The sequence below is a fragment of the Streptosporangium fragile genome, assembly GCF_039534445.1.
GTDB classification, from domain to species: domain Bacteria; phylum Actinomycetota; class Actinomycetes; order Streptosporangiales; family Streptosporangiaceae; genus Streptosporangium; species Streptosporangium fragile.
On the sequence record NZ_BAAAVI010000006.1, the window covers coordinates 90,695 to 141,644 of the forward strand.

Consider the following 50,950-nt stretch of genomic DNA (forward strand, 5'->3'; position numbering starts at 1 on the left):
GGCACCGTCCGACGACGGGGCCGGACGCCGTCGTGCGTGTCCCGGCCGCGCCGCCCCGTGAACCGTCGCCGGGGCACGGGACCGAGGAGAGCCCGTCTCAACGAGAGGGCTCGCGGCGGAACATCACCAGCGCCACGTCGTCCTCCCGGGCGCCGAACCGGGCGATCAGCCGGTCGCAGAACGCCTCAAGGTCGCACCCGGTGTCGTCCGCCAGGCGACGCACGATCTCCAGGCTCTCGTCGAGCAGCTTGTCGCGGTCCTCGACGAGCCCGTCGGTGAACATCAGCACCGAGCCGCCCTCCGGCAGCGTCAGCGGGTCGACCCGGTAGGTTTCCTCGGCCACGCCGAGCAGCAGGTTGCCCATGCGGTGGTAGGCGGCCTGTCCGTCACCGATGAGCAGCGGCGGGATGTGCCCCGCGTTCGCGACCTCCATCTCCCCGGTCGCCGGATCGAGGAGGATCAGGCACACGGTGGCCGTCATGCCGGGGTGGTAGCGTCGCAGCACGTTGTTGAGCAGGGCCATGGACGCGCCCAGGTCCGTGGCGCTCAGGACGGACGCGCGCAGCGCGTGACGCAGCTCCGCCATGACGGTCGCGGCCAGCAGCGAGTGCCCCTGGACGTCGCCGATGGCGATGAGCACCCGGTGATCCAGCTTGATGACCTCGTAGAAGTCGCCGCCCACCTCGACGTTGTCGACCGCGGGCTGGTAGCGCCAGCTGATCGTGAGCTCCGGGATCTCGGGGATCCGGGCGGGCAGCAGGCTGCGCTGCAGGGTGAGCGCGATCGCGTGCTCCTCGATGTACGCCCGCAGGGCGTCCACGGTGAGGGCCAGGGCCTGGCCGAGCTGACGCAGGATGTTGAACTCGTCCTCGTCCAGCGGGGGGACCGCGTCGACCCCGAGGTAGACGGGTGGCCTGTCGGCCTTGGTGCGGCAGAGCACCGAGGAGACGTCACCGCTGATCTCGGCGTCCGGTACCAGCTTCAGCCACTCGTAGATCGGGGTCGTGAAGACCCTGGTACCGGTCCCGCCGTCCAGGGACATCGCGCTCAGCTTGTTCAGCGCCTCCGGCGGCGCGGCCTTGGCGACCGCGCTGCCCCCCGCGGGGGCGCTGAACCTGCGGATGCGGCCGTCCGGCGGCAGCACGAGAGTGCCGGCGTGCCGCCCGAGGATCCGTGAGGTGCCCTCGACGGCCGTGGCGAGCAGGTCGTCGAACGTCTCGGCGGCGTTCATGGCCAGCGTGACCTCGGTGAGGGAGATCAGCCGCCGGGCCATCCGCTCGGCCCGCTGCCGCGCCCGGTAGTAACGCAGGGTGGCCTCGACCGTCGCCGCGAACTCGTCCGGCTCGACCGGTTCGGCCAGGTAGGCGTCGGCTCCCCGCTCCAGGCCCTGCGCCCGGTCGGCGGGGGTGATGGCCGCCCCGGAGATCTGGATGACCGGGATCGACGACGTCGACTCGTCCGCTTTGATCTGCTCGCAGACCTCGTAGCCGGTGATGTCGGGCAGCCGCACGTCGAGGACGACGAGGTCCGGCCGGAGCTCCCTGACCTTGGTCAGCGCCTCCACACCGCCGGTGGCCTGCACCACCTGGTGCCCCGAGCGCCGCAGCCAGCTGGACAGGATGTAGAGCTTGGTCGGCGTGTCGTCCACGACCAGCACCGTCGCCCCGGCCGACTGGGTCTCATCCATCGCCGAGCTCCAGGGTGGCCCTGATCGTCTCCAGCAGGTTGTCGCGGCGCAGCCCCTGCTTGGGGACGACCACGCGGGCCCGCTCCGGCGGCTGGTGCGAGCTGCCGGTCACGACGATCACCGGGACCTCGCGCAGCCGCTCGTCGTCGGCCATCCGCGCCATCAGGGCGGTCCCGTCGAGCCGGGGCATGAGCAGGTCGACCAGCGCCAGGTCGGGCGGGTTCTCCGTCATCGTCTCCAGCGCCGCCAGGCCGTCGGACGCCTCGTCGACGTGCGCGGCGAACCCGGCGAGCATCCGCCGCACGGTGGCACGGAACTCCTCGTTGTCGTCCGCGACGAGCACCCGGCCGATCACCGGTACGCCGTCGCGGCGGTGCGGCAGCCGCAGGGTCGCCGTGGTGCCGTGCCCGACGGAGCTGGTCAGCTGCAGGGTGCCGCCCAGCGCCTCGGCCAGCCTGCGCGCGTACGGCAGGCCGAGCCCGGTGCCCTTGGTCCGCACCTGGATCGGCCCCGGCACCTGGAAGAACTCCTCGAAGACCCGCTCCAGGTGCTCCTCGGGGATGCCGATCCCGGTGTCCCGCACGGTGAAGACCACGTCCTGGGCGGCGGCGTCGAGGCTCACCTCCAGCCGCACCTCGCCCTCCTCCGTGAACTTCAGCGCGTTGGAGAGCAGGTTGCGCAGGATCCGGGTGAGCATCATCTCGTCGACGAACAGCTCCTGCGGCGCCCGCGACACCTCCACGGTGAGCGCCACCGCGTCGTTCCCGCTCATGGGGCGCAGCGCCATGCGCAACTGCTCGGCCAGCGCCACCGGGTCGACCGCGGACGGCTGCGGGTCGAGCCGTCCCGCCTCCGCCTTCGCCATGTCGAGCAGCTCGCTGACCAGGCTCAGCAGCGTCTCCGCCGAGGAGCCGATGAGTTCGATCTGGTGGCGCTGCTCGTCGGCCAGGGGCTCACCGCCGGGTCCCACCAGGAGGCGGACCAGGCCGATGATCGAGTTGAGGGGGGTGCGCAGCTCGTGGCTGACCGTGGCCCAGAACCGGTCCTTGCTGGCGCTCGCCGCCCGCAGCTGCGCCGACTTCTCGTCCAGCTCCGCGTAGAGCGCGACGACGCCGCGGTTGGTCTGCTCCAGCTCCTCCGAGAGCTGGTTGTAGAGCGCCATCACGCCCTGGTTGGTCTCCTGCAGCTCGGTGTTGAGCTGCAGGACCTCCTCCAGGGTCGCGGCGAGCTCGCGGTTCTGCTGGCGCAGCTCGTCGAGGGCCGTCGCCGGGGTCAGCGTGGCCAGTTTGGCGCGTATCTCCTCCGCCGAGTGCGTCGGTCGGCCCTGCGGGAGCCGTTTGACCATGCTTATTCTTCCCTCGGCGGGATCGAGCCTGATCAGATCGACGAGACGTCCCGCCAGCGCCACGCCGTCCGCCGGGGTGAGGTCGGTCTTCGCGGAGAAGTCGATGGTGATGAGCAGGCCCTCCCTTTCCAGGAGGAAGACGACGGAGGCGACGATCCTCTCGGCGAGTATCTCCCTGCCGACCTCGCTCAGCGCGGTGGCCACCCGGATCTGGTCCTGGGTCTCCAGCCCGACGCTCTCGGCCACCTCCCGGCCCAGCTTACGCATGGCGAAGACGTCCTGCTCGTCCTGGACATGGATTCTGATCAGCTCGTCCGCGCTCATGCGCCGGGCCTCAGCGCGACCACGCAGGCGTCGTCCCTGCGGGTTCCGGCGTCGCGCAGCAGCGTGGCGGCGATGACGGAGGGCAGCCGGGTGACGAGCCCGGGATAGGCGCTGATGTCCCAGCGGTCGGAGAGCCCGTCGGAGTGGAGCACGACGACACTGTGCGGGGGCACCGCGTATTCGTACTGCCGGAGGGTCCGGGCCTGGTGCCCGGCGATGCCCGGGACCGAGACCATGCCCTGCCGGCCCTCCTGGTGGGTGATCCACGCCGAGACGTTGCCGAGGCCGGCGAAGCTCGCCGTCTCCCCGGCGCGGTCGACGCGGGCCACGGCGACGGCGCCGCCCCGAGTCTGGCTCAGGCCCCGGTGGATGCGCTCCAGGATGGCGATCGGGGCGAGGTCGGCGTGCTTGAGGAAGATCCGTACGGCTTCCCGGGAGGCCTGGGCCGCCGCACCGCCGTGGCCGAGCCCGTCGCACAGCATCGCGGTCGTCGTCTCGCCCGTCTCGGCGACCACGAAGGCGTCGCCGCAGACGGACTCCTCGCCGATCGGCCGGGTCACCCCGCTGGCCAGCGACGGGGGCCGCGGGGCGCCCCGGGCGGTGAAGTACATGCCGAGCACAGTGCCCCGGCCGGGCACGGAATGAACCTCGTAACCGCTGGCCATCCGCGCGATGCCGCCCAGGCCGATGCCGAGCGTGCCGGTCGTGGAGTAGCCGTCGCGCAGGGCGCGGGCGACGTCGCGCATCCCCGGTCCCCGGTCGATCGCGAGGACCTCGACCGCCGTGTCCAGCTCGGGGTGCGGGCGGATCAGCATCATGCCCTCGACCGCGTGCTTGACGAGGTTCGAGGCGGCCTCGCTCACCGCGACGGCCACCCGGCCGACGTCCTCCTCGCTGAATCCCCGCCTTCCGGCGAGCGCCATGGCCGTCCGGCGCAGGGCGCCGATCGCGCTCGCGTCCTCCGCCCGCACCCAGACGTCGTTCTGCGAATAGATCAACGCGCCCATTTGGTCACCGTGATCCGCGTGCCCTCACCGGGGGCCGACTCCAGGTCGAACTCGTCGACCAGGCGGCGCGAGCCGCTGAGTCCCAGGCCGAGGCCGTTGCCGGTGGTCCACCCGTCGGTGAGAGCCTGTTCGATGTCGGGGATGCCGGGCCCGCTGTCGCTGAACGTCAACTTCAGGCCCCGCCGCACGCCGTTGTCCACAACCTCGATCCGGACCTGCCCTCCTCCCGCGTAGACCAGCGCGTTGCGGGCCAGCTCGCTGGCCGCCGTCACCACCTTGGTCTGGTCGACGAGGGAGAGCCCGACGTTCACGGCGGCGGTTCTGACGTGCTGGCGGACCAGTACGACGTCGCCGTTGCCGGTGATGGGCAGTTCGCCGGGAGTCGTCACTGCGAGGCCGCGGCGATCTGTGCGTTCTCGATCTGGTTCAGCATCGCGACGCCCTTCTCCAGGTTCAGGGCCGTACGCACGCCGCCGAGCGAGAGGCCGAGCTCGACGAGAGTGATCGCGACCGCCGGTCGCATGCCGACGACGATCGTCTCCGCGTCGAGCATGCGGGAGATCGCCGCGATGGTGGCCAGCATGCGGCCGATGAACGAGTCGACGATCTCCACCGCGGAGATGTCGATGATCACACCTCGGGCTCCGGTCTCGACCACCTTCGCCGACAGATCTTCCTGGAGCACGAGCACACTCTGGTCGTGGAGGTCGATCTGGATGGAGACGATGAGGACGTCACCGAGCTTGAGAATGGGCACCCGGTCCATCAGTCTTCTACCGTTCGTACGGCGATGCGCGCCTGCTTGCCCTTGACGAACTGCACGCCGCTCGCACGCAGCGTGTGGGCGAGGGCGTCGGCGAGCGTGGCCTTGGTCACGATGTCGCCGAACTCGATGCCCAGGGTGACGATGGTGTGGGCGATCTGCGGGCGGATACCGGAGATCACGCACTCGGCGCCCATCAGCCGGGCGGCGACCACGGTCTTGAGCAGGTGCTGGGCGACCTCGGTGTCCACGGCGGGCACGCCCGTGATGTCGATGACGGCGTGCTCGGAACCGGTGTCGACCAGCGTCTGCAGCAGCTTCTCCATGACCACCTGGGTCCGGGCCGAGTCGAGCGTGCCGACCAGCGGCACCGCCACGATGCCCTCCCAGAGCTTCACCACCGGGGTGGACAGCTCCAGCAGCTGCTCCGCCTGATCGGCGATGATCTTCTCTCTGGTCGCCGAGTAGGTCTCGATGGTGAAAAGGCCCAGGTCGTCGATGATGCGGGAGAACCAGATGAAGCCCCGGGCCGCCTCGACACCGCCGTCGTCCTCGATCGTCTCGTACAGGGCCTCCTTCAGCCCGAAGACCACGACCGCGGTCTCGGTCGGGGTGAAACCCTGGCGGGCGCGGGTCCGGGAGAGCTCGGCGAGCAGGCCGCGCAGGTCGCTGAGGTCGTCGGAGTCGCTGAACGACTGGCGCAGCGCCTGGTAGATCTCGCGGAGCTGGCCGGTCAGCCCGGCCCGGTCGACCTGGGCGCTCGCGGAGGCGCCGGCGATCTCAAGCCATCGCTTGAAAACGCGTTCCTCCTGCTCCTGGAGAAGTTCTTCGATGCGACGCCGGCCGGCGTCCGCGTGAACGGACAATGGTGACTCCCATGCGTACGACCTGTCGAAAGCTCGCACGAAAGGTTACACGGAACGTCCTGCTTACTGCCCTTATTGGAGGTTCGGCGGGCCGGTATCGGAGGTGCTGCGAGGTGGTCTCGGGGGCGGCCCGATCGGTGGGGGGCATGTGGCCCGCACGGGCTCGCCGGGACCGGCCGGGAGGGCGGGGCGCAGACCCCGCGACCACGATCCCCGCCGGTTGCTTCTCGACGCGGGACGGATATCACCCCCGGCGTCGCCCGGGTCGGCGTGGCAGTGACCGCCTGATCGACGACGTGAGAACGCCGGGGATCACGACTCCGAGCTTCTGGTCGTCAGGCTATTCCGATCGCGAGGCGCGTTTCAATGCCACCCCTTGTGCCGGGAGGCCTTCCTGGGGTGCACTGTGAGACCGGGGAAAGGCGCAAACACCTCAAAAACGACAGTGGTCGGCTCAGGTTTGGATTGCTACCATAAGGCAAATCTATCGAGATGTTATGAAGCAAGTTGCTCTGGCGACCACTGGTGCAGGCGAGAAAGAAGGGGCCTGAGCTGCGAAAAGGTGCTCAGGGCAGGACGCGGCCGTCGAACCGGCGGGTGAGGTACGGTCGCGCCCGGGCGGTGTTCTTCCCAATTAGCCTGTACAGCGGGCTCACTTGTGAAATAACGTAACTGAACTGAAATCGCCCGATCATGATCCCGGCGATACTGTCGCCGCACACAGATACGCGGATGAGAGCAGGAGACCCCCGATGCCGTCCGGATTCAGAGCGGGCCTGACCGGCATGCTGCCCGGCAGCGTCTGGGCCCGCCCATCCCATCCGGATGTGATCCCCTCCCGAGCGTCTTCCCCTGCGCACAAGGCGGTGATGCGATGACGGTCCGCCTTCTGACCAACATCGGCCGGCTCTGGACTGGAAACGACGTGTTCAGCAACGCGGCGATCCTCGTCCACAACGACCGGATCGCCTGGGTCGGCCGTGCCGCGGACCTACCCCAGAGCGTGCCCGGCGTCGTGGACGACATCGTCGACGTCGACCACGTCGAGAACCTGGGCGGGGCGCTGGTGACGCCCGGTCTCATCGACGCGCACACCCATCCGGTCTACGCGGGCAACCGCTACGCCGAGATGGCCATGCGCTCCGGCGGCTCCACCCCCTCCGCGATCACCGCGGCGGGCGGGGGCATCGGATCCACCGTCACGGTGACCCGCGGGACCGACCCGTGGACGCTCTGCAACGGCGTACGCGAGCGGCTGCGCGACTGGCTGCTCGGCGGCACCACCACGGTGGAGGCCAAGACCGGTTACCACCTGACCCGTGACGGCGAGCTGGCCGACGTGCGCCTCCTGCGTGAGCTGGAGAAAGAGCCGATGATGCCGCGGGTGCACGTGACCTTCCTGGCCGCGCACGTCGTCCCGCCGGAGTACTTCGGCCGCCAGCGCGACTACGTCGAGGCCGTGGGCGCGTGGTGCGCCGACGCCGCCGCGGCCGGTGCCGACAGCGTCGACGTCTACTGCGACGAGGGCCACTTCACCGCGGAGGAGGCCCGCTGGGTCCTCGCCTCCGGGCGCAACGTCGGCCTGCTGCCCCGCGTGCACGCGGGCGCGTACAGCCGTCGCGGGGCCGTCCAGCTCGCCGCCGAGCTCGGCTGCGCCTCGGCCGATCTGCTCCACCACACCACCGACGAGGACATCGCGATCCTGGCCCGTTACGGCGTGCCCGCCGTGGTCTGTCCCGGCACCGCGCTCCAGCGCGGCAGCCTGCCCCCGGTCCGCCGGATGCTCGCCCAGGGCGTCACCGTCGCACTCGGCAGCGACCACAACCCCGGCCACTGCGGGATCACCTCGATGTCCCTGGTCATCAGCCTCGCCGTGGCGGCCTTCGGCATGAGCGTCGGCGACGCCCTGCGCGCCGCCACCCTCGGTGGTGCCACCGTCCTCGGTGTCCCCGACCGGGGCGTCCTGGCTCCCGGCCGCCTGGCCGACATCGTCCAGTGGGACGCCGACCACGAGGGCGCCTTCGCCTGGGCCTTCGGTCTCAAGCCACGTCGCGTCTGGCGCGGAGGCACCCCCGTCCAGTGACTCTCCGCAGGACAGGTGTCCGACGCGCGTGACATCGGTTCCGCCGGGGAGGAGGCCGAACCCCTCAGGGGCCGGTGGGTCTCCTGACGCGGGCCCTTCGCCGGCGCGGTTGTCCACAGGCGCGTCTCGGGAGAGCGCGCTGTCCCCAGAACCGCGTTCGGGGCGGAGGTGCCAGAGGGCGCGGCCCTAACGTCCTGGGGGTGCGGACCACAGGCCAGACCATCGAGCGATTCCGAGCCGAATCCCGGCTCCGGCGCCTGACAGGGCACGACCGCTCCACTTCCGCGTCCTCCCCGCACCACCCGGCGCGCCCCTTTCCAGCCGGTCCGGCAGGAGCGGACGCCTTTCGTTCCCGTGCCGCCCGGTCAACCGATCCGGATTCCCCGCTTCGTGCCGTCCGGCCGGGTGGTCCGGATGCCGAGCCCCGCGCCCTCCGGCCGGATGACCCGGATGCCGCGCACCGCCGCGCCCGGTCGGGCGAACCGGGGGATCCACCTGCCGTCATACGGTCGAGCGGCCCCGGAGACACCCCCTGGCCGGGCGGGAGCGTGCGTTCCGCGCCGTTGCCCCCGTCGTTCGAGGCACTCCGGAAAGCCGTGACCGATCACAGCGGCGCGCTCGTTCCCGGCCGCCCGGGGTTGCGCCTCCTCGTGCTCGTCGCGGTGGCCGCCGCCGTCGCGGGAGGGGCGTACGCCTGGTGGTCCCGACCGGAGCCCGAGCCCCTGGCCCCGCCCGCGCCGATCTCCGGGCCACCGCTCTCGGTACCGGTTTCCGCTCCGACGTCACAGCCTTCGCCCGTCACCGAGCTGACCGTCCACGTCACCGGCAAGGTCCGCCGTCCCGGAGTGATCACGGTACCCGGCGGTTCCCGGGTCACCGATGCGCTGCGGGCGGCCGGGGGAGTGCGTAAGGGAGCCGCGACGGGTCCGCTCAATCTCGCGCGCAAGCTCGTTGACGGCGAGCAGATCGTCGTCGGTGCCCCCGGCGCCTCCGGCCTCCATGGCGCTCCCGGCCTCCCCGGTTTCTCCGGTTCCGGTTCCGCCGGGGTGCCCGCTCCCGCCGGCCCCGCCGTCCCCCTCGACCTCAACACCGCCACCCTGGAGCAGTTGGAACAGTTGCCCGGTGTCGGCGAGGTGCTCGCCCGCCGCATCGCCGAGTTCCGCGACGCCCACGGGGGTTTCCGCGCCGTCGAGCAGCTCCGCGAGGTCAGCGGCATAGGCGATCGCAAGTATGCGGAGATGCGCGACAAGGTCCGCGTATGATCCGCTCTTCAGTCCGGCCGCGTGCAACGGAGACTGTGGGGCCTGCCCGCCGAGGATCGTCGTGACGCGCTTCCGAGCGTCCGCCACGCCGCACGGACGCGACGCTTCCGGCAGGGACGACGCCGCTGGAGAGAACGACGCCGCTGGAGAGAATGGTGCCGCGGGGAGACGCGGCACTTCCGGGAAGAACGGCATTTCCGGGAAGACGAGGGCTCCCGAGCGAGGCGGCGTCACAGGGCGGGGCGGGGGCGCACCCATCCTGCACCTGGTGCCGCCGGCCATCGCCTCATGGATGACCGCGCTCGTGCTGCTCGGCTGTCCGGCCGGAGCCGGTGCCGTGGTCGCGGTGGTCATGGCCGGGGGAGCGCTCGCCGTGGCCGTCACGGTACCCACCGGCGGGATGCGGGGCCTCCGGAACGCGGTGATCGCGGTGCTGGCGTGCGCTGCGGCGGTGGCGGGGTCGGTGGCCTTCCGGGTGCACGCCGTCACCACCGGGCCGGTGGCGGAGCTCGTGGAGAGGCGGGCGTCGGTCGCGGCCGAGGCGGTGGTGACCGGTGATCCTCGGGAGACGGCGCGACGCGGCGGACCGTTCCGCCGGGAGAGCTTCGTGGTGCCCGCGCGGGTCGAGTCCGTCGAGACGGCCGCGGGCCGGGTGACGCTCCGCGCTCCGGTGATGCTGTTCGCCTCCGGAGACGAATGGCGCTCGTTGCTGCCCAGCCAGCGGGTCGCGGTCAGCGGGCGCCTCGGTCCCGCGGACCCCGGCGAGCTGCTCGCCGGGGTGATGCTCGTCCGGAGTGCCCCGCGAGTCCTGAGCGGCCCCTCGTGGGAGCAGCGCGCGGCCGGGGCGCTCAGGTCGGGACTGAGAGAGGCGGCCGGAGTGCTGCCCCCGGCGCAGCGCGGCCTGCTCCCCGGCCTGGTGGCCGGCGATGTGTCGCAGATGGACGAGCAGGTCAGAGCCGATTTCAAGGATGCCGGGCTCAGCCATCTCCTGGCCGTCTCCGGGGCGAACCTGGCGATCGTCGCAGGGGCGGCGGTCGCGCTGGCCCGGATGGCCGGGCTGCCCCTCGCCGCGCGCGCGGTGCTGGCGATCTTCGCCATGGTGGCCTTCACGATCGTGGCGCGTCCTTCGCCCAGCGTGCTCAGGGCACTCCTGATGGGCGGCGTCGCCGCCGTCGCGCTCGGCACGGGCCGCTCGCGCGACGGTGTCGCCGCCCTCGCGGTGACGGTCCTGGGGCTCGTCCTCTTCGTTCCCGACCTCGCCCGGTCGTACGGTTTCGCCCTGTCGGTGTGCGCCACGGCGGGCATCCTGGTCCTCGCCCCCCGGTGGCGTGACCGGCTCTCGGCCCGCATGCCGCGCTGGCTCGCCGAGGCGACCGCCGTCGCGGCGGCGGCGCAGACGGCCGTCACCCCGGTTCTGGTCCTCATGTCGGGGCAGCTCACGCCGGTGGCGATCCCGGCCAACCTGCTGGCCGGTCCGGCCGTGGCGCCCGCCACCCTGCTCGGCTTCGTGGCGGCGCTGGTCGCGCCCCTGCACATGGGACTCGCCGAGCTGCTGGTCCGCCCGGCGGGTCTGGCCACCGGATGGATCGTCGAGGTGGCGGAGCACGCCGCCGGGTTCCCGCTGGGAGTCCTTCCGTGGCCGGGCGGCGTCACCGGCCTCGTCCTGCTGGCCGTCGCGTTCCCGGTGGCACTGCTCGTGCTACGACATCGGTGGCCGCGCCGGATCGCCCTGGCGCTCCTCGTCGGCGCCGTCGCCGCCGTGACGGTGGCGGCGCCGATCGTGGTTCGCTGGCCACCTCCTGCCTGGCTGCTGGTGGCCTGCGATGTCGGGCAGGGTGACGCGCTGCTGGTCGCCGCCGGCCCCGGGCGGGCCGTGGTGGTGGACGCGGGGCCCGATCCGGTGCTCGTCGACCGCTGCCTGCGTTCCATGGGGATCGGGGAGGTGCCCCTGGTCGTCCTCACCCATCCACACCTCGACCACGTCGGTGGACTCGCCGGGGTCTTCCGGGGGCGCCGGGTGGGGGCGGTGGTGGTGACCCCGCACGGTGCCGGAGGGCGGGAGGGCGCCGCGCTGAGCGCGGACCTCGCCCGCCGCCGTGTCGCCGAGTGGGCGGCGCGTCCGGGAGCACGCTGGCGCTTCGGGCCCTCCGAGCTCACGGTCGTCGGTCCTGGCCCCACAGCCTCCCCGCCGGGAGCGGGGGAGGGGTCGGCCGTCAACAACGCCAGCGTCGTGGTGCATGTGCGCTGGGCGGCCGGCTCGGCGCTGCTCAGCGGTGACATCGAGACCGAGGCCCAGGGCGAGCTGGTCCGGCATGGCCTGCCACCGGCCGCGATCCTCAAGGTGCCGCATCACGGCTCCGGCAGATACGACCCGGCCTTCTTCGCAGCGGTCGGCGCCCGAGCAGCACTGATCAGCGTGGGCGCAGGCAACGGTTACGGCCATCCCGCCCCGTCGACCCTGGGGCTGCTGCACCGGCTCGGTGTCCGCGTCCACCGGACGGACCTGTCGGGGGACCTCGCCGTGGTGGCCCGCGACGGATCTCTGGCCGTCGTCTCCCGGGGGCGCCGGAGTCCGGCGGCGGGCGGTCCGGCCCGACCGTGGGGCTCGGCGCGAGATGGACCTTGATACGACCGCGGGGGGCGGCCGGCGCCGGGAGGTGACAGGCCGAGGGACGCGGTGGGGCGGCGGGCCGGGTGGGGCGGCGGGCCGGGCGGGGCGGGGTGTGGGGCGGCGGGCCGGGCGGGGCGGGGTGTGGGGCGGCGGGCCGGATGCACGGTGGGGGATGCGCCGGGGCGGAACGCAGTGCCTTTTCGGGTTTGATTTTCTTTCCGTACTCTGTACGGTATTGCGTACGCCATGTGTGGAGCGGTCTCCACGCAGGCGGTACGGCCCGGTGATAGGCATGCCCGCGGGTGTGCCGTTCGAGAAGGAGCGAAGAGTGACGGAAGTTCAGCAGTCCCCGTTCGGTAGTGGTTCCTTCACCCCCACCGTGGAAGACCTGGCGAGCGTCGAGGCGTGGTTCGCCGAATACGACGCCTACAGTGCGAAGGTCGACGTCGAGCGCATGGCCGACATGGCGATGTTCCCCCTCAACGTGGTGACCGACAGCCCCGAGGGGAACGGCCTGGCGGCCCAGTGGACGCGGGAGCGGTTCACGCGCACGATGGCGGAGGCGATGGGCGGCGGTGAGGCGGGTGACATCGAGATGACGTCGACCCGCACGCCGCACTTCCTGACGAGGCATCTGGTCGTCGTGATCACGGATGCGACGGTGACGATGAACGGCCAGTCGTACGACATGCGCTATGCCGACCTGCTCGTGAAGGCCGGCGGTCGGTGGGTCTTCCAGACCATGGTGCAGGGAGGCTGGGCCGATGCCTGGAAGGAGAGCGCGCGGGACGCCTGAGCGACGAGGCGCGGCCTGTGATCCCGCCGCCGCGGGGGCGGCGCGCTGAACGTCGAGGTCGGTCACGGGCCCCGGTTGCGGTTGCGCCGCCGGGAGACGGCGCCTTCGGGTCTCGGCGCGGGTGGTCCTTCGGGATTAGGCGCGGGGGCGGCGTCCTCCCGGGATTCGGCTCGGGTGGTCCCTCTGGACTCGGCGTGAGGACGGCGCCTTCGGGTCTCGGCGCGGGTGGTCCTTCGGGATTAGGCGCGGGGGCGGCGCCCTCCCGGGATCAGGCGCGGGGATGGCGCCCTCCCGGGATTCGGCGCGGCGGTCAGGCCGAGGTCGTGGCCGGGCGGCGGAACTCGGTGTTCACGTCGGCGGCGTAGACCGAACGGCTGCAGCGCGCGCAGCGGTACACGATCGGGCCCTCGTCGAGGGACGTCCCGCAGCGGGGGCAGGTGTGGCGGCGGATTGCGGACTTCGTCATTTCTTGTCACCTCCTGTGCTGATGAAAGGGTGCCTCACCGCACCTGCAAACCGATTGCGAATCGCTTGCGGATTGGGACCCCGCCCCCGGGACATGGCATGCTGCTCGGCATGGCGGCAACCGACCTGGCACCTGTGACCCTGATACTCGGCGATGAGGAGCTGCTGGCCGACCGCGCGGTGAGCGAGGTGGTCGCCGCGGTCCGGGCCGCCGATCCGGCCGCCGAGGTGCACGACCTGCCCGGTTCGAAGGTGGAGCCGGGAGAGCTGACCCGGATGGCGTCGCCCTCGCTGTTCGGCGACAGGTCGGTGGTGGTCATCCGTTCGGCCCAGGACCTCGTCAAGGAGGTCGTCGCCGAGGTCGTCTCCTACGCCGCGCATCCGGCGGAGGAGACGGTGCTGGTCCTCGTCCACCCCGGAGGCGTCAAGGGCAAGGCCCTCGTCGACGGGGTGAAGAAGGCCGGGGCGCATGTCGTCCCCGTCGCCAAGCTGACCAAGCCGGCCGAGCGGCTCGCGTTCATCAAGGCGGAGGCGAAGCGGGCCGGGCGGACCATCGGGGCCGACGCCGCCGAGGCCCTCCTCGACGCCGTGGGCAACGACCTGCGGGAGCTCGCCGCCGCCTGCAGCCAGCTCGCCTTCGACACTCCGGGTAAGACGATCGACGAGGCCGCCGTCGCCCGCTACCACCGGGGCCGGGCCGAGGTCAGCGGTTTCACCGTGGCCGACTCGGCCGTGGAGGGGCGCCTGGGCGACGCCCTGGAGCAGCTGCGCTGGGCGCTCGCCACCGGGACGGCGCCCGTCCTGCTGGTGAGCGCGGTCGCCGGTGGCCTGCGCTCGCTGGCCAAGGTGGGCGGCGCGCCGCGCAACCTGAGGGGCGGCCAGCTCGCCAGTCACCTCGGCATGCCGCCCTGGAAGATCGATCGTGTCCGGCGGCAACTCAACGGCTGGGGCCCGGAGGGTCTCGCCCGCGCGCTTCAGGCCACCGCGACCGCCGACGAGCAGGTGAAGGGCGGCGGCGCCGACCCCGCCTACGCGCTGGAGCACATGATCCAGACCGTGGTCGCGAGCCGCACCGGGCGTTAGACGGGCTGAAGGCGCTCGGGTTCGGGACGCCGGGACACCGGGAGCTGGCCGAGGACGGTCGCGGTGAGCGCCAGAACGAAACCGATGAGCTGGAGCGGGCCGAGTGACTGGCCGAGGGCGAGCCAGCCGAGCAGCGCCGCGGTGAGCGGGCTGAGAGCGCCGAGCAGGGAGACCTGAAGGGCGGGCAGCCGGGTGATGCCGCGGAACCACAGCGTGTAGGCGATGGCGGTGCCGACGAGCCCCAGCCAGAGATAGCCGCCGACGGCGGCTCCGTCCAGCGCGGGCGGCATACCCTCGAGGGCGAGAGCCATCGGGGCGATCAGCAGGCCGCCCGCGGTGAGCTGCCAGCCGGTGAGGGTCAGGTCGCTCACCCCGTCGGGTTTCCCCCACAGGCGGGTGAGGACGAGCCCGGCGGCCATGCTCGCCGCGCCGAGGAGGCCCGCGACGACGCCGACGGCGTCGAGGGCGGCATTGGCCCTGAGGACGACGAGGCAGACGCCGACCGTGGCCGCGATCCCGGCCAGGACGCGATGGACCGGGACGCTCTCCCGCAGCACGGCGCGGGTGAGCGCGGCGACGAGGAGCGGCTGAAGGGCGCCGAGCACCGCGGCGACGCCGCCGGGGAGCCGGTAGGCGGACAGGAAGAGCAAGGGGAAGAACACGCCGATGTTCAGCGTGCCCAGCACCGGGGCCCTCCACCACCAGTTGCCCCTGGGAAGCGCCCGGGTCACGGCGATCAGGAGCAGCCCGGCCGGGAGCGCGCGGAGCAGGCCGGTGAGCAGCGGGCGGTCGGGTGGGAGGAACTCGGTGGTCACGGCATAGGTGGTGCCCCAGGCCGCCGGCGCGAAGGCGGTGGCGAGGACGAGGCGCGTGGACGGCATGGGGGCTCCTTCAAAACTCTATGCAAAGTAACTTATCAGCAAGATAAATAGCGTCAAGCTATAGTGGGGGCATGGCAGAGGACCCGGTCGACCGGATCGTGCAGCAGTGGCGGCGGGAGAGGCCGGACCTGGAGCCGTCCCCGATGGGGATCTTCGGGCGGATCTACCGGATCGCTCGTCTCATGGGGGATCGCGTGGAGGCGGTCTACGGGGCCTACGGCATCAGCCGAGGGGAGTTCGACGTGCTCGCCACACTCCGCCGAGCGGGCGAGCCGTATACGCTGTCGCCCGGGGCGATGACCGCCACGCTCATGCTGACCTCGGGGGGCATGACGGGGCGGCTGGACCGGCTGGAGCGTGCCGGCCTGATCGCCCGCACCCCCGACCCCGATGATCGCAGGGCGCTGCGCGTGAGTCTGACGGCCAGAGGGGTGGAAGTCATCGACGAGGCCGTGGCCGCGGGGCTGGGCCCGCAGCACGAGGCGCTGGCCGTGCTCTCGGAGGAGAAGCAGGAGCTCCTCGCCGGGCTGCTCAAGGACCTGCTCGGCGAGCTGGAGCGGCGTCCCGGAGGCGCATGAGGCGTACGGGGTGGAAGGCGGAAGAAGGGGATTCCTGGCCGGAGCCGGGAACGCGACTCACCAAGCGCCTGCGATGTGAACGTCCCGTCCTGCAGGGCGGGGCGAAACGCGGCGGGATTCCGCGCCGTGCCCGCCCCGCCGGGCCGGTCATCACCGGCGCACCCGGCGTGGCCGTCATCGACACGGCCGGGAGGTCGTGGTTCCCCGAGGAGTGTCCGAGTGGCAGGGTGGCCCGCCGCGAGTGCCCGGGGAAACGCAGGGACATCGCACGGCCGGGAGGTCGTGGTTCCCCGAGGAGTGTCCGAGCGGCAGGGCGGCCCGGCGCGAGTGCCCGGAAACGCAGGAACGCCGCACCCCTGAAGGGGCGCGGCGTCCGCAGAACCCGGAGCTACTTGGCGGCCGACAGGGCGGCGGCGCGCTGAGCGATCGCCGACTTGCGGTTGGCGGCCTGGTTCTTGTGGATGACGCCCTTGCTGGCGGCCTTGTCGAGCTGGCGGGCAGCGGCGCGCTGGAGCACCAGGGCCTCATCGACGTTGCCCTGCTCGGCGGCCTCGCGGAACTTGCGGATGGCCGTCTTCAGGGAAGACTTGACAGCCTTGTTGCGCAGCCGGGCCTTCTCGTTCTGCCGGTTGCGCTTGATCTGGGACTTGATGTTCGCCACGAAGAAGCCTCGGTGAATGTCGTCGGATGGGGCGCGCGGGCAGAGAGGGCGCGCCACACGCAGTTGACTAGGCTACCAACTGTCCAGGTCGCCGCTCAAATCGACGAGCCGGGCAGAGGGATGCCCGACAACTCTACCTTCCGCCTCCCGCAGTTCGGGCCCGATTCACGGCTTGAACCAGAATTCCCGGTACTCGGCCCAGTCTTCCCCGGTCGCCGCGAAGTCGACGTAGAGCGCCAGCCCGAACCGCTCGCGGGGGCGCCCGTGCGAGGTCAGCGCCAGCCGGGCGCCGCGGGCCGCGTCCTTGACGCTCTCCGCCCCGTCGCCCCACGCGATGTTGTGGTCGTGGTACGCGGGGGCGCCGACGAGCAGCGTCTTCTCCTCGGGGACCAGCTCCAGCGCCAGCGTGGCCTGCCGCACGACGTAGCCTCCGTACGCGGTGGGGAAGGGGAGGTAGGAGTCGTACGTCATGACCGCCACCTGGTCGGCGAGGCCCGCCACCCGGCGGAAGTAGTCGGGCGACCAGTACTTGTCGTGGCCGATGACGGCACGCGCGATCGGGCGGGTGACCGGGAACGGCTCGATCTGCGGGGTCGAGGTGGAGAGCAGGCCGTCGCCCACGATCGCACGCGTCTTCGTCAGCAGGTCGAGGAAGTCGGTGTCGCCGTCGCCGATCGGCTCGAAGTTGTAGTGGACGCCGTCGAAGCCGAGCGCCATGATCGCCCGGGCGCCGTCCAGCACGCGTTGCCGGGTGGCCGGGTCGTCGAGGTCCAGGACGCCGTCGACCTTCTGGCCGAGCCAGGCCGACACCCTCACCTTGGGCAGCTCCGCGCGCCACCACTTCAGGAAGTCGGCCGCCTTCGGATACTTGGCGGCGGGCAGCGTCCCGTCGGGGGCGAACGGGCCCGAGTGGACGTACACATCCTTGATGCCCGTCTTGCGGAGTCGCTCCGCCATCCGCCGCACGTCGTCCTTCGTCTTGCGGCCGTCCACCCACGCGTGGCCGAGCCACAGGGCGTCGTGGCCGGTCGTCTTCGCCCACGAGGCGGGTGTCCCGGTAAACTGCACGGAGAGGGTGGTCACGGCCACTCCGGGAAGGGCAATGAGCAGGGCCGTCACCGTCGCGAGGAGCCGCAGGCCGCGCCGTGCTCTGGTCCGGGCAATCACCTGGACATGTCACCATGGAAGACGGCTGGTATGCCAGTCGTAGATCGTCATCAATCCCGTCGAAACGGACACCGGTGCGCATTCAGCCTGGCCAGACCGATCCCGCGGTGATCCGCAACTTCTGCATCATCGCGCACATCGACCATGGAAAGTCGACTCTCGCCGACCGCATGTTGCAGATCACCGGTGTGGTCGACGACCGCTCCATGCGCGCCCAGTACCTCGACCGGATGGACATCGAGCGCGAGCGCGGCATCACCATCAAGTCCCAGGCGGTCCGGCTGCCGTGGAAGGTCGGCGAGACCGACTACGTCCTCAACATGATCGACACGCCCGGCCACGTCGACTTCACCTACGAGGTCTCCCGGTCGCTGCAGGCGTGCGAGGGCGCGATCCTGCTGGTCGACGCCGCGCAGGGCATCGAGGCGCAGACCCTGGCCAACCTCTACCTGGCCATGAACGCCGACATCACGATCATCCCGGTGCTCAACAAGATCGACCTGCCCGCCGCCCAGCCGGAGAAGTACGCCGCAGAGATCGCGCACCTCATCGGCTGCGAGCCGGAGGACGTGCTGAAGGTCTCCGGCAAGACCGGCGTGGGCGTCCGCGAGCTGCTGGACCACGTGGTCGAGAAGATCCCCGCCCCGGTCGGCGACGCCGACGCCCCCGCCCGCGCGCTGATCTTCGACTCGGTGTACGACACCTACCGGGGCGTGGTCACCTACGTCCGGGTCATGGACGGCCACCTGGGCAGGCGCGAACGCATCCAGATGATGTCCACCGGCGCGTCCCACGAGACGCTGGAGATCGGGATCATCTCGCCGGAGCCGAAGCCGGCCGAGAAGGGGCTCGGCGTCGGCGAGGTGGGCTACCTGATCACCGGGGTGAAGGACGTCCGCCAGTCGCGGGTCGGTGACACCGTGACCTCCAGCGCCAACACCGCCGTCGAGCCGCTCAGCGGGTACGAGCATCCCAAGCCGATGGTCTTCTCCGGCCTCTACCCGATCGACGGCGACGACTACCCCGAGCTCCGCGAGGCCCTGGACAAGCTCCAGCTCAACGACGCCGCCCTGGTCTACGAGCCGGAGACCTCCGCGGCGCTGGGCTTCGGCTTCCGCTGCGGTTTCCTCGGCCTGCTCCACATGGAGATCGTCCGCGAGCGCCTGGAGCGGGAGTTCAACCTCTCGCTCATCTCCACCGCGCCCAACGTGGTCTACCGAGTGATCATGGAGGACGGCAAGGAGATCACGGTCACCAACCCCTCGGAGTTCCCCACCGGCAAGGTGGACAAGGTCTTCGAGCCGATGGTGAAGTCGACCGTGCTCGTCCCGTCCGAGTTCATCGGCGCCATCATGGAGCTCTGCCAGAACCGCCGCGGCAACCTCCAGGGCATGGACTACCTGTCCGAGGACCGCGTCGAGATCCGCTACACCATGCCGCTCGGCGAGATCATCTTCGACTTCTTCGACCAGCTCAAGTCCCGCACCCGCGGCTACGCCTCACTGGACTACGAGCCTTTCGGTGAGCAGGAGGCCGAGCTGGTCAAGGTCGACATCCTGCTCCAGGGCGAGGCCGTCGACGCCTTCAGCGCCATCGTCCACAAGGAGAAGGCGTACGGCTACGGCGTCGAGATGGCCAAGAAGCTGCGCGACCTCATCCCGAGGCAGCAGTTCGAGGTGCCGATCCAGGCCGCCATCGGTGCCAGGGTCATCGCCCGTGAGAACATCCGCGCCATCCGCAAGGACGTCCTCGCCAAGTGCTACGGCGGCGACATCTCCCGCAAGCGCAAGCTTCTGGAGAAGCAGAAGGAAGGCAAGAAGCGGATGAAGATGGTCGGCCGTGTCGAGGTGCCGCAGGAGGCGTTCGTCGCCGCGCTGTCCACCGAGTCGTCCGCCGACAAGGCCAAGAAGTAGCCCGGAGCCGCCGGGCGGGAGGGCTCCCCGCACCGGCGGGACAGGTGGTCCCGCGCGGGGTGGCGGAGCGGTCGGCCTCCGGTCGCGCCGCCACCGGGTCGTCGGTTACGGTCGCCTCCATGCGCATCCTTTCCGTGAACGTGGGCCGTGTCGTCGAGGCGGAGTGGGCGGGCCGCCTGGGGCGCACCGCGATCGACAAGACGCCCGTGCCGGGCCGCGTCAGGGTGGGGACGAACGGCCTGGCCGGAGACGAGCGGGCCGACCTGGAGCACCACGGCTCGTCCGACCACGCGCTCTACGCGTACGCCCGGGAAGACTACGACTGGTGGCAGGCCGAGCTCGGCCGTGAGCTGCGGGACGCCGTCTTCGGGGAGAACCTCACGACCGCCGACCTCGACGTGAACGGCGCGAAGATCGGCGAACGCTGGCGGATCGGCACGGTCGTCGCCGAGGTCACCGGCCCCCGCGTGCCGTGCGGGGTGTTCCGCAACTGGATGGGCGAGCGGGCCTGGGTCAGGCGCTTCACCCAGGCCGGTCGCGTCGGCGCCTACCTGCGGGTGGTCGAGCAGGGGGAGGTGGGCGCCGGCGACACCGTCGAGATCGTCTCCCGCCCCGAGGGCAGTGTCACGGTGACCGAGTCCTTCCGCGCCTACCACGGGGACAGGGCGCTGCTGCGCCGCATCCTCGCCCATCCCGGTCACTCCGCCGAGTGGGACCGGGTCGCCGAACGGGTCCTCGGCCGGGAGGCTCCCTAGCGCCGTGCCGTGGTGGCGTGCCCGGGGAGGGCGCGGGCGGGGCGCGGTGGCACCCGGGGAAGGCCCGGTTGTGCCGTGGTGGTGCCCGGAGAGCGCGCGGGCGGGGCCGCAGGTGACCCAGGACCTGCCGCCCCGCCCGGACTGAGGGGCCCGCTCAGCGCAGGACGGTGTGGAGCGCCGAGGTGAGCGAGGCCTTGGCGTCGTCCTGGTCGACAGACCACATCATGGCACCGCCGAGCCCCTTCAGGCGGATGTAGGCCGCCTTCTGGACCAGGGTGGCCGGGTCGTCGTAGGACCAGAACTCGTTGCCGTCGTAGAGCCACAGGGAGCCGGTGCGCAGATCGCGGTAGCGCTTGCCGGGCTTGTTCACAAGGATCTTGTAGTCCTCGCTGCCCGCTGCGAAGGTGCCCGGCGCGGGGCCGGTGGCGGTGCCGTACAGGCCGTTCCGGCCGCCGGTGACGCCGGTCCAGCCCTGGCCGTACGCCGGGACGCCGACCACGATCTTTCTGGCCGGGGCGCCGCGCGTCAGGTAGTCGCGGACGGTCTGGTCCACGCTGTACCTCACCGGGTGGGGGTCGCGCCGGTCGGTGAACAGGTTGCCGTTGTGGCCGGTGACCTTCTCCCACGAGCCGTGCAGGTCGTAGCCCTGGATGGTGGCGAAGGTGAGCTGCTTGAAGACGTCGCGGACCTCGAAGCCCGCGTCGATCTTCGCCGCCGCGGCCGGAAGGAAGGCGGTCAGCTCGGTGCGCCGGTCGAACTCGTTCATCTGGCGGCGCAGTTCGGTGACGAACAGGGTGAAGTTGCGCTTGTCCTCGGGCCGGATGACGTTGCCCTCGGCCCCGGAGGAGCCGGGCCATTCCCAGTCGAGGTCGATACCGTCGAAGACACCCGCCCCGGTGCCGGGTTCGGTGCCGGGCAGGTTGCCCCTGAGCCACAGGTCGATGCAGGAGGCGGCCAGCTTGGTGCGCCCCTCCGGGGTGAGCACCGCGTCGGAGAAGTACTTGGAGCCGGTCCAGCCGCCCAGCGAGATCAGCACCTTGAGCCCGGGGTGCTTGGCCTTGAGCTTCTTCAGCTGGTTCAGGTTGCCGTTCAGCGCCTGCCCCTCGGCGTCCGCGACGCCGTCCACGCTCTGCTCGGCGGGGACCGGGCGCTGCCAGTCGGCCCACGCGTCGGCGGAGACGCAGCTGCCCGCGGCGTCGACGAAGCCGAAGGCGTAGTTGATGTGGGTCACCTTGCCGGCGGCGCCGCTGGTGTCCATGTCCTTGACGTGGTAGTTGCGGCCGTAGATGCCCCACTGGATGAAGTAGGCGACCCGCTTGAAGCGGTCACCGTGGTCCGGAGCGGTCTGGGCCTGGGCGGGGGCCGGTACGGCCACCGCGGTGAGGCCGACGGTGAGGACTGCCGCGATCATGTGCCGGAGGAGTCTCTGCACGGGCTTCTCCACTGCTCGGGGTAATAACTTATAGGAAACTTTCCTTTAAGTTTTCCCGGATCGTAGACCTGCGTGATCTGGGCGTCAACGGTTCGCGACGCATTGGGGCGGGCGGGCCGCCGCCCGGCGGCTCCGGCGTACCGGGCATCGCGGCGGGAGCGGCAGACTTGGGGTGTGCCATCCACACTTCCCGACGGGGACCCCGTACCGGCCTCGGGCGAGCTCCCGGCGAGCGCGCTCGCCGGGCTCGGCGAACGGCCCTTCGGCTTCTACGTCCACGTCCCCTTCTGCGTGACCCGCTGCGGCTACTGCGACTTCAACACCTACACGGCCGGGGAGCTGGGGCCCGGCGCCTCGCAGAAGGACTACGCGGACACCGCCGTCGACGAGGTGCGGCGGGCACGGGCCACCCTGGGCGAGACCGATCTGCCGGTCGAGACGGTCTTCTTCGGCGGGGGCACCCCGACCCTGCTGCCCGCCGCCGACCTGGTCCGGATCCTGGACGCGATCGACAAGGAGTTCGGGCTCGCCCCCGGGGCGGAGGTGACCACCGAGGCCAACCCCGAGTCGGTCGACCTCGCGTACCTGGCGGAACTGCGCGCGGGCGGGTTCAACCGGGTGAGCTTCGGCATGCAGAGCGCCCGCGAGCACGTGCTCCGGGTGCTCGACCGCCGGCACACACCCGGCCGCCCGGCGCAGGCCGTCCGGGAGGCCGGGCAGGCGGGGTTCGACCACGTCAACCTCGACCTGATCTACAGCACGCCGGGGGAGAGCGACGACGACTGGCGCGCCTCGCTGGCCGCGGCGATCGAGGCCGGGCCCGACCACGTGTCGGCGTACTCGCTCATCGTCGAGGAGGGCACCAGGCTGGCGGCCAGGATCAGGCGCGGGGAACTCCCGATGCCCGACGACGACGTGGCCGCCGACCGCTACCTCATCGCCGACGCCATGCTGGCCGAGGCGGGGTTCTCGTGGTACGAGGTGTCCAACTGGGCGACCTCCGAGGCGGGGCGCTGCCGCCACAACCTGCTCTACTGGACCGGCGGCGACTGGTGGGGCGTCGGCCCCGGCGCGCACAGCCACGTCGGCGGCACCCGCTGGTGGAACGTCAAGCATCCCGCGGCGTACGCCCGGCGCCTGGCCTCCGGCGTCTCGCCCGCGCACGCGCGCGAGGTACTGACCCCGGAGGACAGGGCGGTGGAGCGGCTGATGCTGGAGTTGCGGCTCGTCCAGGGCTTCCCGGTGAAGGATCTCGAAAGGCCCCGGGTGGCCGCCCGTGCCCTGGCCGACGGCCTGCTGGAGACGGAGGCGTTCAAGGCCGGTCGCGCGGTGCTCACGTTGCGCGGCCGCCTGCTGGCCGACGCCCTGATCCGCGACCTGACCTGACGGCGCGGGCGCCGCGGAGCCCGTCCGGCTCCGCGGCGGCCCGGATCAGCTGACGAAGCGGATGTTCATCGGGTAGCGGTACCTGTCCCCGCGGTTCGCCGCCACCGCCGCCATGATCATCACGATGATCGACCCGAGCCAGATGACGAACATCAGCAGGAAGCCGATCAGCACGAATGCGAGGACCCACGAGACGAAGTAAGCGATCATCAGCGTGAGCTGGAAGTTCAGGGCCTCGGCGGCCTGGTCGCGCACGTAGGGGGAGTCGTCCTTCTTCGCGAGGTAGACCACGAGCGGGCCGACGAACCAGGTCAGCAGGCCCAGCAGGTGGGCGAGCATCGCCATGGTGGTGTCGTCGCTGCCGGGGCGCGGGCCGTACGTCCCGGGAGGGGCCTGGTAGCCGTACCCGTAGCCGTAGCTCACCGGCTGACCGTACTGGCCCGGCTGCGAGTATCCCGACTGCTGGCCGCCCTGGCCGCCCGCGTCGTACGGCGGGTAGGTGCCGTAGCCCTGGTCCGGCTGCCCGTAACCCTGGTAGCCCTGGTCCGGTTGTCCGTAACCCTGGTAGCCCTGGTCTGCCTGCCCGTAACCCTGGTAGCCCTGGTAGCCCTGGCTCGGCTGGGTGTGGCCCTGCCCGGGAGGTTGTCCGTAACCCTGGGCCGGCTCGCCGTAGCCGTAGCCGTAGCTCTGTCCGGGCTGGGTCTGGCCGGGCGAGGGCTCGCCGAAGTGACGTGTCTGGTTGTCGTTCGAGGAGTCGCGCGGTGAGTCCTCGGGGTTCACGCTCATGGCCCCTCCTGGTGGGGTTAAAGGACTAGCCATCTTCGCCGGGAACCGTCACAAAGTCGATCAATTCCTCGACCGGGCCGAGAAGCTCCGGCTCCAGATCGGCATATGTCGTGACCGATCCAAGAATGCGGCGCCACGCGTCGCCGGGTTCCACGTGCCAACCCAGGGCGGCGATGACGCCCTCCTTCCAGGGTACGCCGCGCGGCACCGGCGGCCAGGCGGGAATCCCGAGCACGCGGGGCTTGACGGCCTGCCACACGTCCACGAACGGGTGCCCGACGACCCGCACGTGGGCCGCGGAGACCTCGGCGGCGATCCGGCTCTCCTTGGAACCGGGGACCAGGTGGTCGACGAGCACGCCCAGACGCCGTCCCGGCCCCGGTCCGAACTCCTCGACGATCGCGGGCAGGTGGTCGACACCCTCCAGGTACTCCACCACCACGCCTTCGACCCGCAGGTCGTGCCCCCAGACCTTCTCCACGAGCGCCGCGTCGTGCACGCCCTCCACGTAGATGCGGCTCTCCCGGGCGACCCGGGCACGCAGGCCCTCCACCGCGATGGAACCCGAGGCGCTGCGCCGGGGAGCGCGCGGCGCCTCAGGCTGCCGTACGAGCGTGACCACCTTGCCCTCCAGGAGGAACGCGGCCGGGTCCAGCGGGAACACCCGCCGGCGCCCGAACCGGTCCTCCAGGGTGACGGCCTCCTTGTCGCAGGCCACCACGGCGCCGCAGAAGCCTCCCTCGGCATCCTCGACCACCAGGCCGAGCTCCGCGGGAACCTGGGGGATCTTCCCCCTGCGGGGGCGCCGCCAGTCTCCCGCCAGAACGTCACGCTCGTACATCGCCGACCGCCCACCGTCTCGTGTCAGGGATCATGTGGACGGTAGCAAACGCGGTCGTCACCTACCGTACGGTCCGGGCTGTCCCCACTGTCCCGACGCGGCGGCGGCCGCGGCCTGGCGCTTGCGGGCGCCGCTCCGCTTGACCAGCACGACGATCGTCATGATGATCGCCACCAGGAAGAACACCAGGGGGATGCCGAGCCCGGCGGCGACCCCGCCCAGCGCTCCGCTCACCGCCGAGCCGAGGGCGAGCTCCTTGCCCACGCCGAACTTGACGACACTCGCGTCGTCGGCGGTGCAACGGACCTGGTAGTCGCCCGCCTTGTCCACCCCGATCCGCAGGCCCATCTCCCAGACGTCGCCGTTGAGGGTGACGGTCTGGGAGACGGCCGCCTTCTCCAGCCTGGGCGGGGTCTCGCCGCCCTCGATCGCGCACTCGTAGTTGGTCGGGCTGGTGGCGGAGACGTAGAGCGCGGGCTTGTCCGCCGGGTCGAGCTTGACCGTCACGGCCTCGCCGGCGGCGAAGGACTTGGTGGGGGCGGCGTCGGTGATCGCGTCGGCGGCCCCGGCGGCACCGTTGTAGAGGACGAGGACCCCGACGCCGATGCTGAGGAACGCGACGAGCCAGGAACCGAAGATCCAACCGAGGCTGGGCTTGACCTTCGTCTTGGCCGGTGTTCCCTGCGGGGGCCCGTAGTTGGGGGTGGGGTAACCGTAGGACGGACTGCCCTGTTGGTACTGCTGGCCGTACGGCTGCTGGGATGCGCCGTAACCGGGTCCCTGCGGGGGGCCACCCGGAGAAGATCCGAAATTATTAGACATACACGAATAGTGCCGGGTGACACTTGGATCGGGATAGCAGTTGACTTGCCAACGACTTGCTCCCGTCATCCGCAGCTCCTGCTTATCGCACCTTCCGGACAGGGGCCGTACACTTGGCACTCGGGAACACAGAGTGCCAAGCCTCGTGTTTCCCGTTTGGACGCAGGCAGGGAGGTGACCACGTTGGTCGACGACCGGAAGCTCGCCGTGCTGCGCGCCATCGTCGAGGACTACGTGTCCACCAATGAGCCGGTGGGGTCCAAGGCTCTCACCGAGCGGCACAACCTGGGTGTGTCGCCGGCGACCATCCGCAACGACATGGCGGTGCTGGAGGAGCAGGGCTACATCGCCCAGCCCCACACCAGCGCGGGCCGGGTGCCCACGGACAAGGGCTACCGGCTCTTCGTCGACAGGCTTTCGCAGGTGAAGCCGTTGTCGGCCGCCGAGCGGAGGGCCATCGAGAGCTTCCTCGCCGGCGCGGTGGACATCGACGACGTCGTCACGCGAACGGTCCGGCTGCTGGCCCAGCTCACCCGGCAGGTCGCCGTGGTGCAATACCCCACGATGAGCAACTCGACGGTCCGGCACGTGGAGCTGGTGCCGCTGAGCGAGCGTCGGCTGATGTTCGTGCTCATCACCAACACCGGGCGGGTCGAGCAGCGCGTGGTCGAGCTGGCCGACCTCGTGGACGAGAACCGTGTCGCCCACCTGCGGGCGGTGCTCAACGCCTCACTCGACGGCTGCGGGCTCACCAGCGTCCCCGACAAGGTCGCCGATCTGCCCGGGCGACTGCCCCCCGAGGACCGGCCGCTGGCGACCGCGATCCTCTCGGTGCTGCTGGAGTCGCTGGTGGAGCGGCGCGACGAGAAGATCGTCTTCGCCGGGGCGGCCAACCTCGCGGGAGCCGACTTCACCGTCGGGCTCCGTGAGGTCCTCGAGGCGCTGGAAGAGCAGGTCGTGCTCATGCGACTGCTCGGTGAGACCTCCGACCGGTCGGCGGTGACCGTGCGGATCGGTTCGGAGAACCCTTATACCGGCCTTAAGGGCACGTCCATCGTCGCCGCCGGGTACGGTTCGGGGGACAAACAACTGGCCCGGCTCGGTGTGCTGGGCCCGACGCGAATGGACTATCCGGTCACGATGGGCGCGGTGCGCGCGGTGGCACGCTACGTCAGCCAGATCCTGGCTGCATCCTAAGAGGTCAACGAACAGTGGCTAAGAGCGACTACTACGGCACCCTCGGGGTGCGCCGCGACGCCAGTCCGGAAGAGATCAAGAAGGCGTACCGCCGCCTGGCGCGCGAGCTGCACCCCGACGTCAACCCCGATCCCGAGACGCAGGAGCGCTTCAAGGAGATCACGCAGGCCTACGAGGTCCTGTCCGACTCCAGCAAGCGCCAGATGTACGACATGGGGGCCGACCCGTTCTCCCCGGGCGGGGGCGGTGCAGGCGGGTTCGGCGCGGGCTTCCCGTTCAGCGACATCATGGACGCCTTCTTCGGGGCCGCGGGCGCCGGCGGTGGGCGCGGCCCGCGCTCCCGCGCCCGCCGCGGTCGCAACGCCACCATCCGGGTCGAGCTCGACCTGCGCGAGGCGGCCTTCGGCACCACACGAGAGCTGGTCGTCGACACGGCCGTGGTCTGCGAGGTCTGTTCGGGCGCCGGAGCCGCGCCCGGCACCCACCCCGACACCTGTGACATGTGCCACGGCCGCGGTGAGGTCTCCCAGGTCACCCGCTCCTTCCTCGGCCAGGTCATGACCTCCCGGCCGTGTCCCCAGTGCGGGGGCTTCGGCTCGATCATCCGCCACCCCTGCCAGGAGTGCTCCGGCGACGGCCGGGTCCGCACCCGCCGGACGATCAAGGTCCGCATCCCGGCCGGTGTGGAGGACGGCACCCACATCCAGCTCGCCGGTGAGGGCGAGGTCGGGCCGGGCGGCGGCCCTCCCGGAGACCTGTTCCTGGAGATCGTCGAGCGCCCGCACGAGATCTTCGAGCGTCGCGGCGACGACCTGCACTGCACCGTGCAGATCCCGATGACCGCGGCCGCGCTCGGCACCATGCTGACCATGGAGACGCTCGACGGCGCCGAGGAGCTGGATATCCGTCCCGGCACGCAGTCGGGCCAGACGATCCCGCTCTACGGCCGGGGCGTGCAGCGCCTGAACGAGACCGGCCGCGGCGACCTGATGATCCACGTCAACGTGGAGACCCCGGCCCGCCTCGACCCGGCCCAGGAGGAACTGCTGCGGGAGCTCGCCAGGCTCCGCGGCGAGGAGCGGCCGCCCGGCAAGTTCGCCCCCGGCCAGCAGGGCTTCTTCTCCCGCCTGCGGGACGCCTTCAATGGCCGCTGACGGCGCCGGTTCCCGTTTCGCCGACGGTGCCGGTTCCCGTCCCGCCGGGCCCGGCGGCCGATGACCGTCCCGGTCTTCCTGGCCGACCCCGCAGACCTGGCCCGCCCGGAGTTCACCTTCGGCGGGCCCGAGGGCCGTCACGCGGCGGCCGTACGCCGGCTCCGGGCCGGGGAGCGGCTCGACCTGACGGACGGCGCGGGCACCGTGGCCGAGTGCGTCGTGCTCGACGCGGGCAAGGACTCGCTCCGGGTCGAGGTGCTGCGCCGCTACGACGTGCCGGTGCCCAGCCCTCGCCTGGTCGTCGTCCAGGGCCTGCCCAAGGGCGACCGGGGCGAGCTGGCCGTGGAGATGATGACCGAGGCCGGGGTCGATGTGATCGTCCCCTGGGCGGCGGCCAGGTGCGTCACCCAGTGGAAGGGTGAGCGGGGCGCCAGGTCGCTGGCCCGCTGGCGCTCCACGGCGCGCGAGGCGGGCAAGCAGGCGCGCCGCTTTCACCTGCCGGAGGTGGCCGAGCTCGCCACGACCGCGACGGTCGCCAAGCTGCTGTCGGCGGCGGCGCTCGGCATCGTCCTGCACGAGGAGGCTTCCGGCCCCCTCTCCACCCTGCCGCTTCCCGGAGAGGGCGACATCGTCGTGGTGGTCGGCCCCGAAGGCGGGGTCGCCGAGGAGGAGATCGCCGCGTTCCGCGCGGCGGAGGCGGTGCCGGCGTTGCTCGGGCCGACGGTGCTGCGCACCTCGACGGCCGGAGTCGCCGCGGCCGCCATCGTGCAGGCGCGCACGGGCCGCTGGTGAAACGCGGACGGACCGGGTTCGGAGCGGACCGGGCCCGCGACCCGTACCTTCCGGGCACGCGCGTGCGGCCGCCTTTCACCGCGGCAGCCGGTGTCCGCCCCCGGCGCGTGCGCGCGGGCGGCGTCCGGTGACCCGAGGGGACGGGCGCGTCCGCGCCATCCCGGGAGGCCGGTGACGGGCGGGCCCCGAGGAGTGCTCCGCGGGCCCTCGCCCTAGCGGCCGACCGGGGTCGAGGCGGGAGCGCTCGCCTCGGTCGGCAGCGGCGGCGTATCGCCCGGGAACGGGCACTCGTCGGTCGGGCACGTGCTCTGCGAGGGGACGGTCGCCTCCGTCGGCGTGGGCGTCGCCTCGCTCTCGTCGCACTTCTCGGTGAGGCCGCCCGGCTCGACCGGCTCACCCTGCACGGTCGTGGGGCAGGGGGTCGGCGTCGGGGTGGGCTCGGGGGTGGGCCTGGCCGTCGTCGGCCGCGTGCTCGGCGACGCGCTTCTGGTCGGCGTGGGCCTCGCCGTCGGCGTCGGCGTGCCCTGCGGCCTGGTGACGGCCGGGAGCGGGGCCGTGACCGACGGCGCGGGAGGCCGCGAGGTGGCCGACAGGTCGGGCGGGGTCGACTCGGTGTAGTTGACCTCGCCGGTGCTCACCTCGGGGATCACCTGCTCACGGAACTGCGGGACCACCATGACGACGGTGGCCGCGACGAGGGCCGCTCCCGCGACGGAGGCTCCGATACGCCACCACATGAGGTTACGGAACCCGCGCCGTTCGATGCGGGCACGGATGATCTCCAGTCCGTCCGGGGAGGGAACGACCGAGTTCGCCTCCGCGTTGAGCGCGCGGCGGAGCAGCTCGCCGTACTCATCCGGGGAGTCGGTCATGACAGTTGCTCCAGTGCAGTCCGTAGGGCGGCCATCCCGCGAGCCGTGTGACTCTTGACCGCGCCTTTGCTGATGCCCATGGCGTGGGCGATCTGCGCCTCCGACAGGTCTCCGTAGTAACGCAGGACCAGTGCCTCCCGCTGGCGGGCGGGCAGGCCGCGGAGCGCCTCGATCACGGCGGAGCGCTCGAACTCGCCGATCGCCCCGTTCTCGGCGCTCGGCGCGTCGGGCATGCCCTTGGGCGCGTATTTCTCGACGACCGCCCGGTGCCGCAGCACCGAACGTGATCGGTTGACGACCGACTGACGCAGATAGGCCAGTGCCTTGTCGGTGTCGCGCAGGCGACGCCAGGCGCCGTGAATGGCGACGAACGCGTCCTGCACGACCTCCTCCGCGGTTGCCATGTCGCGGACGAGGAGCACGGCGAGGCGCACAAGAGACCGATAGTGCGCGCTGTAAAGCGCGGTAACGGCCATATCGGCATCCCACCCGACGGGCACCGTCCCGAGCGACCTGTCGGCCACGAGGGTCTCGGTGGTCACATCAGTGGGACGCTCGGCCTTCCCAGAGGGTTTACGCTCTTCCGGTTCATTAGGGGGCATGACCCAGTCGTGTCCTCGCCAGGCGGCCTTATGGTGCTACGCGCAATGGTCTGTCGTTGGTCGAAGCTTTGCACACCCACCATATCTGTGCGGATCTTTGTTTGCGGACGGGGAACCATCACCGATTCGCAACGCCCGCGACGGTAGGGTGCCTGCATGGTGAGCGAAGCGAACTGCCTGTTCTGCAGGATCGTGGCCAAGGAGATTCCGGCGGAGGTCGTCCACGAGACCGACCGCACACTGGCCTTCCGCGACGTCAATCCCCAGGCCCCCACCCACGTCCTGGTGGTCCCCAAGGACCACTACCCGACCGCCGCCGCTCTGGCCGCCGCCGACGACGGGCTGGCCGACGCGGTCCTGGCGGCCGCGCACGCGGTCGCCGAGCAGGAGGGCGTCGCGGAGGAGGGGTACCGGCTGGTGTTCAACACCGGCCCCGGGGCCGGCCAGACCGTCTTCCACGTGCACGGACACGTGCTCGGGGGGCGCGGCCTGACGTGGCCGCCCGGATGAAAACCCGCAAGCATGATTGCGGGGATCGTGGATACGATGGCGTAGAAGTCAGACGCCTATATCTGGAGGCGAACAGGCCGTAAGGCCCGCCCATGTCCGAGACATACGATTCCAGCAGAACGCCGCCGAGGTCCAAGGGCCCCAGCCGGACCCAGGCGAAGGTGGTGATTCCGGACGATCAGCCGATGGTCAGCCTCCTGGGCTCACGCGACGAACTGCTGCGTGTCATCGAGGGCGCCTTCCGTGCTGACATCCATGTCCGGGGCAACGAGATCACCGTCACCGGCAGCCCCGAGGAGAGCAGCACGGTGGTGCGCCTCTTCGAGGAGATGGCCGAGCTCGTCCGCGGAGGCGCGCAGCTCACGGTCGACGCGGTCGAGCGCAGCATCGCCATGCTGCGGATGTCCTCCGAACGTCCCGCCGAGGTGCTCTCCCTGGACATCATCTCGTCGCGGGGCCGGACCATCCGCCCGAAGACGGTGAACCAGAAGCGCTACGTCGACGCGATCGACAAGTTCACCATCGTCTTCGGCCTCGGCCCCGCCGGCACGGGTAAGACGTACCTGGCCATGGCGAAGGCCGTCAGAGCCCTTCAGGAGAAGAAGGTCAACCGGATCATCCTCACCCGCCCCGCGGTGGAGGCGGGCGAGCGGCTGGGCTTCCTGCCCGGCACGCTCTACGAGAAGATCGATCCCTACCTGCGCCCGCTCTACGACGCGCTGCACGACATGCTCGACCCCGATTCGATCCCCCGGCTGATGTCCGCGGGCACGATCGAGGTGGCGCCCCTGGCCTACATGCGCGGCCGTACGCTCAACGACGCCTTCATCATCCTCGACGAGGCACAGAACACCTCGCCGGAGCAGATGAAGATGTTCCTGACGCGTCTGGGATTCAACTCGAAGATCGTCGTCACCGGCGACGTCACCCAGGTCGACCTGCCCAGCGGCACGCTGAGCGGTCTGCGGGTCGTCCAGGAGATCCTCGACGGCGTTTCCGACATCCATTTCAGCCGTCTGACCAGTGCCGACGTCGTGCGGCACAAGCTGGTGAGCGACATCGTCGACGCCTACGGGCGCTACGACGAGCTGCAGCGCGAGAGCGCCACACAGTCGATCAAGGGCGTCGTCAAGCGCCCCCGGGGGAGAACATGAGCACGGCCGCGGCATACGGTCCGGGAGAAGTGAGCGACCGATGAGCGCGGAGCGAATCCGGCGCGGCGCGCGGAGTGGGGCGCGAGGTACGAACGGGCCGCGGAGCGGGCGAGGAGCGGTGAGCGACCGATGAGCATCGAGGTCAACAACGAGTCCGGTGTCGGGATCGACGAGAAGCTCATCGTCGCGCTTGCCGGGCACGTGTTGGAGCGGATGGGCATCAACCCGCTGGCCGAGCTGTCGATCCTGGTGGTCGACGAGGAGGCCATGGCGGTGCTTCACGAGCAGTGGATGGGCGAGCCCGGCCCGACCGACGTGCTCGCCTTCCCGATGGACGAACTGCGTCCCGGCCCGGGCGCCGGAGCCCGGCAGGAGGGCGACGCCCCCGCCGATCCGGCGCTCCTGGGCGACGTGGTGCTCTGCCCCCAGGTGGCGGCCAAGCAGGCGGCCGAGGCGGGACACAGCACCGAGGCGGAGCTGGAGCTGCTCTGCACGCACGGCATCCTCCACCTGCTCGGCTACGATCACGCCGAGCCCGAGGAGCACAAGGAGATGTTCGACCTGCAGGGCGAGCTCCTGGAGTCGTGGCGGGAGGTGCGCCCCCAGCGGTGAACCTCGCCAACGGGTGGTTGTTCTCGGCCGTCGTCCTCGTGGTGGTCGGCGGCCTGATCGCCAGCGCGGAAACGGCGCTGACCCGGATCTCGCGGGTCAGGGCGGAGGAGTTCGTCCGTGACGACCGCCGGGGTGCGGTGCGCCTGCAGGCCATCGTCGCCGACCCGCCGCGCTATCTGAACCTGCTGCTCCTGCTCAGACTCAGCTGCGAGCTGGTCGCCACAGTGATCGCCACGCTGCTCTTCATCGACTGGCTCGGCGACCGGGGCTGGGCCTACGCCGCCGCCGCGGCCGTCATGATCGTGATCAGCTACGTGATCGTCGGGGTCTCCCCACGCACCCTGGGCCGCCAGCACGCGGAGCCCATCGCGCTGGCCAGCGCCCCCCTGGTGTACGGCCTGACCCGGATCTTCGGCCCGCTGCCCACGCTTCTCATCCTGCTCGGCAACGCCGTGACGCCGGGCAAGGGCTTCCGGGAGGGGCCGTTCACCTCCGAGGCCGAGCTGCGTGACCTGGTCGACCTGGCCGAGGAGCGCAGGGTCATCGAGCCCGACGAGCGGGAGATGATCCACTCCGTCTTCGAGCTCGGCGACACCCTGGCTCGCGAGGTCATGGTGCCCCGCACCGACATGGTGTTCATCGAGCGCGGCAAGGCGTTGAACCAGGCCCTGTCGCTCGCCCTGCGCAGCGGCTTCTCGCGGATCCCCGTGGTCGGCGAGAACGAGGACGACGTCATCGGCATCGTCTACCTCAAGGACGTCGCCCGCCGGGTGCAGGACGCCGGCGACGACGGGCGCACCGCGCCGGTGGAGTCCATCATGCGCCCGGCCACCTACGTGCCGGAGAGCAAGCCGATCGACCAGCTCCTGCGGGAGATGCAGGCCCGCCACATCCACCAGGCCATCGTCATCGACGAGTACGGCGGGACGGCCGGTCTGGTCACCATCGAGGACATCCTGGAGGAGATCGTCGGTGAGATCGCCGACGAGTACGACCAGGAGGCTCCCCGGGTGGAGCAACTGGAGGACGGTTCGGTCCGGGTGACCGCCCGGCTCCCGGTCGGCGACCTGGCGGACCTGTTCGACATCGAGCTGGAGGTCGACGACGTGGAGACCGTCGGGGGCCTGCTGGCACACGCGCTGGGCCGGGTGCCGATCGCCGGGTCACAGGCGGTGGTGGAGGGGCTCAGCCTGACGGCGGAGAGCCTCGCCGGGCGCCGCAACCGGATCGGGACGGTCCTCGTCACCCGGGTCGCCCCGGCCGAGCCCGACTCGGTGACGGCCTCCGCCGAGCAGGGGTAGCCCTCGCGCCCCGTTCGAGGCGTGCGGTGAGGGCGCGGCTCCGGCGGCCGGGGTTCCGGGGGCCGGGTTCGGTGTCGTGCGCCTCGGGTTCCGGGGGCCGAGCCCGGAGCCGTGCGGCCGGGAGCCCGGTGTCGTGTGGCTCCGAGGTCCGGTGCCCTGCGATGGGAAGAGGGCCGAGCACTTCCCAAGCCGTCCTCAAGTGGCCTGCAAGCGGCGCGCGTCATTGTTGTCTCACGGCACCTGGTCGCGCGGGTGCCGGTGGGGAAATCCCCGGCGCCGGGAGGGGTTCGCGGCGCGAGGACGGCCCCACGGGGAGAAAAAGAGTTACGCAGGGCTCCGAGGCTGTCCTGCGTCGCTCGCTTGAGGGTGTTCTCAATCGTGAAATACGGTTGGGGACACCCTTAGGCGTTTCTAGATGATTGCCGTTTTTGCCGAGCGGGAAGAACGTCGATCGGCGAGGACGGGGCGCCTTGCACATGACGTCGGGGGGACAGTCGTGACGCGGGGGATGAATATTGCCGCTTTCGCGGCTTTATGTGCCACTCTTCTGGGGGCTATCGCAGGGTGTGGGGACGGGGCCGGATACGAAGGTGGCGCCGACGCGGCCGCGGAGCGGGCCCGGCTGCGTGGCCTGCTCAGCGAGACGCGAGACCTGCCGGACGGGTTCTCGGCCAGGCCGCGTGACGAGTGGAGCGTGCCGTTCCGGCCCGTCGACAAGGACTGCCGGATCGTCCTGGACGCCGCCGCGGGCGGGCCGGCGCGTCGGGCGCCGGGGGTGCGGGTGGCCGTGACCTACCAGGGCGACCGGCTGGGGGAGCTGGCAGGGGTCGGCCTGACCTCCTATGCCGGGGACGGCGCCGAGCGGCGCTTCGCCGAACTGGGCAGGGCGCTGGGCGGCTGCGCGGTCGTGAAGGGCGGCGTGGCGGGCCGGGGTACCACCTTCACCGTTTCCCCCCTCGACCTGGACGGGATCGGCGACGGTGTGCAGGCCCGGCGGCTGAGCGGCCGGCTGAACGGATACCCCTACGAGATGAACCTGGTCTTCGCCCTGAGCGGCCACACCGTGGTCTCGCTGGTGCACGCCGGGATGGAGGGCGTCGACGTCGAACGCACCCGGGAGCTCGCCCACTTCCTGGTCGGCCGGACCGCCGCCTGACGTGCTCGCCTGCCGGGGCCACCTGACGTGCCTGTCTGCCGGGACCGCCTGACGTGCCTGTCTGCCGGGACCGCCTGACGGGACCGCCTGCCGGGTCGTCCGCCGACCGGGCCGTGCCGAGGCGGCCTCCCGAAAGGGGTGGTTTCCCGCTCTCCTCCGCGCAGGCGGGCGACGGCCGGGCCTCGACCGCTCCAACCGGGAGGACCGCGGAGGGGCGGTCCCCCGCGGGCGTATCACCGGTCTTCTCGCCGGGTGGGATGGACCCGTGCCCCTGTCACCGCGGCAGACGGGGCTGAATACCCTTGGGGTGTGAGTGACGCGACCCTCGACCCCGAGGACAACAAGATCATCGTCCTGGCCCGTTCCACCCGCGCCCGCAACGGCGCCGCGGAGGGCGCGGCCGTGCGTGACGAGACCGGCCGGACCTACGCGGCCACGAACGTTGCGCTGCCCTCGTTGACGCTGTCGGCGCTGCAGGTCGCCGTCGCGATGGCCGTGTCCAGCGGCGCCGAGTCTCTGGAGGCGGCGGCTCTGGTCACCGCGGGGGAGGGGCCCGCCGAGGCCGACGCGCAGGCGGTCAGGGACATGGGCGGCACGACCCTGCTGGTGGCGGACCCGGACGGCACCCTGAGGCAGCGCTGAGAGGGTGCGCTGCGTCAGAGCCGAGGCCGGTATCGGGGACAATGGGTGACGTGAGTTCCTCAGCTGCTGATTTCCGCGCCGGATTCGCCTGTTTCGTCGGCAGGCCGAACGTCGGCAAGTCCACGCTGATGAACGCGTTGGTCGGCACCAAGGTGGCGATCACCTCGTCCAAGCCCCAGACCACCCGCAGGGTCATCCGCGGCATCGTGCACCGTCCCGACTCCCAGATCGTCATCGTCGACACGCCCGGCCTGCACCGCCCGCGGACCCTGCTCGGCGAGCGGCTCGACAGCCTCGTGCTGTCCACCCTCACCGAGGTCGACGTGATCGGTTTCTGCGTGCCGGCCAACGAGCCCATCGGCAAGGGCGACCGGTTCATCGCCGAGAAGCTCGCCGGCATCAAGAAGACCCCGGTCGTCGCCGTGGTGACCAAGTGCGACCTGGCGACCCGTGAGCAGATCGCCGGGCAGCTGCTCGCGGTCTCCCAGCTCGCCGAGTTCGAGGATGTCGTCCCGGTCTCGGCGCAGTCGGGGGAGCAGCTCGACGTGCTGTCCGACGTGCTCGTCCGGCACCTCCCGGAGAGCCCGCCGCTGTACGAGGGCGGGCAGCTCACCGACGAGCCCGAGCAGGTTCTGGTGGCCGAGCTGATCCGCGAGGCGGCCCTCGAGGGCGTCCGTGACGAGCTGCCGCACTCGATCGCGGTCGTCGTCGACGAGATGCTGCCCAGGGAGGGCCGCGACGACCTGCTCGACATCTACGCGCACATGTTCGTGGAGCGCCCGTCGCAGAAGGCCATCGTGATCGGGCACAAGGGTGCCCGGCTCAAGGAGGTCGGCAGCCGCGCCCGCAAGCAGATCGAGGCGCTTCTCGGCAGCAGGGTCTATCTCGACCTGCGCATCAGCGTCGCCAAGGACTGGCAGCGCGACCCCAAGCAACTGCGTCGCCTGGGCTTCTACGACTGATGCCCCCGCGGCCGGCGCCGGGCGGACCGGGGCGCGGTGCCGGCCCCGCGGCCGGTCCGTTTCCCCGGACCGGCCGGCGGCGGGTGAGAAGAGGCAGTGCCGTCGCTCCGGTCCAGGTCGGCGGGCGGGTGCCGTTCGGTGAGCAGGCGGCGTACCCGGTCACGGCGGTCAGGGCTGCCGAGCCACCGCCGCACCAGCCGCCGGCCGTGGACGTAGCCGAAGATGTACGGGGCCATGACGGACGGCCTGATCGGCCCGAGGGCGAGGGCGATCCCGTTTCGTCGTACAGCCCCCGGCGGGCCGGGTAGTCACCGAGCTCCGCGTCGGAGCACCCTTCCGTGGCGAGGAGGGCCGCGTTCCCCCGCCCCCCACAGCATGTCCCTGGCGTGGTGGATCGTGGCGAAGTCGCTGCCGTCGGGCCGGATGCCGAACTCGGGCAGGACGTTGTCGCTCAGCCATGCCCGGGCCTCGTCACCGGGGAAGACGATCTCCTGTGCGCACAGTCCGAGCCCGCCGGTGCCGGCTCGACCGCGGTGGTGACCGGCGGGCCGACGCCGCGCTGTGTCGCATCATGCCGCGCCGGGTGAGCCGGGCTGTTCGCACTTGCTTTGGGCTGAACATTTGTTTATATTCCTAAACATGCGTTCAGCCAATGACGACAGAACCGCGCGGGCGATCATCCGGGACCGGGCTCTTGAGCTGTTCGCCGTTCACGGACCGGCACGGGTGACCGTGCGCCAGATCGCCGGGGCGGCGGGTGTCTCGCCCGCGCTCGTCATCCACCACTTCGGCTCCAAGGAGGGGCTGCGTGCCGTGGTGGACGAGCATGTCGCCTCGGTCTTCGACGGGTTGCTGCAGCGGGCGGCCCGCGGCGAGCTCGTCACCTCCGACGGGGCTTCCTTCGCCGAGGCGCTGCTGAGGGAGCTGCCGCCGGACTCGCCCGTCCCCGCCTACCTGCGCCGGCTGCTGCTGGCGGGCGACTCGGCGGGAACCGAGGTGTTCCGCCGGTGGTTCGCGGTCAGCCGGGCGACGGTCGAGGAACTCGTCGCGGCCGGGGTCATGGCACAGGGCCGCGACCCCGTCGTCCGGGCGGCCTTCGTCATGGTCAACGACCTGATGCTGCTCCTGGTCCGCGACCAGCTCGCCGACGTCCTGGGCGTCGACCCCCTCGGACCGGAGGGCGCGACCCGCTGGGCCGAGGAGGTGCTGGCCGTCTACCGGGACGGGCTTCTCACACCGGAAGGGGAATCGCGATGAGGGTTCTGATCTGCGGGGCCGGGATAGCCGGTCTCACGCTGGCCTGGTGGCTGCGGCGCAGCGGCGCCGAGGTGACCGTGGTGGAGAAGGCCGCCGGGCCGCGCAGCGACGGCTACATGATGGACTTCTTCGGCTCCGGCTACGACGTGGCCGAGCGCATGGGCATCCTCGACGCGCTGCGTGAGGCGGCCGCCGACATCACCGAGCTGGCCTACGCCGACCGGCAGGGCAGGCGGGTCGGCGGTCTGCGCTACGCCTCCTTCACGGCCATGCTCGACGGCCGGGTGCTGAGCCTCATGCGCGGTGACCTGGAGGCGGTCCTGCGTTCGGCGCTCGGTGACGGTGCCGAGATCCGGTACGGCACCAGCGTCGCGGCGGTCCGTGACGTCCCCGGCGGCGTGGACGTCGAGCTGACCGACGGTGGCGCGCACCGGGCCGACCTGCTGGTGGGTGCCGACGGGATCCACTCCGTCGTCCGGCGGCTGGCCTTCGGCCCGGAGGAGGGATTCCTGCGCCCGCTGGGCTACCACACCGCGTCCTACCTGCTCGACGACGCCGAACTGGCCGAGGCGGTCGGCCCGCGGTTCGTCCTGGTGGGCGTGCCCGACCGGCAGGCCGGCCTCTACCCGACCCGGAGCGGCAGGCTGGCCGCCTCCCTCATCCACGCCTCCACCGCGACGAGCCTGCCCGCCGACCCGCGTGCCGAGATCCTGGCCGTCTACCGGGGGCTGGGCCCGATGGCCGACCGAGCGCTGGCCCACTGCCCGGAGGACCCCTACTACGACCACGTCGCCCAGGTCGAGATGCCGGGCTGGAGCCGGGGCCGGGTGACCCTCGTCGGCGACGCCGCCCACGCGGTCTCGCTGATGGCCGGTCAGGGCTCGTCGATGGCGATGGGCGGGGCGTACACGCTGGCCACCGAACTGCTCGGGGCCGACGTCGAGGCCGCGCTCGACCGGTACGAGCGGCGGATGCGCCCGTTCGTCCTCGGCAAGCAGCGGAGCGGGCGCAACACCGCCGACTGGATGGTCCCGCACCGGGCCTGGCAGATCACCCTGCGCAACCGTCTGTTCGGCCTCGCGGACCTGCCGGGCGGCACCGCCGTCATGGGCCGCGCGCTCAGGAGCCTGGGGGCCAGCGTGGCCAGCCCCGCGGGGTGATCCGGAGATCGGCCCAGATCCGGCCGGGGCGGCGCCGATCCGGTCCGATTGGGGCGAGATGGCACCGATCCGGTCCGGCCGGGGCGGCACCGGGGTGGTGGCGCCGGACCGCGCCGCGTTCACGGGCGGGCGGCCGCCGCCTCCTCGCCCTGCCGCAGGCGCCGCCGCAGCTCGACGGCGTCCCGGCCGAGGGCGGACACCAAGGTGGCGGGACCGGCCAGAGGAAGGGCGGCCCAGCCGTCCCCGACCACCGTCCGCGGTGCCCGTCCGGTGACCAGAGTGCTGCCCACGCAGCCGGCGTCCCCGTAGACGGCGGGACTGCCGTCGATCTCCGGGTCGCCCACCACGAACTCCTGCCGCAGCAGCGGGACGCCCCCCGAGACGGCGTCGAAACGGGAGTGGCAGCGGCCGGGCCGCTCGCCGTACCTGCCGAAGACGATCTCCTCGCGCCAGAACACGCGCGCGTCCTCGGCGAGGTCCAGCCGGACGACCATGCGGTGCCGGCAGCCCGCCGCGAGCACGGTCGGCTCGGGTGCGAAGCGCAGCGACGCGCCCGCGCCGACCCGGGCGGTGACCGTCATCAGCGACTCGCCGCCCGCCGAGCCGGGCAGGACCAGCGTGCTCGCCACCGACCGGACCTCGACCGCGGTGCCGGGTGCCACCTCGATGTCGAGGGCCAGGTCGTCGCCGCCCAGCGGTCCCGCCGCGGTGGACACCAGGTGCACCTGACCGGGCGCGGTCACCCGCAGCGTCAGCGGCGGGTCGGACCGCATCGTGGCGAGTACCGTGCGGCCGCCGGTCCCGCGCTCGGTGACGATCGCCGCACGGGCCCGCATCGCCCGCCGGGAGGCCCGCACCGCCGATCCGGGCACGGTCGCGGGCGGGGCGCCGGCCGCGCCGGCCGTGCCGGTCACGTCGGTCACGTCGGTCATGTCGCCGGCCGTGCCGGTCGCGTCGGGGGAGACGCCGCCCGGTCGTCCCGCCGCCGGTACGGCCGGGACCGCCGGGCGGGGGCCGCCGGAAGGCGGCCGCGCGGCGGAGGCGGTTGTCGGGTGCGAGGCCATGGATCAGACGGGGGCGTGCGGGTGGGGGTGCTCGTGCCCGTGCTCGTGGGCCCATGCCTCGACCAGGCCGCTGACCCAGTCGGCGACCGCGTGCGCGCCGGGCTCCTCGCGGATCGAGGTGAACAGCACCGGCTTGCCGTCCCGCACGGCCGCCGCGTCCCGGGACATCACGGTGAGGTCCGCGCCCACCATCGCGGCCAGGTCCGTCTTGTTGATCACGAGCAGGTCGGCCGTCGTCACGCCGGGACCGCCCTTGCGCGGGACCTTGTCGCCGCCCGACACGTCCAGCACGAAGATCTGCCGGTCGACCAGGCCCCGGCTGAAGGTCGCGGTGAGGTTGTCGCCGCCGCTCTCCACGATCACCAGGTCGAGCGGGCCGAACCGCTCCTCCAGGCTCTCCACCGCGTCCAGGTTGGCCGCGATGTCGTCGCGGATGGCGGTGTGCGGGCAGCACCCGGTCTGCACGGCGGCGATCCGCTCCGGGTCCAGCACCCCCGCCCTGCGCAGGAAGTCGGCGTCCTCGGTGGTGTAGATGTCGTTGGTCACCACGCCCAGGCGCAGCGACCGGCCGAGTGTCCGGCACAGCGCCGCGGTCAGCGCGGTCTTGCCGCTGCCCACGGGGCCGCCGATGCCCAGGCGCAGCGCCCGGCCGTGCGGGTCGGCCGCGTGGTGGTGGTGGTCGTCGTGGATGGCACCCACGGGTGTCACCGTCCTTCCAGGTGTTCGGGGACCGGGTGGTCTCAGGAGACGAAGAGCCTCAGCTCGGCACGGATGTGGTGTTCGGCGAGCAGGTCGAGCGCGGGGGCGGCGTGCGCGGGCAGCGCCTCCCAGCCCGCGGTGGCGGCCTCCCCGCCCGGCCCGGCGCCCGCCCGGCCGGTGGCCGCCCGGCTCGCGTCGGCGGTGGCCGCGATCCGTTCCAGGGCCGGGGCGAGGTCGGCCAGGAGGCGGTGAACGGCCACCGGGTCGAGCCCGAGCAGGCGTACCGCCGCCGTGGCCGGGCCGGTCACGGCGGTGTAGGCGGCGGCCAGGGCGGCCTCCGCGGGCGAACACCCCGCCACGGCCGCGACCGCGCCGAGCGCCAGCGGGTGGTGGGCGCCCTGCGGGAGGGCTCCCGCCAGGGTGTCGAGCACCGGGGACGGCCAGATCTTCCGCGAGGTCCGCAGCAGCAGCCTGCCCTGGGTGCGGCTCGCCTCGCGCTGCGCGGGTGAGGAGGTCCGGGCGTCCGCTTCCCCGTCCAGCCGCACCCAGTCGTCCACGGCCGTGCCCCCGGTCCCGGTTCCGGCCATGCCTCCGTCCCCGTCCCCGGGCCTGTCCGCGCCGGCCCGCCGGTCGCCGCCCAGGGCGCAGGCCGCCGCGGCGAGGGCGGCGGTCACCAGGCCGGCGGTGGCCAGGCGGCCACGCAGGAAGGCGGCCAGGCTCGGCAGGTCGTGGATCGCGCCGATCCGGACCGCCTCCTCGGCGCCTCCCGAGTGGCCGTGGCCCCCGGCCGGCAGCCGCGAGTCGGCCAGGAGCAGCAGCGCGGCGTTCATCAGAACAGGAAGTAGCGCTGGGCCATCGGCAGGCTCTCGGCCGGGGCGGGTTCGATCAGGTCGCCGTCGACGCGGACCGCGAACGTGTCGGGATCGACCTCGATCCTGGGCATGGCGTCGTTGAGCGGCATGCTCTCCTTGCCCCGGCGCCGCACGTCGGCCACCGGAAGCAGGCGCCGCCGTACCGCCAGGCGGTCGGCGAGGCCGTCCTCGAGCGCCAGCGGGGCCACGAAGTGGACCGAGGTGGCGGCGGCGGTGACGGGTGCGGCGCCGAACATCGGGCGCGGCATGACCGGCTGCGGGGTGGGGATGGAGGCGTTGGCGTCGCCCATCTGGGCGTAGGCGATGACGCCGCCCTTGACCACCAGGTCCGGCTTGACGCCGAAGAAGGCGGGGTCCCACAGGACCAGGTCGGCGAGCTTGCCCGTCTCCACCGAGCCGATCTCGCCGTCCAGGCCGTGGGCGACGGCGGGGCAGATCGTGTACTTGGCGACGTAGCGCCGGGCACGGAGGTTGTCCGCGGCGCCGTCGCCGGGCAGCGCGCCCCGGCGGCGCTTCATCACGTGCGCGGTCTGCCAGGTCCGGATGATCGTCTCGCCCACCCGGCCCATCGCCTGGGAGTCGGAGCCGATCATCGAGATCGCGCCCATGTCGTGCAGCACGTCCTCGGCGGCCATGGTGGACGGCCGGATCCGGGACTCGGCGAAGGCCAGGTCCTCCGGGATGGACGGGTTGAGGTGGTGGCAGACCATCAGCATGTCGAGATGTTCGTCGAGCGTGTTGACGGTGTGCGGGCGGGTCGGGTTGGTCGAGGAGGGCAGGATGTTGGCGTACGAGGCGACCCGGATGATGTCCGGCGCGTGGCCGCCGCCCGCCCCCTCGGTGTGGTACGCGTGGATCATGCGGTCGCCGATCGCCGCGAGCGTCGACTCCACGAACCCGGCCTCGTTGAGCGTGTCGGTGTGGATCGTGACCTGGGTTCCGGTGGCGTCGGCGACCGACAGGCAGGCGTCGATGGCGGCCGGCGTGGTGCCCCAGTCCTCGTGCAGCTTGAAGCCGGAGGCCCCGGCGCGCAGCTGCTCCAGCAGGCCCTCGCGGCTGACCGTGTTGCCCTTGCCGAGCAACGCGACGTTGACCGGGTAGGAGTCGAGCGACTCCAGCATCCGGGCGAGGTACCAGGTGCCGGTGACCGTGGTGGCCTTGGTGCCCTCGGCGGGGCCGGTACCGCCGCCGACGACGGTCGTCACCCCCGCGGCCAGGGCCTCGTCGAGGATCTGCGGGCAGATGAGGTGCACGTGGGAGTCGATCGCCCCGGCGGTCACGATCTTCCCGTTGCCCGCGAGGATCTCCGTCGACGGGCCGATGACCAGGCCGGGGTGGACGCCGTCCATGGTGTCGGGGTTGCCGGCCTTGCCGATCGCGACGATGCGGCCGTCCCTGATCCCGATGTCGGCCTTGACCACGCCCCAGTGGTCGAGGATCACCGCGCCGGTGATCACCAGGTCGGGGGAGCCCTCGGCCCGGGTGGCCCTGGCCTGGCCCATCGACTCCCGGATGACCTTGCCCCCGCCGAACACGGCCTCGTCGCCGGCCCCCGCGGGGCCCATCGACAGGTCCTCGGTGACCTCGATGAACAGGTCGGTGTCGGCCAGCCTGACCCGGTCCCCGGCGGTGGGGCCGTACAGCGCGGCGTAGCGGGATCGTTCAACGAACACGGGGACTCCCGTCGAGAGGTCCGGCCCACTCCGGGCGCAGGCCGGGGACGATCCGGTGGCCGGCGATCGGCACGAGGGTCACCTCGCGCTCGACCCCGGGCTCGAAGCGCACCGCGGTGCCCGCCGGCACGTCGAGGCGGGTGCCCCAGGCGGCCTCGCGGTCGAACGCCAGGCCGGGGTTGCACGCGGCGAAGTGGTAGTGGGAGCCGACCTGGATGGGCCGGTCGGCGGTGTTGACGACGCGGACGGTGACACGTTCCCGGCCAGGGTTGAGCGGGATGGGCGCGTCACCGTACTGGATCTCACCGGGTGTCATCGGAGCTCACCGTTCGTCGGGCGGTCACGGGATCGGCTGGTGGACGGTGACGAGCTTGGTGCCGTCCGGGAAGGTGGCTTCGATCTGCACCGACGACAGCATCTCGGGCACGCCCTCCATGACGTCGTCACGGGTGAGGACCTTGCGGCCGGCCTCCATCAGCTCGGCGACGGTCCGCCCGTCCCTGGCCCCCTCCATCAGGAAGGAGGCGATGATCGCGGTGGCCTCGGGATGGTTGAGCCGGAGGCCCCGGGACCTGCGGTCACGGGCGACACCGGCGGCGACGTGGATGAGCAGGCGTTCCTGCTCGTGTGGTGTGAGCCGCATTCCCGGACCATAGAAACCGGCCGTTTCCACGACGTTGCACGTCGATGTCGGACGGGTTTCCGCCCGTCACGAGCTGCCCGGACGGCGGGAGGGTGGCACGGGGCCGCCCTCCCGCCGCCCGGGTGGGCCCGCGTGTCCGGGCGGGGTCAGCGCACCCGGAAGGTGCTGAGAACCGCCGCGTGGTCGGAGGTCCAGGCGTTGCCGGCGTGGCCGGGGATGGGCGCCGGGGTGCCCTCGACGAGGGCGCGGGAGTCCAGCACCCGGAGCTTCCCGGCGTAGTGCACGAAGTCGATGCGGTCCTGCGGCTCCGGCTCACCCTTGTGGCTGTCGTGGCCGTAGCCGCCGGTGAAGGTCGGGTAGACGGGCGACCAGGTGGTGCCGGGGACGGCGGCCGGGTCGGGGTGGGCGACGCGGAAGGAGTCCTTCAGGCCCGCCCGCTCCGGCAGCACCGAGGTGGGCCAGGCCACGGAGTCGTACCCGCAGCGCTTGGTCGCGGGCGTCCAGTCCAGGTGGGAGGGGGCGTTGAAGTCACCGGTCAGCAGGACCGGGGTCCGGCGGGCGCCGGCGAGGTCGGCCCTCATCGCGGCGAGGATCGCGGTGATCTGCGGGGTTCGCTTCGAGGAGGTCTCGTTGGCGAGCAACTGCGCGTGGGTCATCTTGCCGAAGCAGGCGTCGTAGGGCCCGTAGGGCGTGTAACCGAGGTGGACGTTCCAGATGACGACCTCCTGCCGGTCCCGGTCGTCGATCCGGATCCTGGCGTTGATCCCCGCCAGGCCCGACGCGGACGGCAGCGGGCCGCGCGAGGTGATCGGGTAGCGGCTGACGATGCCCAGGTCGCTCCCGGCCTGGAAGTGGTCCCAGCCCAGCGCCTCGGCGAGCTCCTTCGCGGAGGTGCCGGAGGTCTCCTGCATGCCCACCACGTCCACGTCGTGGTCGAGCAGGAACTTCAGCTGCTTCTCGCGGGCGCCTCTGACCTGGCTGCCGCCGTGCCAGAGGTTCCAGCTCATCGCCCTGAGCTCGGGCACCAGCTTGGTGCCCGGCGCCCTGACCTCGATCGTGGCGGTCGCGGACGCGACCTGGCCGGCGCCGTTGCGCGCCTCGACCCGCACGGCCGCGGGGCGGAGCACGTCCGCCGCGCGCGGGATGCCGGAGATCGCGCCGTCCGCGCCGACCGTCACCCAGCGCGGCCCGGAGACCTTGCGGAACGTCAGGCCCGCGGTGTCGCCGCGGACGAGCCCCCCGACGGTCGCCGCGTACGGTTTCAGCGCCCGGGCGTTGCGCAGCGGGATGTCGTCGCTGACGAAGTGCAGCGGCTCGGAACTGACGATCTTCAGCGTGACGGGCCGGGCGAGCCACGCGTAGCCGTCCTTGGCCAGGGCGTAGACGATGTAGTCACCGGGTTCGAGGCCGTCGGTGGGCAGCGTCGCGGTGCCCGAGCCGCCGGGGATGTAGACCCACTTCAGGGAGGGGCCGACGTAGGTCTCGTCGACCGGGCCGTTCCCCGGGTCGGTGTACAGGCCGATCCAGTTCTTCGGGTCGGGCCGCGGGGTGGAGTAGGTCAGGTTGATCGGCTCACCCGCCTTCACCGACGTCGAGACGACGTTCAGCGTCCCGTCCGCCTCGGCCGCGGCGGGCGTGATCGCCAGGCCGAGTGCCAGCACGGCTATCGCCGCCATGAGTAACCGGCGCATCCAGGCTCCTTGTGTGGTTGTTGAGGCGGGACAAGCCTGGAGTGCCCCGGTGAAGGCGCGGAGTACGACGACTGTCGTTCAGATTGCGCGCACTCGAATCCCGGAATCGCTGCTCACAGCCAAGCTGGAGGCTGATTTGTCTGTACAGGTGTGCGCAACTTGTCTGTACCGCCATGCCCTGTCGCGGCGGTGAGGTTTCGGTAAGGCGCAATTAACGAGCGCGAACTCGGCGGGAAATCTCGCTCAGTCACCTTGACGGCAACTCACTCGGTGCGGGGGCCGCGTACCGGCAAGGAGGAAGCCATTGCGTAATTCACTCTGGCGTTTCACGGCGGCCGCCGCCGCACTGGCCATGGCCCTGGCCGCCTGTGGGGGCGAGGCCCCCGCCGGCGACGGTGCCGCCGCGGCCGGAGCCGGTGACGACGGCATCAAGGTGGGCATCCTGCACTCACTCAGCGGCACCATGGCCATCAGCGAGGTGACCGTCAGGGACGCCGAACTGCTCGCGATCAAGGAGATCAACGCCGCCGGCGGCGTCCTCGGCAAGAAGCTCGTCCCGGTCGTCGAGGACGGCGCCTCCGACTGGCCGACCTTCGCGGAGAAGGCCACCAAGCTCATCCGCCAGGACAAGGTCGCCGCCACCTTCGGCGGCTGGACCTCCGCCAGCCGCAAGGCCATGCTGCCGGTCTTCGAGCGCAGCAAGGCCCTGCTGTGGTACCCGGTGCAGTACGAAGGGCTGGAGAGCTCGCCGTACATCTTCTACACCGGCGCCACCACCAACCAGCAGATCATCCCCGCCCTCGACTACCTCAAGGAACAGGGCAGGAAGAAGCTCTTCCTGGTCGGCAGCGACTACGTCTTCCCCCGCACCGCCAACAAGATCATCAAGGCGTACGCGGCGGCCAACGGGATGGAGATCCTCGGCGAGGAGTACACCCCGCTCGGCCACACCGAGTACGGCACGCTGACCAACAAGGTCGTCCAGGCCAAGCCCGACGCCGTCTTCAACACCCTCAACGGCGACAGCAACGTGGCCTTCTTTAAGCAGCTCAACAGCGCCGGCGTCACCGCGGAGAAGATGCCGGTCCTGTCGGTGAGCGTCGCGGAGGAGGAGGTCAAGGGCATCGGCGTGGACAACATCGCCGGCCACCCCGTCGCCTGGAACTACTACCAGACCACCGAGACCCCGGCCAACGAGAAGTTCGTGGCCGCCTTCAAGGCCGAGTACGGCGCCGACAAGGTGACCTCCGACCCGATGGAGGCCGGTTACAACGCCGTCCACCTCTGGGCCGAGGCCGTCAAGAAGGCCGGGACCGTCGAGGTCGAGGCCGTGCGGAAGGCGGCGGGCGGCATCGCCCTGGAGCGCCCCGAGGGCCTGGTCACCATCGACGGCGAGAACCAGCACATGTACAAGACAGCCCGGATCGGTGTGATCCAGCCCGACGGGCTCATCAAGGAGGTCTGGAACTCCGGCCGGCCCATCAAGCCCGACCCCTACCTGAAGGGTTACCCCTGGGCGAGCGGCCTGGCCAGCGGCTGAGGCACCCGCGGACCCCGTAGACCGGCTCCGGGACCGGGCCGTGACCAGATCACGGACAGCACCGTGACGCGCCCACAACGCGGCGCGGCCCGGCCCCGGAGCCACACCTCCCAGGAAGGGGAACACCGGTGGAGGCGTTTCTCAACCAGCTCCCGATCGGCCTGTCCATCGGCGCCGTACTGCTCCTCATCGCCCTCGGGCTGACGTTCACCTTCGGCCAGATGGGCGTGATCAACATGGCCCACGGCGAGTTCATCATGGCCGGGGCCTACACCGCCTACCTGCTCCAGGACCTCACCGGCCGGACGGCCGTGATCGTGGCGCTGCCGGTGGCGTTCCTGGTCGCCGGGCTGATGGGGCTCGTCCTGGAGCGGGCCGCGATCCGGCACTTCTACGGCCGCCCGCTCGACACCCTGCTGCTCACCTGGGGCGTCAGCCTGGTGCTCCAGCAGCTCGCCCGTGACCTGTTCGGCGCGCCCAACGTCCAGGTCCAGGCGCCCACCTGGCTCCAGGGCGGCCTGGGGCCGCTGCCGTACAACCGGCTCTTCATCTTCGCTCTCGCGCTCGCCACCGTCGTCGGCGTCTGGGCCTACATGAACCGCACCGGCCAGGGCCGCCGGATGCAGGCCGTGATGCAGAACCGGCAGCTCGCCGCCGTCAGCGGCATCGACACCGGCCGGGTGGACCAGCGCACCTTCTTCATCGGCTCCGGTCTCGCCGGCGTCGCAGGGGTGGCCCTCACCCTGATCGGGCCGGTCGGCCCCGCGCTCGGCACCTACTACATCGTCGACGCCTTCCTGGTGGTCGTCGCCGGCGGGCTCGGACAGCTGCGCGGCGCCGTCATCGCCGCCGCGGGCCTGGGCCTGCTCAACTCCTACGCCGAGTTCTGGAGCGACGCGAGCCTGGCGAAGGTCATCGTGTTCGCCGCGATCATCGCCTTCCTCCAGTTCCGGCCGCAGGGACTGTTCGTCGTCCGATCGAGGGCCCTCACATGAACCCCGCACTGCTCGCGCGCCTGCGAGGACCCGGTGTCTTCGCCGCGGTGGCCGTCCTGGCCCTGGTCGTCGCGCCGCTCCTGCTGGAACCGTTCCGTCTCAACCTGCTGGCCAAGTATCTCTGCTTCGCGATCGTCGCCCTGGGCATCGGCCTGGCCTGGGGGCAGGGCGGCATGCTCGTCCTGGGCCAGGGCGTGTTCTTCGGTCTCGGCGGCTACGCGATGGGCATGCACCTGAAGCTGGTGGACGCCCGGGGAGACCTGCCCGACTTCATGGTCTGGAGCGGGGTCGAGCAGCTGCCCGCCCTCTGGAAGCCCTTCGCCAACCCGGTGTTCGCGCTGTTCATGGTCGTCGCCGGGCCGATGCTCATCGCCGCCGTGCTGGGCCTGCTGGTCTTCCGGCAGCGGGTGCGCGGCGCGTACTTCGCCATCCTCACCCAGGCGCTCGCCGCGGCGTTCGTCATCCTGCTCGTCGGGCAGCAGGGCCTGACCGGCGGCACCAACGGCCTGACCAACTTCTTCGAGCTGTTCGGCCGGGACCTGGCGGCCGACTCCACCCAGCGCGGCCTCTACTTCGTGGTCGCGATCGTGACCGGGCTGCTCTACCTCGGCGCCCGGCAGCTGGTGAACAGCCGGTTCGGCCGCCTGCTCGTCGCGGTCAGGGACGGCGAGGACCGCGTCAGGTTCCTCGGCTACGACCCGGCCCGCGTCAAGACCGTCACCTTCGTGATCTCCGCGGGCATGGCCGGGCTCGCCGGCGCGCTGTTCGTCCCCGTCGTCGGGATCATCTCGCCCGCGCTGCTGGGCGTGGTCCCCTCCCTCGAACTCGTCGTCGCGGTCGCGGTGGGCGGCAGGTTCGCCCTCGCCGGGGCGATCCTCGGCGCGGTGGTCATGGGGTACGCCAAGACGTCGTTCAGCGAGCAGTTCGCCGACGGCTGGCTCTACCTGCAGGGCGCGCTGTTCATCCTCGTCATGACGCTGGCGCCCAGGGGGATCCTCGGTCTGGTCTCCGCGGCCCGCGACGCGCCGGCCCGGCGGGCCGCACGCCGCGCCGGCCCCCCCGAGCCCGGCCCCGCGGGGCCCGGCACCATCCGTGCCATGGAGGAGGTCACGTGAGCGAGCGAGCCGGTGAGCACAGCCGGGCCGGTGAGCACAGCCCGACCGCGACCGCGACCGCGACCGCGACCGCGGCTGCGGCTGCGGCTGCGGTCGGCGGCGGCGGAGGAGACGGCCGCCCGATGCTCCAGGTGCGCGGGCTGTCGGTCGTCTTCGACGGCTTCCGGGCCATCGACGGCATCGACCTGAGCGTCGAACAGGGAGAGCTGCGTTTCCTGATCGGTCCCAACGGCGCCGGCAAGACGACGCTCGTCGACGTCATCACCGGCCTGACGCGTCCCACCACCGGCGAGGTCCTCTTCGACGGCCGCGACCTGGTCGGGCTGCGCGAGCACCGGATCGTCCGTCTCGGCGTGGGCCGGACCTTCCAGACCTCGGTGGTCTTCGAGGAACTCACCGTCCTGGAGAACCTCGACCTGGCGGCGTCCTTCCGCAGCCCGCTCCGGTCGCTCGTCCGGCGCAGGCGCGGGATCTCCGCGGCGGTCGCGGAGGCGCTGGAGACCACCGGGCTCCAGTCCCTGGCCGACCGGCCCGCCGGGGTGCTCTCCCACGGGCAGCGCCAGTGGCTGGAGATCGGCATGCTGATCACCCAGAACCCCAGGCTGCTCCTGCTCGACGAGCCCGTGGCCGGGATGTCGAAGGACGAGCGGGAGCGCACCGGTGAGCTGCTGACGTCCGTCGCGCGGGACCACACGGTGATCGTGATCGAGCATGACATGGAGTTCCTGCGCAGGTACGCCTCGCAGGTCACGGTCCTGCACGAGGGCAAGGTACTGATCGAGGGCTCGGTCGACCAGGTCCGTGCGGACCCGCGCGTGCAGGAGGTCTACCTCGGGAGGAAACGCAGCGATGCTGTCGGTACGGGATCTTGACGCGGGCTACGGCCGGGCCCGGGTGCTGTTCGGGGTCTCCCTGGAGGTGGAGCCCGGCCGGCTGGTCTGCGTGATGGGCCGCAACGGGGTGGGCAAGACCACCCTGCTCAACACCGTGATGGGAGTTCTCCCCGCCACCGCGGGGTCGGTCGTCTTCGACGGGCGCGACGTGACGCGCCTGGCCCCACACGAGCGGGTCCGGCTCGGCATGGCCTACGTCCCGCAGGGCCACGAGACCTTCCCCCAGCTGAGCGTGCTGGGCAACCTCCAGGTCACCCTGGAGGCCGCCGGCGGCCCGCCGGAGGTGCTGGAGGAGGCGCTGGAGACCTTCCCCCGCCTCAAGCCGCTGCTGAAGCGGCCCGCCGGATTCCTGTCCGGCGGGCAGCAACAGCAGCTCGCCATCGCCCGCGCCCTGGTCACCCGGCCCAGGCTGCTCATCCTGGACGAGCCCACCGAGGGCATCCAGCCCTCGATCATCATCGAGATAGAGGAGGCGATCGAGCGGCTGCACGCCTCGGGCCTGGCGATCCTGCTCGTCGAGCAGTACCTCGACCTGGCGCTGCGCCTGGCCGACCGGTTCCTGATCCTCGACGCCGGGCACGTCGTCCACTCGGGGGCCGCCGAGGAGCTCCGGGGAGAGGAGATCCACCGCCTCCTCGCCGTCTGATCCGGACGTCGCGGGCCAGGGGAGGCGTTTGATCACTTCTTGGTGAAGGGCCTCCCATCGCCGCACAGGACGGCATAGCCTGCCTGACAAACAGAGTCCGGGGGTGTCATGACGGAGGAACCTGCGGACGGGGGAGCGCGGACGGAGAGGGCCTCGCCCTTCAGGTGGCGGGCCAGGCGGGAGCCCCGGTCCCTGCCCGGTGGCGACGGTGACCGGCGTGACCGGCGGCGGGGC

General features: G+C 71.6%; 49 protein-coding genes. 26 read left to right on the forward strand and 23 right to left on the reverse strand.

Annotated features, from left to right (window positions below; translation table 11 throughout):
* Window positions 1–97: 97 nt before the first annotated feature.
* The 6 genes from ABD841_RS06025 to ABD841_RS06050 are packed head-to-tail and all read right to left on the reverse strand — an operon-like array spanning window position 98 to window position 5,992.
* Window positions 98–1,687: a SpoIIE family protein phosphatase gene (locus ABD841_RS06025; protein WP_344968680.1), complete on the reverse strand. Its 1,590-nt coding sequence runs from the start codon at window positions 1,685–1,687 to the stop codon at window positions 98–100.
* Window positions 1,680–3,356 (reverse strand): ATP-binding response regulator, encoded by a 1,677-nt coding sequence (locus ABD841_RS06030; protein ID WP_344968682.1) that lies wholly within the window; start codon window positions 3,354–3,356, stop codon window positions 1,680–1,682. Before ABD841_RS06030 ends, ABD841_RS06025 begins: the two co-directional genes overlap by 8 nt.
* Window positions 3,353–4,363, reverse strand: a complete 1,011-nt coding sequence (locus tag ABD841_RS06035; protein ID WP_344968684.1) for an ATP-binding protein — start codon at window positions 4,361–4,363, stop codon at window positions 3,353–3,355. The genes ABD841_RS06030 and ABD841_RS06035 overlap by 4 nt, the downstream gene beginning before the upstream one ends.
* Window positions 4,351–4,752 carry an anti-sigma regulatory factor gene (locus tag ABD841_RS06040; protein ID WP_344968686.1) on the reverse strand — a complete coding sequence of 134 codons (402 nt, stop codon included), beginning with the start codon at window positions 4,750–4,752 and terminating at the stop codon, window positions 4,351–4,353. Before ABD841_RS06040 ends, ABD841_RS06035 begins: the two co-directional genes overlap by 13 nt.
* Window positions 4,749–5,129 carry an STAS domain-containing protein gene (locus ABD841_RS06045; protein ID WP_344968688.1) on the reverse strand — a complete coding sequence of 127 codons (381 nt, stop codon included), beginning with the start codon at window positions 5,127–5,129 and terminating at the stop codon, window positions 4,749–4,751. Before ABD841_RS06045 ends, ABD841_RS06040 begins: the two co-directional genes overlap by 4 nt.
* Window positions 5,129–5,992 (reverse strand): STAS domain-containing protein, encoded by an 864-nt coding sequence (locus ABD841_RS06050; protein ID WP_344968690.1) that lies wholly within the window; start codon window positions 5,990–5,992, stop codon window positions 5,129–5,131. Before ABD841_RS06050 ends, ABD841_RS06045 begins: the two co-directional genes overlap by 1 nt.
* A gap of 874 nt (window positions 5,993–6,866) precedes the next feature.
* On the opposite strand from ABD841_RS06050, the gene hutI reads away from it, so the two are divergent.
* The 4 genes from hutI (at window position 6,867) to ABD841_RS06070 (ending at window position 12,744) form a co-directional block, all read left to right on the forward strand.
* On the forward strand, window positions 6,867–8,075 hold the full coding sequence (gene hutI / locus ABD841_RS06055) for an imidazolonepropionase (RefSeq protein ID WP_344968692.1): 1,209 nt from the start codon (window positions 6,867–6,869) through the stop codon (window positions 8,073–8,075).
* Window positions 8,076–8,671: 596 nt separating this feature from the next.
* Window positions 8,672–9,337 carry a ComEA family DNA-binding protein gene (locus ABD841_RS06060; RefSeq protein WP_344968694.1) on the forward strand — a complete coding sequence of 222 codons (666 nt, stop codon included), beginning with the start codon at window positions 8,672–8,674 and terminating at the stop codon, window positions 9,335–9,337.
* Window positions 9,338–9,629: 292 nt separating this feature from the next.
* Window positions 9,630–11,963 carry a ComEC/Rec2 family competence protein gene (locus tag ABD841_RS06065; RefSeq protein WP_344968695.1) on the forward strand — a complete coding sequence of 778 codons (2,334 nt, stop codon included), beginning with the start codon at window positions 9,630–9,632 and terminating at the stop codon, window positions 11,961–11,963.
* Between the two features lie 313 nt (window positions 11,964–12,276).
* A complete protein-coding gene (locus ABD841_RS06070) occupies window positions 12,277–12,744 on the forward strand; it encodes a nuclear transport factor 2 family protein (RefSeq protein ID WP_344968697.1) in 468 nt (155 codons plus the stop codon).
* Between the two features lie 310 nt (window positions 12,745–13,054).
* Here the strand turns inward: ABD841_RS06070 and ABD841_RS06075 are convergent, their stop codons facing one another.
* Window positions 13,055–13,210 (reverse strand): hypothetical protein, encoded by a 156-nt coding sequence (locus ABD841_RS06075; RefSeq protein WP_344968698.1) that lies wholly within the window; start codon window positions 13,208–13,210, stop codon window positions 13,055–13,057.
* A 110-nt stretch (window positions 13,211–13,320) separates the two neighbouring features.
* On the opposite strand from ABD841_RS06075, the gene holA reads away from it, so the two are divergent.
* Window positions 13,321–14,292: a DNA polymerase III subunit delta gene (holA, locus tag ABD841_RS06080; RefSeq protein WP_344968700.1), complete on the forward strand. Its 972-nt coding sequence runs from the start codon at window positions 13,321–13,323 to the stop codon at window positions 14,290–14,292.
* On the opposite strand, the gene ABD841_RS06085 is transcribed toward holA, so the two are convergent.
* Window positions 14,289–15,173 (reverse strand): EamA family transporter, encoded by an 885-nt coding sequence (locus ABD841_RS06085; RefSeq protein ID WP_344968702.1) that lies wholly within the window; start codon window positions 15,171–15,173, stop codon window positions 14,289–14,291. The two genes, holA and ABD841_RS06085, sit on opposite strands and share 4 nt — an antisense overlap.
* Before the next feature lie 71 nt (window positions 15,174–15,244).
* On the opposite strand from ABD841_RS06085, the gene ABD841_RS06090 reads away from it, so the two are divergent.
* Complete coding sequence (locus tag ABD841_RS06090; protein WP_344968704.1) at window positions 15,245–15,751, forward strand: MarR family winged helix-turn-helix transcriptional regulator; 507 nt, start codon at window positions 15,245–15,247, stop codon at window positions 15,749–15,751.
* Between the two features lie 388 nt (window positions 15,752–16,139).
* Here the strand turns inward: ABD841_RS06090 and rpsT are convergent, their stop codons facing one another.
* On the reverse strand, window positions 16,140–16,412 hold the full coding sequence (gene rpsT / locus ABD841_RS06095; protein WP_344968706.1) for a 30S ribosomal protein S20: 273 nt from the start codon (window positions 16,410–16,412) through the stop codon (window positions 16,140–16,142).
* 165 nt (window positions 16,413–16,577) lie between these two features.
* A complete protein-coding gene (locus tag ABD841_RS06100) occupies window positions 16,578–17,495 on the reverse strand; it encodes a glycoside hydrolase family 18 protein (protein WP_344968707.1) in 918 nt (305 codons plus the stop codon).
* Between the two features lie 158 nt (window positions 17,496–17,653).
* Here ABD841_RS06100 and lepA point away from each other — a divergent pair, with 158 nt between their 5' ends.
* Together lepA and ABD841_RS06110 are read left to right on the forward strand one after the other, a co-directional pair.
* On the forward strand, window positions 17,654–19,492 hold the full coding sequence (lepA, locus tag ABD841_RS06105) for a translation elongation factor 4 (RefSeq protein ID WP_344968709.1): 1,839 nt from the start codon (window positions 17,654–17,656) through the stop codon (window positions 19,490–19,492).
* A 119-nt stretch (window positions 19,493–19,611) separates the two neighbouring features.
* On the forward strand, window positions 19,612–20,247 hold the full coding sequence (locus ABD841_RS06110) for an MOSC domain-containing protein (protein ID WP_344968711.1): 636 nt from the start codon (window positions 19,612–19,614) through the stop codon (window positions 20,245–20,247).
* Window positions 20,248–20,401: 154 nt separating this feature from the next.
* Here ABD841_RS06110 and ABD841_RS06115 read toward each other — a convergent pair whose 3' ends face one another.
* Window positions 20,402–21,679, reverse strand: a complete 1,278-nt coding sequence (locus ABD841_RS06115) for a glycoside hydrolase family 18 protein (protein WP_344968713.1) — start codon at window positions 21,677–21,679, stop codon at window positions 20,402–20,404.
* 174 nt (window positions 21,680–21,853) lie between these two features.
* On the opposite strand from ABD841_RS06115, the gene hemW reads away from it, so the two are divergent.
* Window positions 21,854–23,065: a radical SAM family heme chaperone HemW gene (gene hemW / locus ABD841_RS06120; protein WP_344968715.1), complete on the forward strand. Its 1,212-nt coding sequence runs from the start codon at window positions 21,854–21,856 to the stop codon at window positions 23,063–23,065.
* Window positions 23,066–23,110: 45 nt separating this feature from the next.
* On the opposite strand, the gene ABD841_RS06125 is transcribed toward hemW, so the two are convergent.
* From ABD841_RS06125 to ABD841_RS06135, 3 genes are read right to left on the reverse strand one after another with little or no spacing between them, the layout of a single operon-like run.
* Window positions 23,111–23,851 (reverse strand): DUF4870 domain-containing protein, encoded by a 741-nt coding sequence (locus tag ABD841_RS06125; RefSeq protein ID WP_344968717.1) that lies wholly within the window; start codon window positions 23,849–23,851, stop codon window positions 23,111–23,113.
* 25 nt (window positions 23,852–23,876) lie between these two features.
* Complete coding sequence (locus ABD841_RS06130; protein WP_344968719.1) at window positions 23,877–24,692, reverse strand: DUF3097 domain-containing protein; 816 nt, start codon at window positions 24,690–24,692, stop codon at window positions 23,877–23,879.
* 57 nt (window positions 24,693–24,749) lie between these two features.
* Complete coding sequence (locus tag ABD841_RS06135; protein ID WP_344968720.1) at window positions 24,750–25,514, reverse strand: hypothetical protein; 765 nt, start codon at window positions 25,512–25,514, stop codon at window positions 24,750–24,752.
* Between the two features lie 183 nt (window positions 25,515–25,697).
* On the opposite strand from ABD841_RS06135, the gene hrcA reads away from it, so the two are divergent.
* From hrcA to ABD841_RS06150, 3 genes are read left to right on the forward strand one after another with little or no spacing between them, the layout of a single operon-like run.
* Window positions 25,698–26,711 (forward strand): heat-inducible transcriptional repressor HrcA, encoded by a 1,014-nt coding sequence (gene hrcA / locus ABD841_RS06140; RefSeq protein WP_344968857.1) that lies wholly within the window; start codon window positions 25,698–25,700, stop codon window positions 26,709–26,711.
* Between the two features lie 14 nt (window positions 26,712–26,725).
* Window positions 26,726–27,865 carry a molecular chaperone DnaJ gene (gene dnaJ, locus ABD841_RS06145; protein WP_344968722.1) on the forward strand — a complete coding sequence of 380 codons (1,140 nt, stop codon included), beginning with the start codon at window positions 26,726–26,728 and terminating at the stop codon, window positions 27,863–27,865.
* Between the two features lie 60 nt (window positions 27,866–27,925).
* Window positions 27,926–28,657 (forward strand): 16S rRNA (uracil(1498)-N(3))-methyltransferase, encoded by a 732-nt coding sequence (locus ABD841_RS06150; RefSeq protein WP_344968724.1) that lies wholly within the window; start codon window positions 27,926–27,928, stop codon window positions 28,655–28,657.
* 212 nt (window positions 28,658–28,869) lie between these two features.
* Here ABD841_RS06150 and ABD841_RS06155 read toward each other — a convergent pair whose 3' ends face one another.
* Window positions 28,870–29,529: a hypothetical protein gene (locus tag ABD841_RS06155; protein WP_344968726.1), complete on the reverse strand. Its 660-nt coding sequence runs from the start codon at window positions 29,527–29,529 to the stop codon at window positions 28,870–28,872.
* The gene (locus tag ABD841_RS06160; RefSeq protein WP_344968859.1) at window positions 29,526–30,005 is read right to left on the reverse strand and encodes a SigE family RNA polymerase sigma factor; all 480 of its coding nucleotides are present in this window, start codon (window positions 30,003–30,005) and stop codon (window positions 29,526–29,528) included. Before ABD841_RS06160 ends, ABD841_RS06155 begins: the two co-directional genes overlap by 4 nt.
* Window positions 30,006–30,287: 282 nt before the next feature.
* Between ABD841_RS06160 and ABD841_RS06165 the strand changes: the two genes are divergently transcribed.
* From ABD841_RS06165 to ABD841_RS06205, 9 genes are all read left to right on the forward strand, one after another.
* Window positions 30,288–30,641 (forward strand): histidine triad nucleotide-binding protein, encoded by a 354-nt coding sequence (locus tag ABD841_RS06165; protein ID WP_425581951.1) that lies wholly within the window; start codon window positions 30,288–30,290, stop codon window positions 30,639–30,641.
* A gap of 92 nt (window positions 30,642–30,733) precedes the next feature.
* On the forward strand, window positions 30,734–31,795 hold the full coding sequence (locus ABD841_RS06170) for a PhoH family protein (protein ID WP_344968728.1): 1,062 nt from the start codon (window positions 30,734–30,736) through the stop codon (window positions 31,793–31,795).
* 129 nt (window positions 31,796–31,924) lie between these two features.
* Window positions 31,925–32,407 (forward strand): rRNA maturation RNase YbeY, encoded by a 483-nt coding sequence (gene ybeY / locus ABD841_RS06175; RefSeq protein WP_344968730.1) that lies wholly within the window; start codon window positions 31,925–31,927, stop codon window positions 32,405–32,407.
* A complete protein-coding gene (locus tag ABD841_RS06180; protein ID WP_344968732.1) occupies window positions 32,404–33,708 on the forward strand; it encodes a hemolysin family protein in 1,305 nt (434 codons plus the stop codon). Before ybeY ends, ABD841_RS06180 begins: the two co-directional genes overlap by 4 nt.
* A 508-nt stretch (window positions 33,709–34,216) precedes the next feature.
* Window positions 34,217–34,864 (forward strand): hypothetical protein, encoded by a 648-nt coding sequence (locus tag ABD841_RS06185; RefSeq protein ID WP_344968734.1) that lies wholly within the window; start codon window positions 34,217–34,219, stop codon window positions 34,862–34,864.
* 309 nt (window positions 34,865–35,173) lie between these two features.
* The gene (locus ABD841_RS06190; protein WP_344968736.1) at window positions 35,174–35,506 is read left to right on the forward strand and encodes a cytidine deaminase; all 333 of its coding nucleotides are present in this window, start codon (window positions 35,174–35,176) and stop codon (window positions 35,504–35,506) included.
* 41 nt (window positions 35,507–35,547) lie between these two features.
* Window positions 35,548–36,468, forward strand: a complete 921-nt coding sequence (era, locus tag ABD841_RS06195) for a GTPase Era (protein ID WP_344968738.1) — start codon at window positions 35,548–35,550, stop codon at window positions 36,466–36,468.
* A gap of 639 nt (window positions 36,469–37,107) precedes the next feature.
* A complete protein-coding gene (locus tag ABD841_RS06200; protein ID WP_344968740.1) occupies window positions 37,108–37,725 on the forward strand; it encodes a TetR/AcrR family transcriptional regulator in 618 nt (205 codons plus the stop codon).
* Window positions 37,722–38,885 (forward strand): FAD-dependent oxidoreductase, encoded by a 1,164-nt coding sequence (locus ABD841_RS06205; protein ID WP_344968742.1) that lies wholly within the window; start codon window positions 37,722–37,724, stop codon window positions 38,883–38,885. Before ABD841_RS06200 ends, ABD841_RS06205 begins: the two co-directional genes overlap by 4 nt.
* A gap of 119 nt (window positions 38,886–39,004) precedes the next feature.
* Here ABD841_RS06205 and ABD841_RS06210 read toward each other — a convergent pair whose 3' ends face one another.
* The 7 genes from ABD841_RS06210 to ABD841_RS06240 all read right to left on the reverse strand — a co-directional run bounded on the left by ABD841_RS06210 (window position 39,005) and on the right by ABD841_RS06240 (window position 45,527).
* On the reverse strand, window positions 39,005–39,817 hold the full coding sequence (locus tag ABD841_RS06210) for an urease accessory protein UreD (protein WP_344968743.1): 813 nt from the start codon (window positions 39,815–39,817) through the stop codon (window positions 39,005–39,007).
* A gap of 135 nt (window positions 39,818–39,952) precedes the next feature.
* Window positions 39,953–40,648, reverse strand: a complete 696-nt coding sequence (ureG, locus tag ABD841_RS06215) for an urease accessory protein UreG (protein ID WP_344968745.1) — start codon at window positions 40,646–40,648, stop codon at window positions 39,953–39,955.
* A 41-nt stretch (window positions 40,649–40,689) separates the two neighbouring features.
* Window positions 40,690–41,478, reverse strand: a complete 789-nt coding sequence (locus tag ABD841_RS06220) for an urease accessory UreF family protein (RefSeq protein WP_344968747.1) — start codon at window positions 41,476–41,478, stop codon at window positions 40,690–40,692.
* Window positions 41,478–43,193 (reverse strand): urease subunit alpha, encoded by a 1,716-nt coding sequence (locus ABD841_RS06225; RefSeq protein WP_344968749.1) that lies wholly within the window; start codon window positions 43,191–43,193, stop codon window positions 41,478–41,480. The genes ABD841_RS06220 and ABD841_RS06225 overlap by 1 nt, the downstream gene beginning before the upstream one ends.
* On the reverse strand, window positions 43,183–43,509 hold the full coding sequence (locus ABD841_RS06230; RefSeq protein ID WP_344968751.1) for an urease subunit beta: 327 nt from the start codon (window positions 43,507–43,509) through the stop codon (window positions 43,183–43,185). The genes ABD841_RS06225 and ABD841_RS06230 overlap by 11 nt, the downstream gene beginning before the upstream one ends.
* 24 nt (window positions 43,510–43,533) lie before the next feature.
* Window positions 43,534–43,836: an urease subunit gamma gene (locus ABD841_RS06235; protein ID WP_344968753.1), complete on the reverse strand. Its 303-nt coding sequence runs from the start codon at window positions 43,834–43,836 to the stop codon at window positions 43,534–43,536.
* Between the two features lie 146 nt (window positions 43,837–43,982).
* Window positions 43,983–45,527, reverse strand: coding sequence for an endonuclease/exonuclease/phosphatase family protein (locus ABD841_RS06240; protein WP_344968754.1), 1,545 nt, complete (start codon window positions 45,525–45,527; stop codon window positions 43,983–43,985).
* A gap of 352 nt (window positions 45,528–45,879) precedes the next feature.
* Here ABD841_RS06240 and urtA point away from each other — a divergent pair, with 352 nt between their 5' ends.
* The 5 genes from urtA (at window position 45,880) to urtE (ending at window position 50,716) form a co-directional block, all read left to right on the forward strand.
* Entirely contained in the window at window positions 45,880–47,067 is a 1,188-nt protein-coding gene (gene urtA / locus ABD841_RS06245; RefSeq protein ID WP_344968861.1) for an urea ABC transporter substrate-binding protein, read from the forward strand.
* Between the two features lie 128 nt (window positions 47,068–47,195).
* Window positions 47,196–48,062, forward strand: coding sequence for an urea ABC transporter permease subunit UrtB (gene urtB / locus ABD841_RS06250; protein ID WP_344968755.1), 867 nt, complete (start codon window positions 47,196–47,198; stop codon window positions 48,060–48,062).
* Window positions 48,059–49,177 (forward strand): urea ABC transporter permease subunit UrtC, encoded by a 1,119-nt coding sequence (urtC, locus tag ABD841_RS06255; protein ID WP_344968757.1) that lies wholly within the window; start codon window positions 48,059–48,061, stop codon window positions 49,175–49,177. The genes urtB and urtC overlap by 4 nt, the downstream gene beginning before the upstream one ends.
* Before the next feature lie 122 nt (window positions 49,178–49,299).
* Window positions 49,300–50,049 carry an urea ABC transporter ATP-binding protein UrtD gene (gene urtD, locus ABD841_RS06260; protein WP_344968863.1) on the forward strand — a complete coding sequence of 250 codons (750 nt, stop codon included), beginning with the start codon at window positions 49,300–49,302 and terminating at the stop codon, window positions 50,047–50,049.
* On the forward strand, window positions 50,027–50,716 hold the full coding sequence (gene urtE / locus ABD841_RS06265) for an urea ABC transporter ATP-binding subunit UrtE (protein WP_344968759.1): 690 nt from the start codon (window positions 50,027–50,029) through the stop codon (window positions 50,714–50,716). The genes urtD and urtE overlap by 23 nt, the downstream gene beginning before the upstream one ends.
* Window positions 50,717–50,950: the final 234 nt, after the last annotated feature.

Bases quoted from the DNA above. Each gene is read 5' to 3' on its own strand.
- ABD841_RS06235 (WP_344968753.1), bottom strand. From the start codon at position 43,836: ATGCGGCTCACACCACACGAGCAGGAACGCCTGCTCATCCACGTCGCC.
- ABD841_RS06240 (WP_344968754.1), bottom strand. From the start codon at position 45,527: ATGCGCCGGTTACTCATGGCGGCGATAGCCGTGCTGGCACTCGGCCTG.
- ABD841_RS06210 (WP_344968743.1), bottom strand. From the start codon at position 39,817: ATGACCGACGTGACCGACGTGACCGGCACGGCCGGCGCGGCCGGCGCC.
- ABD841_RS06110 (WP_344968711.1), top strand. From the start codon at position 19,612: ATGCGCATCCTTTCCGTGAACGTGGGCCGTGTCGTCGAGGCGGAGTGG.
- ABD841_RS06155 (WP_344968726.1), bottom strand. From the start codon at position 29,529: ATGACCGACTCCCCGGATGAGTACGGCGAGCTGCTCCGCCGCGCGCTC.
- ABD841_RS06035 (WP_344968684.1), bottom strand. From the start codon at position 4,363: ATGGGCGCGTTGATCTATTCGCAGAACGACGTCTGGGTGCGGGCGGAG.
- urtA (WP_344968861.1), top strand. From the start codon at position 45,880: ATGGCCCTGGCCGCCTGTGGGGGCGAGGCCCCCGCCGGCGACGGTGCC.
- urtC (WP_344968757.1), top strand. From the start codon at position 48,059: ATGAACCCCGCACTGCTCGCGCGCCTGCGAGGACCCGGTGTCTTCGCC.
- ABD841_RS06205 (WP_344968742.1), top strand. From the start codon at position 37,722: ATGAGGGTTCTGATCTGCGGGGCCGGGATAGCCGGTCTCACGCTGGCC.
- ABD841_RS06150 (WP_344968724.1), top strand. From the start codon at position 27,926: ATGACCGTCCCGGTCTTCCTGGCCGACCCCGCAGACCTGGCCCGCCCG.
- ABD841_RS06135 (WP_344968720.1), bottom strand. From the start codon at position 25,514: ATGTCTAATAATTTCGGATCTTCTCCGGGTGGCCCCCCGCAGGGACCC.
- ABD841_RS06185 (WP_344968734.1), top strand. From the start codon at position 34,217: ATGAATATTGCCGCTTTCGCGGCTTTATGTGCCACTCTTCTGGGGGCT.
- ABD841_RS06075 (WP_344968698.1), bottom strand. From the start codon at position 13,210: ATGACGAAGTCCGCAATCCGCCGCCACACCTGCCCCCGCTGCGGGACG.
- ABD841_RS06160 (WP_344968859.1), bottom strand. From the start codon at position 30,005: ATGGCCGTTACCGCGCTTTACAGCGCGCACTATCGGTCTCTTGTGCGC.
- era (WP_344968738.1), top strand. From the start codon at position 35,548: ATGGGTGACGTGAGTTCCTCAGCTGCTGATTTCCGCGCCGGATTCGCC.
- ABD841_RS06200 (WP_344968740.1), top strand. From the start codon at position 37,108: ATGCGTTCAGCCAATGACGACAGAACCGCGCGGGCGATCATCCGGGAC.
- ABD841_RS06085 (WP_344968702.1), bottom strand. From the start codon at position 15,173: ATGCCGTCCACGCGCCTCGTCCTCGCCACCGCCTTCGCGCCGGCGGCC.
- urtE (WP_344968759.1), top strand. From the start codon at position 50,027: ATGCTGTCGGTACGGGATCTTGACGCGGGCTACGGCCGGGCCCGGGTG.
- ABD841_RS06230 (WP_344968751.1), bottom strand. From the start codon at position 43,509: ATGACACCCGGTGAGATCCAGTACGGTGACGCGCCCATCCCGCTCAAC.
- urtD (WP_344968863.1), top strand. From the start codon at position 49,300: ATGCTCCAGGTGCGCGGGCTGTCGGTCGTCTTCGACGGCTTCCGGGCC.
- ABD841_RS06065 (WP_344968695.1), top strand. From the start codon at position 9,630: ATGACCGCGCTCGTGCTGCTCGGCTGTCCGGCCGGAGCCGGTGCCGTG.
- ABD841_RS06220 (WP_344968747.1), bottom strand. From the start codon at position 41,478: ATGAACGCCGCGCTGCTGCTCCTGGCCGACTCGCGGCTGCCGGCCGGG.
- ABD841_RS06125 (WP_344968717.1), bottom strand. From the start codon at position 23,851: ATGAGCGTGAACCCCGAGGACTCACCGCGCGACTCCTCGAACGACAAC.
- ABD841_RS06165 (WP_425581951.1), top strand. From the start codon at position 30,288: ATGGTGAGCGAAGCGAACTGCCTGTTCTGCAGGATCGTGGCCAAGGAG.
- ABD841_RS06030 (WP_344968682.1), bottom strand. From the start codon at position 3,356: ATGAGCGCGGACGAGCTGATCAGAATCCATGTCCAGGACGAGCAGGAC.
- hutI (WP_344968692.1), top strand. From the start codon at position 6,867: ATGACGGTCCGCCTTCTGACCAACATCGGCCGGCTCTGGACTGGAAAC.
- ABD841_RS06025 (WP_344968680.1), bottom strand. From the start codon at position 1,687: ATGGATGAGACCCAGTCGGCCGGGGCGACGGTGCTGGTCGTGGACGAC.
- ybeY (WP_344968730.1), top strand. From the start codon at position 31,925: ATGAGCATCGAGGTCAACAACGAGTCCGGTGTCGGGATCGACGAGAAG.
- ABD841_RS06170 (WP_344968728.1), top strand. From the start codon at position 30,734: ATGTCCGAGACATACGATTCCAGCAGAACGCCGCCGAGGTCCAAGGGC.
- holA (WP_344968700.1), top strand. From the start codon at position 13,321: ATGGCGGCAACCGACCTGGCACCTGTGACCCTGATACTCGGCGATGAG.
- ABD841_RS06045 (WP_344968688.1), bottom strand. From the start codon at position 5,129: ATGGACCGGGTGCCCATTCTCAAGCTCGGTGACGTCCTCATCGTCTCC.
- ABD841_RS06130 (WP_344968719.1), bottom strand. From the start codon at position 24,692: ATGTACGAGCGTGACGTTCTGGCGGGAGACTGGCGGCGCCCCCGCAGG.
- ABD841_RS06090 (WP_344968704.1), top strand. From the start codon at position 15,245: ATGGCAGAGGACCCGGTCGACCGGATCGTGCAGCAGTGGCGGCGGGAG.